This window comes from Streptomyces sp. NPDC059443 (assembly GCF_042750105.1).
Classification (GTDB): Bacteria; Actinomycetota; Actinomycetes; order Streptomycetales; family Streptomycetaceae; genus Streptomyces.
Window position 1 is genome coordinate 85408 of the sequence record NZ_JBHYVM010000020.1, and the last position, 54307, is coordinate 139714.

Sequence of the window (54307 nt, forward strand, 5' to 3'; positions counted from 1 at the left end):
GCCCCCCCGCGGCGTGCGGGCGCCCGCCCCCGCGCGCGCCGCCCCCCGCCCCCCCCCGCCCCCCCGCCCCCACTTCCATATCTCGACCTCGCGGGCGAAGCGGACGCCGTGATGCCGAGCTGCCCCTCGTCGGCGCCCGCACTCCCCGCGTCCTTCACACACGAGGAGTCCGAGCATGAACCAAACGGGCACGAACCAAACGGGCACGAACCGAACGGGCGTGCGCCAGTCGGCGCACGAGATCACCGTGGCGGTACCGGCCGGCACGGTCCACCGGCTGATCGCCGACGTGGACAACTGGCCCAGAACCTTCCCCTCCACCGTCCACGTCGCCCTCCAGGAGGCCCCGGAGGGCGAACAGCGCCTGCGGATCTGGGAAACCGACGGCCCGGACGGCGGCGGGACCCCCCGGACCCGGCTGCTGCGCCGGATCGTCCAGGACGCCGAACTGCGGGTCAATTTCGAGCTGTTGACCACCGAGCCGCCCCTGGCCTCGCTGGGTGGCGCGTGGCTGGTCGAACCGCTCGGGGAGGACTCCTCGCGGGTCCGGCTGTTCCAGGAGTTCCGGGTGGACGGCGACGACCCGGCCGAGCTGGACCGGATCGGCGAACGGGTCGCGCACGAAGCCGAGGCCGAGCTGGCGGCGTTGAAGGTGAACGTGGAGTTCGCCCACGGCGCCGAGGACGTCACCTTCTCCTTCGAGGACACCGTCGCCATCGCCGGATCAGCCAAGGACGCCTTCGACTTCATCAACGAAGCCGACCTCTGGGAAGAACGCCTCCCCCACGTGGCCACCGTACGACTGACCGAAGACACCCCCGGCCTCCAGACCCTGGAAATGGACACCCGCGCCAAAGACGGCTCCGTCCACACCACCAAGTCCCACCGGGTCACCTTCCCCCACCACAAGATCGCCTACAAACAGGTCACCCTCCCCGCCCTCATGACCCTGCACACCGGCTACTGGACCTTCCGCGACACCCTCGAAGGCGTCACCGCCAGCAGCCAGCACACCGTCACCCTCAACACCCACAACATCACCGCGATCCTCGGCCCCGACGCCACCATCGCCGACGCCCGCAGCTACGTACACACCGCCCTCTCCACCAACAGCCTCGCCACCCTCAACCACGCCAAGACCTACGCAGAGAACCACGCAGAGACCTACGCCGGGAACAACAACTGATGGCGGTGGCGAACGCGCTCTCCGTCGGCGAAGGAGACCTGGACGTATGGCTGCTGCCACCGCCCGACTCACCCCGTGACGTACCGATCGGGGAGCTGGACGAACGGGAGCTGCGGCGCGCCGAGGCGTACCGCAGACCCGAGGACCAGCGCATGTACGCGGCCGCCCACGTGGGGCTGCGCCGGGTGCTGGCCGTGTACACCGGCATCCCGCCGCGGCTGCTTTCCATAGCCGGCGAACGCTACGACGGGGCGGGCGGCCGCAACGGCCGGCCCCGGGTGCTCGGCGTGCCGGGTGCCCCCCAGTTCTCCCTTTCGCACAGCCACGGCCTGGCCCTGGTGGCGATAGCCGAGACCCGGGTCGGGGCCGATGTCCAGCGCATCCCCTCGGCGGGTACCGCCGCCGCTTGTCTGCCGGCCCTGCACCCCGCGGAACAGGAGGAGCTGAAGGAGCTGCGCGAGGAGGACCGGACGGTGGCCTTCGGGCGGCTGTGGACCCGTAAGGAGGCCTACCTCAAGGGGCTGGGCACCGGGCTGGCCCGGGGTACGTACCTCGACTACCTGGGCGAACACCGGGACGGGGACCGTCCCGGGGGCTGGGTGGTGGGCAATCTCCCGCTGTGCGAGGGCCATGTGGCCGCGGTGGCGGTCCTGGGCGACGGGGACCACCGCATCGTGATGCGGTCGGTACCGGACACCCTCCTGTACGCCCCGGAGGCCGCGGACCGGGTCGCCGGGGTGGAACCCGGGCTGTACACCGTGCTGCGCGACAAGCGGCGGGCGGCGCGGGAGGAACAGGCGGCGCGGGCGCGGGCGGTGCGCGCCGCCTGAGCAGCCCCACGCAGAAGGCCCGCGCCGTGACGGCGCGGGCCTTCTGCGTTCACCCCTCAGGCGGCGCGCGCCTCGGGTCTCGCCACCGGCGACCGCCACGTGCGCGGCCCGTCGAAGCCGACCACCCGGTCCGGGCGCCGCCACAGGGCGACCACTTGCTGACGGCGGGCCAGGTCGTCCGGCACGGCCCCCGACCCGGCGGCGCGGGCCAGCAGGATCGCGGTCAGGGCGGCGAGCTCCTCCGGGGACGGGTTGCCCCTGACGACGCGCAGCAGGTATTCGGGGTCGGGTGCGTTCACGGCGGCCTCTCCTTCGGTTCCTTCGGTCTGCGCGGTCGCGGTCACTGGGGCGGGTTTCCGTGCTTGCGACGCGGCAGGTCGGCGTGCTTGGCCACGAGCATCGACAGCGAGCGGGCCAGTACCGACCGGGTGTCACGCGGGTCGATGACGTCGTCGACCAGGCCGCGCTCGGCCGCGTAGTAGGGGTGGACCAGTTCCTCCTTGTACTGCGCGATCTTCTCCTGGCGCATCGCGTCCGGGTCGTCGGCCGCCGCGATCTCCCGCCGGAAGACCACGTTGGCGGCGCCCTCGGCACCCATCACGGCGATCTCGTTGGTGGGCCAGGCCAGCGCGATGTCCGCGCCGATGGAGCGGGAGTCCATGACGATGTACGCGCCTCCGTACGCCTTGCGCAGCACCACCGAGACGCGCGGCACGGTGGCGTTGCAGTACGCGTACAGCAACTTGGCGCCGCGCCGGATGATGCCCTCGTGCTCCTGGTCCACGCCGGGCAGGAAGCCGGGGACGTCGACGAGGGTGACCAGCGGGATGTTGAAGGCGTCGCAGAACTGCACGAACCGCGCGCCCTTCTCGCTCGCCTTGATGTCCAGGACGCCCGCCGTCGAGGCCGGCTGGTTGGCGACGATGCCGACGGCGTGCCCGTCGATCCGGGTCAGTCCGCAGACGATGTTCTGCGCCCAGCCCGCGTGGACCTCCATGAAGTCGCCGTCGTCGACGAGTTCCTCGATGACCGTGCGGATGTCGTACGAGCGGTTCCCGTCCGGCGGGACCAGCTCCAGCAGCCGGTCACCGAGGCGGTCGGCCGGATCCCCGGTGAGGGCCCGCGGCGGCAGCTCGCGGTTGTTGGCGGGGAGCAGCGAGAGCAGGTGGCGCACCTCCTCCAGGCAGCTCTCCTCGTCGTCGTGGACGAAGTGGGCCACGCCGGAGACCGCGGCGTGCACGTCGGCGCCGCCGAGGCCGTTCTGGGTGATCTCCTCGCCGGTCACCGCGCGGACCACGTCCGGGCCGGTGATGAACATCTGCGAGATGTCGCGGACCATGAAGACGAAATCGGTCAGCGCCGGGGAGTACGCCGCGCCACCCGCACACGGGCCGAGCATCACCGAGATCTGCGGGATGACGCCCGAGGCCTTGGTGTTGCGCTGGAAGATCCCGCCGTAGCCGGCCAGCGCGGAGACGCCCTCCTGGATACGGGCGCCCGCGCCATCGTTCAGCGAGACCAGCGGGGCACCGGCCGCGATGGCCATGTCCATGATCTTGTGGATCTTCTCGGCGTGGGCCTCGCCCAACGCGCCGCCGAAGACCCGGAAGTCGTGCGCGTAGACGAAGACCGTGCGGCCCTCGACCGTGCCCCAACCCGTGACCACACCGTCGCCGAAGGGCTTCTTCGCCTCCAGGCCGAAACCGGTGGCCCGGTGCCGGCGCAGGGCCTCCACCTCGGAGAAGCTGCCCTTGTCGAGCAGCAGGGCGATCCGCTCGTGGGCGGTCAGCTTGCCCTTGGCGTACTGGCGTTCGGTGGCCTTGGGATCCGGCCCGTTGCGGGCCTCGTCCTTGTGGGCCTCCAGTTCGGTGAGCCGTGCGGTGAGGGTCTCGGGTATCGCGGGCGGCATGTTCGGGTCTCCTGTCCTGTCCTGTCTGGGCGGTGGACTTCTCCACGGGTCATGCGGACTGCTCTACGGGTCATACGGAGGCGGGCGAAGCCAGCAGCCGGGCCAGCAGCTCCGCCAGTTCGGTGACGGTTCCGTCCATGAGGGTCTGCGCGTCCAGCTCGGCACCCAGGTCCCGGTGGATCCCCCGGGCCAGGTGCAGCGCGTTGAGCAGGTCCAGCCCCTGGGTCCGCAGGGGCTGGTGGGGGCCGGTCCGGTGGCCCGGCGGTACCTGGAGCAGCTGGTCCAGGTGCAGCCGCAGGCAGTGGGCGAGGGTGGCCGCGCGGACGTCCTCGCTCATGGCGCGCAGCTCGGGCAGTTCCGGGAGGTGCCCGAGCGTGCCGTACGGGGCGTCGGTCATGTCGGTGCCTTTCGTCGGTGCGGGCCGGCCCGCCGTGGATCAGGGGCGGCCGGCGGGCTGGGACGGGGGGACGGAATTCGGGTCGTGTCCTTGGGCCGCGGTGGCCGGAGCGGCGGGTCGGGAACCGCGTCGCCGCCGCTGGGCCAGCAGCACCACGAGGGCCGCCGTCAGCGAGGCCGCCCCGCCCGCCCACAGGCCGGAGCGGGCCCCGTAACGGGCGGTCAGCCAGCCGATGAGCAGGGCGCCGAGCGGTGTGAGGCCCTGGAGGATCAGCGTGTAGAGCGCCATCACCCGGCCCCGGAAGCGGGGGTCCGAGCCGAGCTGGATCCGGTGGTTGGCGGCTTGCGCGAAGTAGATGGTGGCGAAGCCGGTCAGGCAGAGCAGGGCGGCCGCCGAGAGGTAGCCGGGAGCCCACCCCGTGGCGGTCTCCAGCACCCCGAACGCCAGGGCCGAGCCGGTGACGGTCCGGGCGGCGGGCCGGCCGCGCCGGGCGGTGGTGGCGAACGCGGCGAGCAGCGAGCCGGCCGCGAAGGCGGTGGTGAGCAGGCCGAAGGCGGTCGCGTCCGCGTGGAAGACGGTCTTGGCGAGCAGCGGCAGCGTCAGCTGGAAGTTGAATCCGAACAGCCCGATCACCGCCAGCAGGGCCAGCAGGACCATCAGGTCGGGCCGGGTGCGTACGTACCGCAGTCCGTCCATGACCCCCGAGGCGCGCCCGGTGGGCTCGGCGCGGACCAGCTCCCCGGACCGCATCAGCCTCAGGCCCGCCACGGTGGCGAGGTAGCTCGCCGCGTTGAGGAGCATGACCGGTCCGGTGCCGGCGGCCGAGATGAGCAGGCCGGCCACGGCCGGGCCGACCACGCGCGCGGTGTTGAAGTAGGCCGCGCTCAGCGCCGAGGCGTTGGGCAGCAGGTCCGGTCCCACCAATTCGGCCACGAAGGACATCCGGGCGGGCACTTCGAAGGCGTTGACGGTGCCCAGGCCGAGTGCGAACAGGTACAGGTGCCACAGCCGCACCTCCCCCGCCAGGACCAGTACGGCCAGGACCAGGGCCAGGGCCCCGGAGGCCAGGTTGGCGAGGGTGAGCAGCAGCCTCTTCTCGTAGCGGTCCGCGAGCCGGCCGCCGTAGAGGGTGAGCAGCAGCACCGGCGTGAACTGCAGCGCGGTCAGCGTGCCCAGGGCGGTGGCGGAGTCCCCGGTCAGATCCAGGATCAGCCAGTCCTGCGACACGACCATCATCCAGGTCCCCGCCACGGACACCACCTGCCCGGCCGCGAACAGCCGGAAGTTGCGTACGGCGAGCGAGCGGAATGGTCTGGCCTGCGTCTTGTCCATGGGGGTGCGTACGCCTCGCCTCTCGTGGTCTGCCCGATCGGTGGTCTCCCCGATCGGTGGTCGTGTCGCCCGTCAGGCTCGGGCCAGGCACTCCTCCAGGAACGCCAGGGCGCGCAGGTGGTAGGAGCGGGCGACCCAGCCGAGGCTAAGGTTATGGCCCGCGTCGGACTGCCGGTCCACGGTGACGAACGGCGCGGTGGTGAACAGTTCGGCGATCTCGCCGAGGTCCTCCTCGTCGCTGCGCCACCACAGTTCGTGCTCGGCGAAGGTGAGGCGGACCGGGACCCGGACCCGGGCGGCGGCAGCGGTGAAGCTCTCGGGCCAGCGCGCCGCCTCCGCCCGCTCGCGCAGGGGCATGGGCGCGATGAGCGTGGCGGCATCGCGGAAGGTGTTCGGCGGATAGAAGCGTAGGGCGCCCCAGTTCCGCTTCCAGTGACCGTGCCGGTGCGGGTCGCGCAGGTCACCCGGGTCGACGGCGTAGTCCCGGCCGCAGCCGGAGATGTCCAGGCCGAGCAGGGGCGGGCCGGCCGTGTCGGGGCTGCTGTCGTCGGCCGCGTAGGTGAGGGCGAGCTTGCCGCCGAAGGAGTGGGCCACGAGGAACACCCCCGCGCCGGTCGGGGAGCGGTCCGCGAGGTGGGTGAGGGCGGCGCGCAGCGCGTCGGACTGTTCGGACAGGTCCTGGCCGCGCGGCAGGTCGGCGGCGGACAGGCCGTAGCCGGGCCGGTCGACGGCGACGACGGTGTAGCCGAGGCGGGCGCCGAGGGCGAGGAGGGAGACGTCGGGGTGGGCCTGGCCGTCGAAGTACCCCGCGCTCATGCCGCCGCCGTGCACCGCGACGATGGTCGCGCGCGGCTCGCCGTCGGGCTGGGCGATCAGCGCGGACAGGGTGAAGGCACCGGCCTTCAGGGTGATCGGCCTGACGCCGGGGGACATCGCGGCCGCGGGAGCGGGCGCGACCGCGGATTCCCCGGCGGACGCGAGGGTGGCGGCCTTCACGCCGAGCCCCGGTGGCGGACGGACGGACGGGATCGGCGGCTCATGGTCTCCTCCTGGGACGGATGGACGGACGGACAGACGGCTGGCGGGCTCGGGTGGGGTGGCGGGGTCAGGCGGGGATGCCGAACCAGCGGTCGAGGGCCTGGGTGAGACCGGCCGGGTCCGTGCCCGCCCAGGCGACGTAGCCGTCGGGGCGGACCAGGGCTGCGGTGGCTCCGGCGAAGACCTCGGGGTCCTGGGGGACGCCGGTGACCGTGGCCACCCGGTCCTTCCAGCCGGCCGCCGCCTCGCGCAGTTCCGGGGTGTCGGCCAGGTCGAGGAGGACGCCCCGGGCGGGGTGCAGCAGCGCGGCGGTGGCCACCGGGCCGTCCGCCGTGGCCAGCACGCGCGGCGGGAGGCGGCGGCCGAGGAGCGGGTGGGCGTGGCCCGCGGTGCCCGGGGCCGCGCCGGAACCCGGGCCCGTGGCGGAGCCCGTGGCCGCGCCCGTACCCGTATCCGGGGCCTCGTCCGGGCCCACGTCGTAGCGGACGTCCAGGTGGCTGACCATCCCGGCGAGGTGCCGCTTGACCGGGTCCAGTGCGATCAGCTCCGTGAACAGCGCCCGCAGCGGCTCCGATTCGGCTCCGCCGAGGAAGACGGTGCCCTGGGCGAGGGTGTTGTTCAGCAGGCGCGCCCCGATCGGGTGGCGTTCGCCGTGGTAGGTGTCGAGCAGGCCTTCGGGGGCCCAGCCCGCGACGGTCGCCGCCAGTTTCCAGCCGAGGTTGACGGAGTCCTGGACGCCGGTGCTCAGGCCCTGTCCGCCGGCGGGCAGGTGGATGTGGGCCGCGTCGCCGACCAGCAGGACGCGCCCGCGCCGGTACTCGTCCGCCTGCCGGGTGGCATCGGTGAAGGAGCTGACCCAGTCGGCCCCGCCGCCGGAGATGTCCTCGCCGGTCAGCCGCTGCCAGGCCGCCGCGACCTCCGCGAACTCGGGGGTCTGGCTGCGGTCCGCCGGCGGTGCGCCGTGCTCGCACACGATGATGCGGTCCACGCCCTCGGCGAGCGGCGCGGCCATCACCATGCCGGCCGGGACCCGCTCGCCCAGGAAACGGGGCGGGATCGAGCAGCCGACCACGTCGGCGAGGTACATGCCCCGGGTGGCGTCGGTACCGGGGAAGGCGAACCCGGCGGCCTTGCGGACCGGGCTGTTCCCGCCGTCGGCACCGACCAGGTACCGGGCGCGCAGCCGCTGTTCGCCGTCGGGCGTGGACACGGTGACGGTGACCCCGTCCGCGTCCTGGCCGAGGCCCAGGAACTCCCAGCCGCGCCGGATGTCGGCGCCCAGCTCGCGGGCCCAGTCCTCCAGGACCGCCTCGGTCCGTGACTGCGGGATGCCGCGGGCGCCGAAGTGCGCGTCCGGCAGCGCGGTGAAGTCGAACTGCACCCCGCCGAAGTGGCCCAGCGGGCTGGTCTCCAGGCCGCCGAAGCGCGGTACGAGGCCCCGCTGGTCGAAGGATTCCAGGGCGCGGGCGGTGAACCCCAGGCCGCGGGACTGCCCGGTGGGCCGCTCCAGCCGTTCGGTGACGATGACCTCCGCCCCGCCCAGCCGCAGTTCCCCGGCGAGCATCAGCCCGGCCGGTCCGGCGCCGACGATGATGACGTCCGCGTCGTTTCTGTCGACGTCGTCCTTGGCCCTGGCCATGGATGTGCCTTCCTGGTCTTCTGCCGCCGCCCGCCGCCTCAGCGGGCGGCGGCGGTCACGGCTTGTCGGTGGGGGTGGTGCGCGGCCGGTTCGCCGAACCAGCGGCGCAGCGCGGTGTGCGGGCCGGCGGTCGGGTCGGCGGCGGTGTCCGGGACGCCGGCCCAGACCACGTGTCCGTCGGGCCGTACGAGCAGGGCCTCGCCCGGGGTCAGCGGGGTCCCGGGGACCGCGCGGGCGGTGACGCGCACGACGCGGTCGGCCCAGGCTCCGGCGGCCGTTCCCGTACCGGCGCCGAGGTCGAGCAGCAGGCCGCGGCCGCTGCGCAGCAGCTCGGCCGTGGTGCGGCCGTGTGCGCAGTCGTGCAGCGGGGCCGGGGGCAGGCGGCGGCCGAGCAGCGGGTGGCCTTCGCCCGGGGCCGGTGCCTGCCCGGACTCCCCCGCGGACGTCGCGTAGCGGATGCCGAGGCCGCTGATCATTCCGGCCAGGTGGGTCCGTACGGAGTCGAGGGCGGTCAGCTCGGCGAGGAGGGTGCGCGCCGGCTCGACCTCCGCTCCGCCGAGCAGCATCAGGGTCTGGGCCCGGATGTTGGCCAGGACCGCCGCTCCGACGGCGTGGCGTTCGGTGTGGTAGCTGTCGAGGAGCCCCTCGGGGGCGTCGCCGCGTACCTCGGCGGCCAGCTTCCAGCCGAGGTTGAAGGAGTCCTGCACGCCCAGGTTGAGGGCCTGCCCGCCGCTGGGCATCTGCTGGTGGGCGGCGTCGCCCGCGAACAGGACGCGGCCGTGCCGGTACTGGGCGAGCTGGCGGTTGGCGTCGCCGAAGGCGTTGACCCACAGGGGGGTGCCGTGGCCGATGTCCTCGCCTGTCACCCGCTGCCAGGCGCCGGCGACCTCCGCGAACTCCGGGGCGCCGGAGCGCCGCCCGGCCCGTTCGCCGAACTCGTGCACCATCACGCGGGTGACGCCTTCGCGGGTGGCGGAGATGGCCAGGCCGTCCGTCAGCCGGACGAAGCGCCGGTCGGGGGTCTCGATGCCGGAGACGTCCGCGCGCAGCAGTTCGCGTTCGGCGTCGCGGCCGGGGAACTCGGCGCCGATGAGCCGCCGTACGGTGCTGTCCTCGCCGTCGCAGCCGACCAGGTAGCGGGCGGTGGTCCGGAGCGGTCCGGACGGGCCGAGGCTGTCGGCGGTCACCCCGTCCGGCCCGGTGGTGAGCGCGAGGAGCTGGTGGCGTCGGCGCAGGTCCGCGCCGAGCTCGGCGGCCCGGTCCTGGAGGAGTTCCTCCGTACGCCCTTGGGGCACCTTCCACTGACCGGGGTGGGATCCGGGCAGGGTGAGGTCCAGGGCGATGCCGCCGAAGTGGCCGCGCGGTTCGCGCGGAGGCGTCCCCAGAGCGGCCAGCAGTCCCCTGCTGTCGAGGATCTCCATGGTGCGCGCGTGCAGGGTCGACGCCCGCGATTCGGTCGTCGGTCCGGGGCGCTGGTCGAGGACGAGGACCTCGGCGCCGCCGAGCCTGAGCTCGCAGGCGAGCATCAGCCCGGCGGGGCCCGCTCCGACCACCAGGACATCGGTGTCCACGGTCTTCAGGGGTCCCCGTGTGGTGTCCGGGTGGTCCGATGCCATGTCAGTTCTTGTTCTCTGCGTAGGTCTTGGCGTGGTTGAGGGTGGCGAGGCTGTTGGTGGAGAGGGCGGTGTGTACGTAGCTGCGGGCGTCGGCGATGGTGGCGTCGGGGCCGAGGATCGCGGTGATGTTGTGGGTGTTGAGGGTGACGGTGTGCTGGCTGCTGGCGGTGACGCCTTCGAGGGTGTCGCGGAAGGTCCAGTAGCCGGTGTGCAGGGTCATGAGGGCGGGCAGGGTGACCTGTTTGTAGGCGATCTTGTGGTGGGGGAAGGTGACCCGGTGGGACTTGGTGGTGTGGACGGAGCCGTCCTTGGCGCGGGTGTCCATTTCCAGGGTCTGGAGGCCGGGGGTGTCTTCGGTCAGGCGTACGGTGGCCACGTGGGGGAGGCGTTCTTCCCAGAGGTCGGCTTCGTTGATGAAGTCGAAGGCGTCCTTGGCTGATCCGGCGATGGCGACGGTGTCCTCGAAGGAGAAGGTGACGTCCTCCGCGCCGTGGGCGAACTCCACGTTCACCTTCAACGCCGCCAGCTCCGAGCGGCTGTTCTTGTCCACGGCCTCGTCGATCCAGAGCAGGTCGTGCGCGTCGTCGTCGATCGCCCGGTAGTCGTGGAGCAGCCGGACCCGCGAGGAGTCCTCGCCGAGGGGCTCGATGATCCACTCCCCGCCCATGGAGGCGACCGGGTTGGTGGTGACCTCCTGGCGGAAGGTGATGCGCAGGCCCTCGGGGTCCAGGGTGCGGCGTGAGGTCCAGTTCTTCGGCTGCCCGTTGGCGGTGGCCCAGATCCGGATGCGTTCTTGCGTGCCGGTGAAGTCGACCCGGTCCACGTGGATCGTGGGCGGGAAGATCCGGGGCCAGTTGGTGACGTCGGCCAGCAGCCGGTACACGTCCGACGCCGGTGCGGCGATGGTGATCTCGTGCTCAACCTCGCGGGTTGTCATGACGGCTTCCTCTTCGGGAACTCGGGCGCGTCGGCACCCTGGTGGTGGGGGGTGCGGATCAGAAGTTGCCGAGTCCGCCGCAGACGTTGATCGCCTGTGAGGTGACGGAGGCGGCGGTGTCCGAGGCCAGGTAGGCGATCATTCCGGCGACCTCCTCGGGGGAGGAGTAGCGGCCGAGCGGGATCTTCGCCTGGAACTTGTCGAGGATGGCCTCCTCGGAGGTGTCGTAGGCGGCGGCGTACCCGGCGCGGACGCGCTGGGCCATCGGCGTCTCCACGTACCCCGGGCAGACGGCGTTGACCGTGATGCCGGTGGGGGCGAGCTCGTTGCCCAGGGCCTTGGTGAAGCCGACCACTCCGTGCTTGGAGGCGGAGTACGGGGCGCCGAGCACGACGCCCTGCTTGCCGGCGGTGGAGGCGACGTTGATGATGCGGCCGCGGTTCTTGTGGCGCATGCCGCCGGTGTTGAGGACTTCCTTGGTCAGCCGGAAGACGCTGTTGAGGTTGGTGTCGATGACATCGGCCCACAGCTCCTCGTCGATGTCGGCGGTGACGCCGCCGCCGGACCGGCCGGCGTTGTTGACCAGGACGTCGACCGTGCCGAACCGGTCCACCGCGGCCTGGACGAAGGCCGTGACCGACGTGCCGTCGCGGACGTCGAGGACGGCCCCGTCGGCTTCGAGGCCTTCGGCCCGCAGCTCCTTGACCGTGGCGGCGACGTTGTCGGCGTTGCGCGCGCCGATGAAGACCGCGTGTCCCTGGGCGCCCAGCGCGCGGGCGGCGGCGAGGCCGATGCCGCTGGTGGCGCCCGATATCAGAGCGGTCCGCTTCTCCTGCAACGACATGTTCTTCTGCTCCGTAAGTGTCCGAGGGTGGTCGGTCCGGGCCGGGCGGAAACGTTCCGCCCGGCCCGTGGGAAGTCGAGCGCCGGGCAGCGGACCGCTCAGGCGGCGTTCGGGACCGCGGCGAAGTGCCCGTTGACGACCTCGATCAGCGCGCGCGGGGTGTCGGCGTCGGTGAGGAGGTCCTCGTCGAGGACGATCCGGTACTCGCGCTCGATGCGGCTGCCGGTCTCCAGCAGGGCGAGGGACTCGTAGCCGAGCGCCTCGAACTGGACGTCGAGGATGTCGCCGTCGAGGTCGACGCCCTCGTCGGCGCCGGCGCCTTCGAGGAGGATCCGGCGCAGGTCGTCGAGGGTGAACTGCTGAGTGGACATCTGGGGCCCTTCGTGGATCGTGGATCGCTGGTGTGGGGGTGGGGGGATGGGGATGCGTGGGGGGATGCGGAGCGGTGAAAGTGCGACGACGCGGTGTGGGGGAGCCGCGCCGCCGGGTCCTGTTGCCGCCGGGTGCCCGTCCGGCCCGGTGCTGCTACGAGGTCGGGTCCTGGTCCACGGCGCGGACGACGACGGCGGAGTTGAATCCGCCGTAGCCCCGGGCCACCACCAGCGCGGTGCGCACCTGCGCGGTGCGCGACTGCCCGACGACCAGGTCGAGCGCGTACTCCTCGGCGGGGTGCACGTTGACCGTCGGGGGGATGAGCCCCTCCGCGATGGCCAGCAGGGCGGTGGCCACGTCCAGCGGCGCCGCGCCCGAGTACAGGCGGCCCGTCATCGTCTTGGGCGCGGTGACGGGGACGCCCCGCTCGCCGAAGACGGCCGTGAGGGCCTCGGCCTCGATGCGGTCCAGCTCCGGGACGCCGGCCGCGTCCGCGAAGACCACGTCCACGTCCTCGGGGTGGACGCCCGCGTCGTCGAGGGCGAACTCGATGGCCTTGCGGAGCGCGGGCTCCCGGTCGCTGCCGGGCGCCGCGTCGAAGGTGGCGCCGTAGCCGGCGATCTCGCCGTAGATCTTGGCTCCGCGCTCGCGGGCCGACTCGGCCGACTCCATGATCAGGATCGCGCCGCCCTCGCCGGGAACGTAGCCCGAGGCGTCGGCGTCGAACGGCAGGAACGCGCGGGTCGGCTCGTCGCTGGTGCTGAGCCGCTTGGCCGCGAGCTGCGCGACCCAGCCCCAGGGGCAGATCGAGGCGTCCACTCCGCCGGACACGATCATCCGGGTGCCCTTGCGGATCAGCCGACGGCCCTGCGCGAGCGCGTCGAGGCCGCCGGCCTCATCGCTGACGATCACTCCGCTGGGGCCCTTGAGCCCGCTGCGGATGGAGATCTGGCCGCTGTTGACGGCGTAGAACCAGGCGAAGGACTGGTACGCGGACACGTGCTGGCTGCCCTGGCCCCACAGCTTCTCCAGCTCGTTCTGGCCGAACTCGAAACCGCCCGAGGAGCTGGCCGTGACCACGCCCATGTCGTACTCGGACAGCTCCGCGGGATCCACCCCGGCATCGGCCAGCGCCCATTCGGCGGCGACCAGCGCGAGCCGGGTCATCCGGTCGGTCTGCGGCAGCAGCCGGCTCGGCAGCAGCTCTTCGGCGGCGAAGCCGGGAACCTCGCCCGCGAGGGTCGCCGGGTAGCTGGACGGGTCGAAGCGGGTGACCCGCCCGATGCCGTTCTTGCCAGTCCGCGTCGCGGCCCAGTAGTCCTGCGTACCGAGACCGGTGGGCGCCGTGATGCCCAGGCCGGTCACTACCACCGAGGTGGTCATGCCACGCTCCTCTCGGGACGCGCCAGCACCATGGCGCTCTGGAATCCGCCGAAGCCGCTGCCGACGGTCAGGACCGCGTCGGTCAACTGCTCCCGGGCGACCAGCGGGACGTAGTCCAGGTCGCACTCCGGGTCCGGGGTGTGCAGGTTCGCCGTGGGAGGCACGACGTTGTTCTCCATGGCCAGCGCGGACGCCGCGATCTCGATGGAGCCGATGGCGCCGAGCGAGTGCCCCACCATCGACTTGATGGAGCTGACCGGGGTGCGGTAGGCGTGGTCGCCCAGGCTCCGCTTGAACGCGGCCGTCTCGTGGCGGTCGTTCTGCTTGGTGCCCGACCCGTGCGCGTTGATGTAGTCGATCTCGGTCGGGTTCATCCGCGCCTCGTCCAGCGCGGACCGGATCGCCTCGGCCATTTCCTTGCCGTCCGGGCGCAGACCGGTCATGTGGTACGCGTTGGAGCGGGTGGCGTAGCCGGCGATCTCGGCGTAGATGTGCGCGCCGCGCTTGCGTGCGTGCTCCAGCTCCTCCAGGACGAACACGGCCGCGCCCTCGCCCAGTACGAAGCCGTTGCGGGTTCCGTCGAAGGGGCGGGAGGCGTGCGCGGGGTCGTCGTACCGGGGGGTGGTCGCCTTGATGGCGTCGAAGCAGGCCATGGTGATCGGCGAGATCGGCGCGTCCGAGGAACCGGTGATCATGACGTCCACGGAGCCCTCGCGGAGCAGGTCCACGGCGTGGCCGACCGAGTCGATGCCGGAGGTGCAGCCGGTGGAGACCAGCGTGCTGGGGCCCTGCGCGCCGACCGCCCAGGCGACTTCCGCGGTGAAGGAGCTCGGTACCAGGTAGTCGTACAGGTGCGGGACCGCGTACTCGTGGTCGACCAGGTGGAGCCGGCCGCCGTCGCTGACGACGTTGTACTCCTCGTCGAGGCCCATCGTGGCGCCGACTGCGCTGCCGATGGTGACGCCGATGCGGTACGGGTCGTACGCGGCCAGGTCGATGCCGCTGTCGGCGACCGCGCCCCGGGCCGCGACCACGGCGAACTGCGCGGCCCGGTCCATGCGCCGGATCTCCTGCGGGCTCAGGCCGTGTTCCCGCGGATCGAAGTCGATCTCGGCGGCGACCTTCGAGCGGAAGGGGCTCGGGTCGAAGAAGGTGATGCCGCGGGTGGCGGTACGGCCCTCGCTGAGCAGGTTCCAGAAGTTCTTCCTGCCGACACCGCCGGGTGCGAGCACCTCGATGCCGGTGATGACCACGCGTCGCCCGGTCACGCGGACGCCTCCCAGTTGTAGAAGCGCTTCGCCATCGCGTCGGCGGGAGAGCGCCAGGTCGCGGGGTCGTAGGCCTCGATGTACGGCTTCAGGTCCTCGCTGATCCGGACGAAGCGCTCGTCGTGCCGCGCCTCCTGGATCTGGCGGCCCTCGTTGTCCTCGTCGAAGTCCTGCAGATGGAAGTACAGACCTCGGTATTCGAAGAGCTGGCGACGGCGCGTGCCCATGCGATGGGGCATTTCGGAACCGTCGAATTCGCCGAATATCTTGGCGACGTCAATGCTGGAACCCGGATCCATCCGAGCCACGATCAGCGTACTGTGCATTCTTCATCTTCCCCTCGACCCGTGAATTGAATTCAGTATCTGAGACCTGGAAAATCATTTCAAGGCGCTTATGTCAGGTTATTGTCAAACCGTGCAAAGAATGCGACAGAGGCATTCAGCGGGACGTCTGGAATCAGTCCTTGATTTCGCAGATGGTGGCGCCGGAGGTGAGGGAGGCGCCGACTTCGGCGTTGAGGCCCACGATGGTGCCGGAGCGGTGGGCGTTGAGGGGTTGTTCCATCTTCATGGCTTCGAGGACGACGATCAGGTCGCCTTCGCCCACCTGCTGGCCTTCTTCGACGGCGACCTTGACGATGGTTCCCTGCATGGGGGAGGCCAGGGTGTCGCCGGAGGCGGCGGGGCCGGTCTTCTTGGCGGCGCGGCGCTTGGGCTTGGCTCCGCCGGCGGCGGCGGTGCGGGCCAGGGTCATGCCGAGGGAGGACGGCAGGGACACTTCGAGGCGCTTGCCGCCGACCTCGACGACCACGGTTTCGCGGCCGGGTTCGTCCTCGGTGTCCTCGGTGGCGGGGACGACGAAGGCGGGGATGGTGTTGACGAACTCGGTTTCGATCCAGCGGGTGTGGATCGTGAACGGGTCGGCGGTGAACGCGGGGTCTGTGACGACGGCGCGGTGGAAGGGGATGGCGGTGGCCATTCCCTCCACCTCGAACTCGGCCAGGGCGCGCGCCGCCCGCTGCAGGGCCTGCTCGCGGGTGGCTCCCGTAACGATCAGCTTGGCGAGGAGGGAGTCCCAGGCGGGGCCGATGACGGAGCCGCTTTCGACGCCGGCGTCGAGGCGGACGCCGGGGCCGGTGGGCGGGGCGAACTTGGTGACGGTGCCGGGGGCGGGCAGGAAGCCGCGGCCGGGGTCTTCGCCGTTGATGCGGAACTCGAAGGAGTGGCCGCGCAGGACCGGGTCCCCGTAGCCGAGCTCCTCGCCGTCGGCGATGCGGAACATCTCGCGCACGAGGTCGATGCCGGTGACCTCTTCGGTGACCGGGTGCTCGACCTGCAGGCGGGTGTTGACCTCCAGGAAGGAGATCAGGCCGTCGGCGGAGACGAGGAACTCGACCGTGCCGGCGCCGACGTAGCCGGCCTCCTTCAGGATCGCCTTCGACGCCGCGTACAGCTCCGCGTTCTGAGCCTCGGTGAGGAACGGCGCCGGGGCCTCCTCCACGAGCTTCTGGTGGCGGCGCTGGAGCGAGCAGTCACGGGTGGAGACGACGACCACGTTGCCGTGGCTGTCGGCCAGGCACTGGGTTTCGACGTGGCGGGGCTTGTCGAGGTACTGCTCGACGAAGCACTCGCCGCGACCGAAGGCGGCGACGGCCTCGCGGACGGCGGAGTCGTAGAGCTCGGGGATCTCTTCGAGGTTGCGGGCGACCTTCAGGCCGCGACCGCCGCCACCGAAGGCGGCCTTGATCGCGATCGGGAGCCCGTGCTCCTCGGCGAACGCGACGACCTCGTCCGAACCCGAGACCGGGTCGGGGGTGCCGGCCACGAGCGGTGCGCCGGCGCGCAGGGCGATGTGGCGGGCGGCGACCTTGTCGCCGAGGTCGCGGATGGCCTGCGGCGGCGGGCCGATCCAGGTCAGGCCCGCGTCGGTGACGGCCTGCGCGAAGTCGGCGTTCTCGGAGAGGAAGCCGTATCCGGGGTGGATGGCGTCCGCTCCGGAATCGGCTGCGGCCTGCAGGACCTTGGAGATGTCCAGGTAGCTGGCGGCCGGGGTGTCACCGCCCAACGCGAAAGCTTCGTCGGCCGCTCGGACGTGCAGAGCATCCCGGTCCGGATCGGCGTAGACGGCTACGCTCGCGATCCCGGCATCCCGGCAGGCCCGAGCAACGCGGACTGCGATTTCGCCACGGTTGGCGATGAGCACCTTGCGCACGATGAACGTCTCCTGACTCGCTCGGAGTCACCAGACTGTTCGGTGGCCGCCCACCCCTTCAATGAACCCGTCTACAGGACTCGGTCAGAATCGGCAGGGGGAATGCGATTGTGTCGGAGGAAGGGAAAGGAATGGTCAGGCCCCCGTCAAACCGGCCCGGCCTTCGGGGCGCGGACGCGCCCCGAAGTGCGGCACCATATCGGCTTCCGCGACGCTGATGTGAAAGCGATTTCAGGCCGCCGGGACCAGGTCCTCGTACCACTCCCGCATTCCCGGGAAACCCTCCTGGAACCCCGGACCGGGAACCCTGCGGAGGTCGGCCCACAACGGAGAGCCGTCGAACCAGTGGTCGGTGGCCAGCATGTCGATGGCGTGTGTCGCGTACGCGTCCCCCTCCAGGTGCGCCCGGGCCTGGGCCACCGTCAGCTCGCCGGGTACGCGGGGCAGTCCGGCGCAGCGGGCCGCCGCACCCAGCAGTTCGGCCGCGGTGACCGGACGCGGGTGGGCCGCATGGTAGACGGACGAGGTCAGGCTTCCGGCCGGAGCGGATCCCACCGCCACGAGCAGCGAGGCCAGTTCGGATGCCGAGATCACCGACATCCGCGCGCTCCAGCCCGTCACCCCGCCGGGCAGCGTCCGCAGGAGCCGGACCACGCCGGGCATCATGGTGGTGTCTCCCCTGCCGTACACCAGATGGGGTCTCAGGACGATCCCGCCGGCCGCGAGCACGGCGTCCTCGGCGGCGGCGCGGGTCCGGGAGGTGGGTGAGCCCGGGCTCCGGGTGAGCTGCTCGGGGAGTGCGCCGCGGAAGCTGCCCCGCCCGTACACGGAAGCGGTGCTGACGTAGACGATGCGGGACACGCCCGCTCTCTGGGCCTCGGCCACGAGGGCGGCGGTGCCCCGGGCGTTGACGGCCTCGTTGGCCTCCGGGGTCCCGCCGATCTGCGAGGCACAGTGCAGGAGTACGCCGACGCCTTCGCACACTCCGCGCAGCGTGCTCGGGTCGGCGAGATCGGCCCGGAAGACGCGGGCGGGAGGGGCGGATCGGAGGGGTGGTGCGGACCGGCCGGCAGGAGCGGACCGGATGAGAGGGGCGGACCGGGCGATGAGGCCGGGTTCCGCGAGCTGGCGGCGGTGGGACATGACCGTCAGGGCCGCGCCCTGACGACGGGCTTCGCGCATCACGTGGCTTCCGATGAAGCCGCCCCCGCCCGTGATCATGGTGGTGAGCACGCAGGGCTCTCCCGTCAAAGGGTCGGATCAGTTGGTGCGGGGCCGCAGGACGAGGTCGGCAGCGAAGACGGTCTGGTCGCGCTGTGTTCCGTGGACCTGTACGAGGATTTCGCCGAGGGCGTCGGGCAGGCCCGGGTTCGCCTCGATCCGGCAGGGCTCGTCGAGTTCGACGTAACGGGCGAAGTTGCTGTCGAGGCCGAGGACGAGGGCATCGGGCAGGCCGGTGGAAGCGTGCGCGGCCTGGCGGGCCGCCTCCAGGAGCACCATGCCGGGGACGTGGTCGACGGGGTGGTCGAAGAAGATCGGGTGCGTGCTGTCGACGCGCAGCTCCCACTGGTGGTCCCGTACGGCGGTCGGGTCCTCGGCGAGGACCACGTGCGCGGTGTCGGTACGGCCTATCAGGGCCGGGTCGATCGGAAGGCCGGGGACGCGGTCCGTTCCGGTGGGCCGGTCTCCGCGGAGCCGGCGGTGGACGGCCGGGCTGGTGCAGCTGAAGGCCGCTCCGGCGGTGGCCAGGGCCACTCCGTCGACCAGGGCGGTGACGTCGTAGCGCATTCCGGCGAGGGTCCTGCCCCGGCGGACCACGTCGCGGCACACGGTGCGCAGTTCGACTTCGGCAGGGGCGGGGCCGGCCATGAGGAGTTCCGGGGTGGTGGAGAAGGACATGTCCCACATCAGGAACTGGTGGCCGAAGGGCACTTCGAACTCGGCGTGCGAGAGCAGCGAGCCGATCTGGCGTACGGACTCGATCAGCAACATCGGGTCCTGGTAGCCGTCGGTCTGGGAGAAGAGCGAGTGCCCCCGGGGCCACTGTGACCGGACGACGAAGGAGTCGTGGTGGCCGGCGGGCCCGCCGGGAGGGCCGGCACTGGCGAGTCCGCCGTGATGGGCGGGATGGTCGGTGGGGTGCGGCGGCGGGGAATCCGCGGCCGGTTCCCAGCCTGTGAGCAGGACTTCGGAGACGGCTGCACGGTGGACGTACTCACGCGGGACGGTCGTGGTGAGACCCGAATACCCGGTGCCGTTCCCACCGTGCGGGGTTAAGACGCAGTTCCGGTGGTGCTCGCGGGTCGCGGAGGCAAGGGGCAGCATGCTTGGCGCACTCCTGATCTGAAGATGGGCAGGGGTGCGCAAACTCAAAGCAGCCCCCCCCGGTGGCCGACAATCTGTTGCGCCCTCAAGATACAGACAGGTCGGTTCGATAGGTCAAGTAAAGGGTTGGTCTGCAAGCAGCCCGGAACCGATGCGCCGTACACGCACCCACGGACGCCCTCATCCACATGCCGGACGGGAGATTTCGGAGGGAGGGTGGATACATCCTGACGTGCACGCTTCGGCCGGGACGAGATCCAGCCGAGTGGCCGGAGCCGCCCCTCAACCCCCCTCCACCAAACATACAAGTCTGGTCGGTTTCCTTGCCGGATGGGAGCCGCGCACCCCACCCTCACCTGCCCGTTCGAGAGCCCGAGAGACGGCACAATTCCGGGTAAAAATACGGTTGTTGCTGGTAGATGACGGACCATCAAGATGGGAGCGGGAAGTTAACGTCCGCGTCCACAATCAGACAAGTCTGTTTGGTATCTTCGGTAAGCACGAGCATTGAAAACGTCCGTGGTGCCACGCCGTGCCTCAGGAGGAACAGATGAACCGGCAGGCCTTAGAGGTACTCGAACCCCGTACGGAGCGCCACCGCCCGGTACTCACCCAGCCGCACCGCACCGCGCCGGCATCGCAGCCGGCCCCGCAGCCGGCCCCTGCCGGGGAGCGCCGGCCCCTGCGCCTCCTGGTCGTCGAGAACGAGCCGCGCGCCGCCGACGCCCTCGTCCAGGGACTGCTCCGGCAGGGATACCTGGCCGACAGCGTGGCCACCGGCGGAGAGGCCCTGCACTCCCACCCGCACGCCGACCTGATCCTGCTCGATCTGGACCTGCCGGACCTGGACGGACTGGAGGTCTGCCGGGGCATCCGGGCCGTCAGCGACACCCCGATCATCGCCGTCACCGCGCGCGGCAGCGAACTCGACCGGGTCCTGGGCCTCCAGGCCGGATCCGACGACTACATGGTCAAGCCGTACGGCTTCCGCGAACTCCTCGCCCGCATCGAAGCGGTGATGCGCCGGGCCCAGCCCCGCCAGGCGACCGCCCGCACCATCGACCACGGCACGCTGCACATCGACGTCTCCACCCGCGAGACCACCCTGGACGGGCAGCCCCTGGAGCTCACCCTCAAGGAGTTCGACCTGCTGCACGCGCTCGCCTCGCAGCCCGGCGCGGTCTTCTCCAGGCGCCAGCTGATGACCCAGGTCTGGGAAGACGCGTGGTCGCACCGGGGCCGCACCATCGACACCCACGTCAGCAGCCTTCGCGGCAAGCTCGGTTCGAGCAACTGGATCATCACGGTGCGCGGGGTCGGCTTCCGCCTCGGACACCCCTGAGCGGGCGAACAGCGGGCCGACGGCGGCCCGACAGCGGCCCGACAGCGGAACGGCCGGCTCGCCGGCGCGCCGGCGAGCGCATCCCTGAAGATCAAAGTTCCGGACTTCGTTGTTCCAGGGTGCCCAGATAGTGGGTGCCCGGCCATACAATGCAGACCAGTCGGTTCGATTTCCAGGCGAGTGCGAGGATCCAGGATGGGACAGCAGGAACGCGGTACCCGGTCACGGCACTCGATCCTTGAGGCCGCCGCGCGGGTGTTTGACGAGCGGGGTTTCGATGCCGCGAGCACCAACGAGATCCTGGCGAGCACCGGGCTGACCAGGGGCGCCCTCTACCACCACTTCCCCTCCAAAGAGGCCATCGCCGTCGCGCTGATGGCCGCGCACAGCGAGGCGCTGGTCGTCCCCGACCAGCCGGTGAAGCTCCAGGCCATCATCGACCTCACCCTGGAGTTCGCCGTCCAGTTGCAGTGCGACCCGGTGCTGCGTGCGAGCGTGCGGCTGGCGGTGGAGCAGACCTCCTTCCGCCGCCCCGCGATCACCCCGTACGAGCAGTCGAGCGCGGCGATCCTCAGCCTGCTGGAACAGGCGCGGGAACAGGGCGAGTTGCTGCCCGGCCTGGACCTGACGGAGGCCACGGCCATCATCGTCGGCACGTTCACCGGCATGCAGGTGATGTCGCAGGTGTACACCAACCGCCGGGACCTGCCCGAACGCATCAGCGCACTGTGGCGGTTCATCCTCCCCGGGCTGGCCTCCCCGGGCCTGATCGGCCGGCTGCGGGTCACCCAGCCGCCGGCACCGGCCGCCGAGCCCGAAAGCCCGCAGGTGCTGGAGCCTGTGTCGGTGCCGGTACCGGCACAGGGTTCCTAGGCTTCCGGGATTTCCCGGGTTTCCCGGGAACCGGATGCGTCCAGCTCCGCGAACAGGGGCCGCAGCATGGCCCAGATCCGTTCCGCCGTCGCCGGGTCCCACCACCGGCCGTCGGTGTACCCCAGCGACTCCAGTCCGGCGGTGACCACCACGGCCAGGTCAGCGAGCGCCTCCCGGTCCGCGCGGTCCTCGTCGCCCTCGCCGTCCGGAGCGCCCGCGAGGACCTGGGCCCGTACCCGGGCCAGCACCTCGTCCCGGAGCCAGGGCGGTTCTCCCGAGCCGTTGGCGGCCACCCGCATCCCCGCGCGTACGAGCTCTTCCTCGCCCATCGCCGCGCCGAGGGCGACGCTGAACCGTTCGGGGGCCCCGGCGGCCGTGCCCGCGGAGCTGTGTCCGGCCAGCACGGCCGTACGGGCCTTCGCCTGGGCGTGCACCTCGGCCACCAGCTCCGAGGTGGAGGAGAAATGGTGGTACAGCGCTCCCCGGCTCACTCCGGCCAGGCGGCAGATGTTCACCAGACCGGCGTCGGCGAACCGGCCGTTCGCGAGGAGCTCCACGGTGGCACGGACGAGAGCCTGACGGGTCCTCCCGGACTGCTTCTGCATCGGGCTGCGCCTGCCTCTTCTTCGATACGGCACCCAACGGGCAGGGAGGCCGGAGTGGCATCGCCACCTAAGGTGAACAATACAACCCTGCCTGTTTCTTCTGGAACCCCTCAATCCGAGAAGTCGTCATTCTCCCCGTACACACCCACTCTTGACGCGCATTCAGCACCGAGCGGAGGCAGGTCGAACCATTGACAAGCAGACAGGTCTGTTTGTTATGTTCGAGTGGCCATCGCGGCACAGAACGTTGAGGAGTTCCCGATGAACAGCTCGACCGCCACCATCGTGGGAAGGGGCTTCAGCGAAGCCCTGCACGAAGGACTGCTGCGCGCCGCCCCCCGGATGAACCGTCCGCGGACCAGCGCCACCAGCGCCTCCTCCTCCACCACCGCCACCGCCGTGGCCACGCCCGCGCACCGCGGACCGGCCGTGCCCGGCGGGCGGCGCCGGGCGGCGGCCTCCGGCAGCGTCCTGTGGGCCTGGGAGACCGAGGCGATCCTGGAGCGGTTCGCCGCGCACCTGCCCTCGGTGCTGCCGCCCGCCGAGGCGGATCTTCCCGAGCTGCACACCGCGCTGACCTCTTCGGCCCGTACGATCCTGCTCCGCGCCGCGGACCCGGCCCGCCCGCAGGACGCGGAGGCCGCACCGCTCGCGGCCTCCCCGCGCCAGCTGGTCACCGCCGCCTCGCTGCTCTTCGAATGCGCGATGCTGCACGTCCTGGAACACGGCACGGCCCGCGACGCCACCGTGCTCCTGCGCGCGGTGGCCGTCGTACAGTCCCTCACCGAGGCCATGCACGGCGCGGGCGATCACTTCTGGCAGGGCGACGGCGGCTGGAGCGACAACCGCCGGCTGGCCCGGCAGTTACACGACGAGCTGGGCGGCGCCCTCACGGCGGCCCGGCGCAGCATCACCCTCGCCGCACGCGACCCGAAGGCCGCCCCGGCCCATCTGAACGACGCGGGGCGGGCGCTGGACGAGGCCGGGCGGGAGAACCGGGCCCTGGTCGACGGTTTGCGCAGGCGCTCCCGGATGCCCTCGCTGCGCGAAGCCCTCGACGGGTTCGTCGCCGGAGCCCGCCCGGCGGCGCTGGTGACCGTACGGGTCACCGGGGACGAGACGGTGCTCCCCGAACGGTCCCGGCAGGAGTTGTTCCTGGTCCTGCGCGAGGCGCTGCGGAACTGCTTCGCCCACGCCGCCGCCGACAGCGTCGACGTCACCGTGCGCACCACGCGCCGCTGGCTCTACGCGAAGGTGGAGGACAACGGCACCGGCCCGGCCGCGCAGGCCGGTACCGGCACGGCCGGTCCGGGATACGGGCTCTGCTCCATGGCCGAGCGCGTGGAGGAGCTGGGCGGCCGGCTCCGGGTCTCCCCCGGCGAGGAGAACGGCACCCTCGTGGAGATCCACCTGCCGCTGACGGGGAACCGTGCAGCGTGAACGTTTGCAGCGGAGCTACCAAGCCTCCCCGGAGGATCTCCCGCACCACCGGACCCCTCGGGCACAGGGCGGGCACAGGGCTCCGACGTGCGAGGATTCGGGTGGGCTCGGCAGTGAGCCGGCCCGATGAAAGGTGCCGCGACATGGCAGCAGGATTTTCGGAATGGAAAGTCAACCGGGAGTACTCGGCGAACGACCGGGTCTCCTATCAGGGAAAGCAGTACCGCTGCCTGGTGGGGCACAAGTCGAATTCCGCGTCCAACCCGAAGACGACCGTGAAGGTCTGGCAGCGGTACTCCGTCTGACGCCGGCTGATTCAGCCGTCCGCGTTCCGCCCGCGACGCTCGGCGATCATGCGGGCCAGTTCCTCGTGCCACCGGGCGGCGTTGGAGCCGTCGAGCTGGCCGGCGAAGGAGCGGCGCGCGGCGTCGGCGAGGCCGGCCCTAGCGTCCGGGTCGGCGCGGGCGATCCGCCAGAGGGCCTCCTCGGTCGGGCTGTCGAGACCGGTGCAGCTGCGGACCCCGCGCCCGGTCATCACATCGGCCAGTACCGTCTCGAAGGTGCGGAGCAGCTGCTCCCTGCTCGGTCGGCGCACGGTCCTCAGCTTCCCGGGGCCAGGAGGTCGAACCCGATCTCCTCGGGCGAGCGGGCGCCCACGAGGGCCATGGCTTCGGCGAGCTCGGTCCGGTACGACTCGAACAGGGTCCGTACGCCCTCCCGGCCCCGGACGGCCAGCGCCCACAGCACCGGGCGCCCGATCAGGACCGCGTCGGCGCCGAGCGCCAGAGCCGTCAGTACGTCGGTACCGGTGCGGATCCCTCCGTCGACCAGGACCGGGATCTCTCCGGCCAGGGCCTCCACCACCGGGCGCAGGGCGTGGGCGGTGGGCACGGCCCGGTCGAGCTGGCGGCCGCCGTGGTTGGACACGATGATCCCGGCCGCACCCGCGTCCCGGCAGGCGAGGGCGTCGTCGGCCCGCAGCACGCCCTTGACCAGGACCGGGAGCCCCGACTCCGCCCTGAGCCAGGCGATGGTCTCCGGACCGATCGAGGGGTCCTGCTCCCAGTCCGGTGTCCGGGTGTCCAGTCCCACGTCGAGCGCGTGGGCGTCCCGGGGCAGGGGCAGCGGCCGGGTCACGCGCGGCTTCGTCGCCACGTAGGGGGCGTCGACCGTGAGCACCAGGGCCCGCGCGCCGGCCGCCACCGCGCGCCGTACCTGGCGTGCGGTGATCTCCCGGTCCCGCAGGACGTAGACCTGGAACCACCAGGGGCCCGCCGCTGCCGCGACCTCTTCCACGGGGCACGTGGCCCGGGAGGAGAGGACCATCAGCTGTCCTGCGTCCCTGATGCCTTCGGCTGTGGCGATCTCGCCCTCGGGGTCCGCCATCGCGTGGAAGGCGGTCGGTGCGGCGAGCACCGGCGAGTGCAGCCGGTCTCCCAGCAGCTCGATCCCGGTGCTGACGCGCGAGACGTCGCGCAGGACCCGCGGGAGGAAGCGGTACGAGCGCCACGCGTCGGCCGCCTCGCCGAGGCTGAGCTCTTCTCCGGAGCCGGCCGCGTAGAAGTCGTAGGCGCCCGGCGGCAGCACCGCGCGCGCGGACTCCTCCAGCCCCCATCCGGACGATGTCATTCTGCTCGCCATTTCTTCCTTGCCGCTTCCTTCGGCCGACTGCCGACGCGAAGCCGCCATGCTACCGAGGGGCAACCCGGCCCCGTCATCGCGGCCGGTCGCGGCCGCTCGGGCCGCCCTCGACGGGCTGGCGGCGTCACGCTCCGCCGAGCCCGGTGGTGGCCGTGGCCCCCGGGAAGCGGAACTCCCCGTACAGGGGTGTCTCCTTGAGCGCCGGGCCGCGCATGCGCAGCGCGTAGCCGATCAGGGCGTGGTCGAGCATGTACAGCCGGGGCTCCTCCCTGCCCCCCGCCGAGAGCTGGTCGATGACCCAGGCCATGGGCGAGGCGTCGCCGTAGGCCTCCCTGGGCTCGAAGAGGAGGTCCGCGCGGCCGATCTCCCCCAGCACGTTCAGCGTGTAGGCGAACGGATAGGGGCGGTTGACCCGGTCGTCGTCCGTGCGGTTCAGATCGGGGAAACCGTCGACCAGGCGGTCGAGGGTCTTGTCCGTGATCAGGTCCGTCCGGCCGGTGAGCACGGCGGTCTGGATGACGTAGGCGTAGGCGATCCCGTTCAGGAAGTAGTTCGCCCCGGGATCGATGTGCACCCACTGCCCCACGATCTCCTCGACGAGGGCGTCCAGATCGGGGACCTGCTCGTCGAGGCGGCCCAGGTTGTGCAGGGCCATGACGTGGTACAGCCCCATGTGGGTGCGCTCGACCGGGGTGATGCGCCCCATCAGCTCCTTCGCCTGCGCCAGCCGGTCCCGGCCGTGGGTGAGGTACTCCTCCGGGCGGCCGGTCATGGCGATGGCGTTCAGCATCGTCAGCAGCGGATAGACCTTGGGGAAGCCCTCCGACATGGGCTGCGGGAACACCGGCGGGTTGTTCAGCTCGTCCGCGCGGTCGAGGTGGTCCAGGACCTCCTTGATGTGGTCCCGGCCCTCGCCGGAGATGAAACGCCCGTACCCGAGCAGGGAGATCACCGACAGCAGCACCGCGCCGCCGCGTCCCCGGAAGAACGGCGCCGGGATCTCCTCCAGCAGGCCCAGCGCCTCCCGTACGTAGTTGCGCCGGCCGGCCACCAGCCGCTCGCCCAGCCCGAGCTGGCCGATGGCGAGGAAGACCGCGGAGTAGGCGGACAGCTTTTCGTACTGGCCGTGGCGCCCGGCGTTCTCGTCCTCGATCCGGTCCGGCTCGATCGAGTCGGCCACGGCCAGGATCTCCGCCGGGAAATCGGTGTCCGCGTTGACCAGCAGACCCGGGTCCAGACCCAGCTTGGCGAAGGAGTCCATCAGGATGCAGCCGGCCATCAGCCGGAAGTACGGGTTCTCCTCCGCCCGCACGGCCTCCAGGATCGGGCCGAGCTCCGCCTCCGGGCCGGAGCCGCGCAGCGGGCCGGCGGGATCCGCGACGCCCAGGACGAACTCGGCCATGAGCCGCGAGAACCGGTGGTAGCCGTTGCTCATGACCCCCTTCGCGTCGAGCAGCGCGAAGGTCCGGCGGATCCGCTCGGCGGCGGCGGGATCGTAGGCCACGGGGTACTGGCCGAGGCCGATCCCGCGCACCATGCGGCTCCACGGCGTGGCGATCATGCGGGTCTCGTTCGACAGGGAAGGGAGGGAAGAGAAGGACGAGAGGGAAGCGGAGTTCACGGGAAGGCCTTCCGTAGGGCGGGAGACGAAGGGGACGGCTAGTGGCCCGGACGGCGGCGCGGCGGTACTTCGAGGCCCAGGAACTCGGTCCGGGTGCCCTCCAGCATCTGCAGGGCCCAGTTCAGCCACTTGATGCCCTCGCAGTAGATCGCCACGGGCCTGCGCTGCGTCTGGAAGGTGTCCATGAGCGTCCCGTCCAGCTCCTTCTGGAAGTGGAACGGCGGCATCGCGGTGAAGTGCTGCCCCATCACGAACACGAACCGCACCAGCCAGTACGGGTCGTCCCTCAGGTAGGCCGAGGCCGGGTCGTCGAGGCCGAGCGCGGCCGTCATCACGGGAGCGAAGTAGTCCTCCATGCCCCGGGGCGCCCCGGGGTCGACCGTGCCCCCGCCCGGGACCACGTCCCGTACCCGGTACGCACGCTGGTACGGGTTGTCCTCCAGGAAGGCGATGTCGACGGCCGGGGTCTTCCCCCGGCCCACGTCGACGCTCATCGTGAACTGCTCGAAGTGGATCTCGTCGTAGTGGCCGATGGAGTTGTGCCAGGGCTTGTTGTCGTACATCGCGTCGTCGCGCGTGTCCTTGCCGTCGCTCTTGTAGCCGATCGCCCGCGGATCGAGGAACTTGATGCCCAGCGAGTCCGGGGTGATGGCCGCCAGCGCCGCGTCGATCTCCTCCCGCGCCGCTCCGTCCTCGATCAGCCGCTGGGCGCGCAGCAGCGGGCCGCTGTCGGTGATCTTGATGTTCTCGGTGTTCGTGTCGCCCATGACCAGCGAGTGGAAGGCCGGCTCCAGGACCTCCAGGAACTCGGGAGCCGCCCGGAACCGCTCCAGCAGCGCCCCGGAGTTGAGGTAGGACACCCCGTTGATCACGATGCGCTCGGAGTCGAGGAGGTCCGCGCCGAAGGTCTGCGGCGCGGTGCGGCGGCACAGGGCCAGCCGGTCCTCGATCTTCTTGAAGTACGAGGTGTCGAGCGTCTCGCCCGGCGCCAGGTGGCGGCCCACACTGTGCACGTTCTCGTTCAGCACCCGGATGATCTGCTCGTAGAGCCGGGCGACCACCGCGGGCGGCGGGGTGTGCTTCTCCACGAACCGGCTGACCTCGTCCCCCGCCACGTAGCTCATCTCGTAGATGACCTCCCGGTAGCCGGTGCGGCCGTCCTCGCCGCGCAGGTGGGAGGGGACGGGTATCTCCCGTTCCAGGGTGGCGAAGGCCTCGGGGAAGTGCTCGCGCACCGGCAGGGGCAGGGACTGGAGGAACTCGGCCTGCTTCGCGGCCTTCGCGAACGGCGGCAGCATCACGCCGTCCCCGTCGGGGTTCCACCGCGCGGTGGTCAGGGCCTCGCTCAGGATCTTGCGCACCGTGACCCGCTCCTCGCCCTCCTTCCTGATGAAGATCGTCATGGATTCGCTGCCGCCCTTGCCGAAACCGACGATCCTCTCGTCGGCGTCGACGTAGGAGCAGACCGTGCTGGGGAGGACCTTGCGGCTCTGGGCATTGTCCCGGACGCGTTCGTTCTCCCGGGTCATCGCGAGGACGCAGGCGTACTCGAACGCGTCCAGCTCCGGGCTCAGCCGCTTCTTCCACGCCTCGGCCGGGTCCGTGACCCGCAGGACGCTCCCGTGGTACGGGCCCACGTCCACGGAGACCGGGTCCAGCTCCGAACCCAGCGCGATGACCTGGCAGTTGCCGCTGAGGTGGATCCGGCGCACCTCGGTGTTCAGGGTGGCGCCCCGGAGCACCGCTCGGGTGGCGTCCTCCAGGTCCTTCTTGGACTGCACCGGCACGCCCTCGGGCGATACGACGGCGATCACGGCACTGGTGAGGCTGCTCAGCACCAGCTCCACGGCGTCGTCGCGCAGCCTCGCCGCGGACAGCGCGACGGCGTCGGCCAGGGAGATCGCGCCCGAGACCGCCAGGGCGACCAGCCAGCCCAGCGCGTCGCTGCCCTCCAGGTAGTAGTCGCTCTGCGTGAACAGCGCGGGCCGGTGCCGGACGAGGGTGTGGAAGAGCAGGTACTGGTAGACGATGCGGTGGTCCACCGGGGGGATCCGCTCGCCGCCGCCGCGCAGGCCCTTGAGCATCTGGTCGTACGCCTGGAGCGCCACCGGCTGGGCGGCGACGAGCAGTTCGGTGCGGCGCGCGAGCTCCGCGTCGTCGAGGTCGGCGAGCGCGTCGAAGTGGAAGACGACCACCTCCGGGCGGCTGGTCTCGACCGTCCTGGTCCGTGCGGCGCCCGAGCCGTCGACCACGCGCAGCTCCAGGCAGGCCTTGCCGAGGAGCCCGGCGGACGCGGTGTCCTCGCTGGTGACCCTCTTCTTCAGCCGGGCCCCGGTGACCAGTTCGCCGCGGCCCACGGAGATGTGCTCCCGGTGGTTGCGGGTGTGCTGGAAGACCTCCAGCAACTCGTAGAACGCGTCGGCCCCTTCCCGGTCCGGGCAGAGCATCTCGGCCGTGATGACGCGGCCGAGCGTGCGGGAGACGTACTCGTCCCAGGCCTCGCTGCCGTCTGTGAGGCGGAACAGCTCCCGGAGCGGGTCGTGGTGCCCGTGGCCCGGCTCGTCCCCGGCGGAGTACAGGCTTTCCAGGCCGGTCATCAGACGGTCGACCACGCCGAGGGCGTGCAGGAACCGGTCGGTGTCCCCGGGCGTTCCCGTGTAGGCCATGACGGGGGCGTCGGTGCCGTTGTCCTTCAGCAGCCGGGCCGACTTGTTGCCGAGGCCCAGCTCCAGCACCATGTCCGCGTCGAGGCCGTCGAGGACCTCGCAGGTGTCCCGGGAGGCCATCACCCGGTCGGTCATCGCCAGGATCCCCTGGCGGACGCCGGCCGCCGTGGTGAGCAGCGACCGGTCGTGGTTGGACACCACCGGGACGCGGGGCTCGGCGAAGCGGACCGACTGGACGTCGAGGAACTTCTCCAGGGCCTGGCGGGCGGGCCGCATCCGCGCGGAGTGGGCCAGGAAGAAGGTCGGGTCCTTCAGCTCCTCGGTGGCCACGCCCGGGAAGCCGCCGAGGAAGCGGTCGAAGTCCGCCTTGGCACCGGAGCGTACGTAGAGGTTCGCCTGCGTCGGCGAGTAGGCCTTGTGCAGTTCGACGTCCGCGAGCGGGTACGCGGCGTGCAGTGCGGCCAGGACCTCCGCGAGGGCGTCCGGGCCCGGCGCCTTCACCGCGACCACGTGGGAGGGCTCGGGCACCAGGGGCGCCTGACGGACGGAAGGCGGCAGGTAGCAGGCGATGTTCCGGGCGAAGGGCTCGTCGGTGCTCCGGCCGCCGCCGGCCGCGAGCAGCATCAGCGGGGTGAAGGCCGTGGCGATCTTCACGCCGTCGAAGACGGACAGGGAACCGCTCGCCACCGCGGCCGTCAGGATGCCGAAGCTCTCGCCCGTGTAGGCGATGAAGTTCAGCGGGGTCCCGTTCCTCTCGGCCCGGTCCCGCAGGTAGGCGTCCAGGGCCAGGCTGTGCACCAGCAGGGACGCTCCGATGAAGCCCTGGCGCTCCAGCTTGCCTTCGGGGAGGTTCTCGGAGGCGGTGAGCACCAGGTCGGGCCGGGCGGGGAAGCCGAGGGCGCGGGCGGCCTCCTGGTAGATGCCGGTGATCTCCGGGATGCCGGAGTCGAGGAGTGCGCGGCCGAGGTCCTGGTAGGACGCCCGGCTTCCCAGACCGGGGAAGAACCCGGCCACGCGTACGCGGTCCTTCGTGCTGAGGACGTCCTCGACGAGCGCGGGCCGGTAGGGGGTGGCCGGGAACGGCTGGACGGGCTGAACGGGCTGAACGGGAGCGCTGGAGCTGGACACGTACATCGCCTTCTCGCGTTGGGCCGCGCGGCGAGGAGTGGAATTCCCCGACGCTTTCCATCGGATGACGAGAGAAAGTCTTGACCAGCCACCAGGCCCGGTTCAATGCATTCCATTTCAGGCTTGTTCCGGTCTTTACAGGGCACGCGAGGGAGTTTGCGGGGAGCGTCAGAACATGTCAGAGGATTGACAACTACGCAGGTCAGTGGCGCACATGCGCCAAGCGCACGACCTCCCCGATTACTCTCCGGAACGACAAAAGAATCAGGACCGCTGGAGCCCGAAAGCCCAGCGGTCCTGATTTATCGAAATCTTTATGATGAGCGGCGAACCGCCCCGGCACATTCCTACTGGACGCCCGCCCCGACCTTTCCGGCCCGCGGCGCGGAGCCGGCCGCGACCACCCGGGCCGCCTTGGAGCGGACGGCCAGCGAGCCTCCGCCGAGCGCGACGACGAGGGCCGCGAGGGCGAGGCCGGCGCCGACCCACAGCGGGGAGACGAACCCGTACCCGGCGGCGATGGTCAGTCCGCCGATCCAGGCGCCGAGCGCGTTGCCGACGTTGAAGGCGGCCACGTTGGCACCGGAGGCCATGGTGGGCGCGTCCTCGGCGTACTTCATGATCCGGACCATCAGGCCGGGGGCCGCGGAGAGGCCGACGGTGCCCATCAGCAGCAGCGAGATGACGGTGGCGGTCTTGTTCTCCGCCGTGAGGGCGAAGACCACGAGCACGGCGATGAGGACCGCCATGATGCCGACCAGCGAGGCGTTCAGGGACTTGTCGGCGACCTTGCCGCCGACGAAGTTGCCGATGAACGTGCCCACGCCGAACACGACGAGCAGCCACGGCACGGTGCTGGTGGCGAAGCCGGTGACATCGGTGAGCGTGAAGGCGATGTAGGTGTAGGCACCGATCACGGCGCCGAAGGCGAGGACGCTGAGTGCGAGCGAGATCCAGACCTGGCCGCGCCGGAAGACGGCGAGCTCGCCGCGCAGGCTCTGCCCGGACGAGGGGGTCTTGGGCACCAGGAGCTGGATGCCGATCAGCGCGATGACGCCGATGACGGTGATGGCCCAGAAGGTGGAGCGCCAGCCGAACTGCTGGCCCACGAAGGTGCCGAGCGGCACGCCGAGCACGTTGGCGGCGGTCAGTCCGCCGAACATGAGCGCGATGGCGCTGGCCTTCTTGTTGTCGGCGACCATGTCGGAGGCGACGACGGCGCCGACACCGAAGAACGCGCCGTGGCACAGGGCCGCGACGATCCGGCCGGCCATGAGCAGCCCGTAGGTCGGGGCGACGGCGGACATCAGGTTGCCGACGATGAACAGCAGCATGAGGCCCGCGAGGACCTTCTTGCGGTCGAAGCGGGCGATGGCCGCGGTCAGCGCGATGGCGCCGATCGCGACGCTCAGCGCGTAGCCGGAGACCAGGTAGCCGGCGACCGCTTCGGAGACGCCGAAATCGTCCGCCACCTCGGGCAGCAGACCTACGATCCCGAACTCGGTGAGGCCGATACCGAAGCCTCCGAGCGCCAGGGCAATGAGCCCGATAGGCATGTGAAAACCCTTCGTTGTTGCAGTGGCATGCGGTGCGGGACCGTGCCGTGCCTGACCAGTGAATGGACGCATCGAAGTATCGCAGTATTTCGATGCGATGTGTCAAGTCCGCCGCTTCGCCACGGCCCCCGGCCGCCGGTGGCGTAACGTATCGCCTATCCTCGATGCGTAGGGAACCGTCCTGCGCCCACCCGAGAAGGTTCGATGACGACACAAGACACGGAAGACCTCACGGCGCTGATCGAGCCCCTGAAGGCGCTCGCCCACCCCGTACGGCTCCAGGTGCTCCAGTGGCTGCGCACCCCCGAGGAACACTTCCCCGTCCACGAGGTCGGCGTCTGCGTCAGCCACATCCAGGCCAAGACCGGGCTGGCGCAGTCCACCGTCTCCGCGTACATGGCCGTACTCGAACGCGCGGGGCTCGTACGCTCCGCACGCGTCGGGAAGTGGACCCACTACCGGCGCGACGAGGAGGGCATCGCCCGGCTCATCGGGGGGCTCGGGCGGGACATCGGGGCCCGGTCCTGACGGCGGGCTCATCCGTGGCCCATGCGGTAGCCGACGCCGCGGATGGTGATGACCCACGTACCCGCGCCGAGCTTCGCCCGCAGGCTGCTCACGTGGGTGTCTATGGTGCGGCTGGAGTCAGCCCAGCTGGTGTCCCACACCCGGTCCATCAGCTCCTTGCGGGAGATGACGTTCTCGGGGGCCGAGGCCAGGATGTGCAGCAGCTCGAACTCCTTGGCCGTCAGACTGACCGGCCCGCCGCGCAGGCGGACTTCACGGGTCTTGCCGTCGAGGTGGAGCGGCCCGATGGAGATGCTCCGGGTCGGCTCCGGCCGGGCGTGGGCCCGGCGCAGCACGGCTTCGATGCGCGCCGTCATCTCGTGCACGCCGCAGGAGGCGAGTACGCAGTCGTCGGCTCCGGCCTGGAGGGCGAGGACCCGGTCCAGCTCGGTGTCACGGGTGGTGACGGCGATGACGGGCCTGTCCCCCGCCTCCCGTATCGACCGGCAGACCTCCAGGCCGGAGATGTCGGGAAGGTCGAGGTCGAGCACGACCAAGTCCGAGTTCCGGTACGTGCGTAACGCCTCCTCCCCGGTGTCCACGCTGGTCGCGGAGTACCCCTGCCGGCGCAGGTAGCGGACCCGCGCCTCGGCCTTGGCCTCGTCGCCCTCGACGACCAGTACGCGGATCTTCAGTGCCTCGGTGACCTTGCTGGGATACGGGCCCGCGATGTCCGCCGCGTCCCGCCGGCCAAGCCACGCGAGATGTCCCCCCAGAGTCATGCCTCCCCCTCTGTCCGAGGAAAATAATAGTGTGGTTTATGTTTTTTGGCGATCCGACCCCGTCGACAACGGGTCCGGACCCGCTTAAATAATAGTGTGCACTTTTTTCTACGTAGCATCCAGCGTGGGATGAGCAATCTCACTCGACGACCGAAGGAGCGCAGGGATGCAAAAGAGGGCCGCCCGGACGCGACGGACCCTGGTCTCCGCCGCCGCCTGCGAGTTCGACCGCAGCGGCTACGCGGGGGCGTCCCTGGTGCGGATCGCACGGTCCGCCGGGATCTCCGTGGGGGCCCTGACCTTCCACTTCTCCAGCAAGGAGCAACTGGCGGAGGTGGTCCGGGCCAAGGGCCACGAAGCCACCGTGGCCCTCGTGGAGCGGGTGAGGGCCCGTCAGGAGGCCCCGCTGGAATCGGTCGTGACCCTGACCCTCGGCCTCGCGGGCCTGCTGGAGGCGGACCTCTGCGTACGCGCGGCGGCCCGGCTGACCAGGGACCTGCCCGGGTGCACCCCCGACTGGAAGTCGGCGTGGGTCCCGGCGATCAGCGAGTACCTGCGGCGACTGGAGGGGGGCTCCGCCACCGGTCCCGTAACCGATTCCCTCACTGGTTCCGCCACCGGTCCCCTCACCGATTCCGTGTCCGATCCGGCGGCGCTCACCGTGCTGGCCACCCATCTCGTCGCCGGTGTGGAAGCCGACCTGCGGCGGCGGGCCGGACAGGAGCAGGACCCCGACGGGCGGACCGCCGCGCAGCTCGCCCGGATCTGGGAGCTCGTCCTCGGCGGGCGCGCCGGCGGATCCGGCGGCTTCCGCTCCCGGGGCGCCGACTGACGACGGGTCCGGGGCCCGGGCCCGGGCCCGGGCTCCGTGAGGTCAGACCGCGCTGGTGCCGCCGTCCACCGGAACCGCTCCGCCGGTGATGAAGGAGGCCTGGTCGCTGAGGAGCCAGGCCGCCGCGCGGGCCACTTCCACGGGTTCGGCCAGGCGCTGCTGGACGGCCCTGGCCACCGCGACCTGTTCCAGTTGCGGGAAGGCGAGCATGGCGTCCTCCATCAGGTCGGTGCGGGTGGCTCCCACCATCAGGGCGTTGATCCTGATGCCGTGCTGCCCGTACTCGGCCGCCGCGGCCCTGGTCAGGCCCAGTACGGCGTGCTTGGCCGCCACGTACGGGGAGACCGCCCCGGTGGCGAACTGGCCCGCGGTGCTGGAGGTGTTCACGATCGCGCCGCCGGTCGCCTGCCGGATCAGCACCGGGAGCTGCTGCTTGAGGCAGTTCCAGACACCGCGGACGTTGACGTCCATGATCTGGTCGAAGACCGCGTCGTCCGTCTCGTGCAGGCGGGACCCGATCGAGCCCCAGCCGGCGTTGTTGAACGCCCCGTCCAGTCCTCCGAAGGCCTCGACCGCGCGGGTGACCGTGCGTTCGACGTCCGCCGGGACCGTCACGTCTCCGGCCACCGCCTCGGCGCGGCCGCCCCCGGCCCGGATCCCGGCGGCGAGTTCCTCCAGCCGGTCCGCGCGGCGGGCCATCAGCACCACCGCCGCCCCCTCGGCCGCGAACAGCCGCGCGGCCGCCGCGCCGATGCCGCTCGAAGCCCCCGTGACCATGACGCGCTTGCCCCGGAGCAATCCCTGGCCGTGTTCCATCCTGCTCTCTCCCTCACCCAACGCTCTTAGACCGCGCGTCCGCGGGCCTCGCCGTACTCGATCCTCTTGAGGGCGCTCGGCACGGCCGCGGCCAGGAGCAGGCACTGCCAGATCTCCCCGATCCGCTGCGGCAGGTCCGCGTGCGCGCTCTCGACGAAGGAATGCATCTGCGCGCCGGTACAGGCGTTGACCAGCACCCGGGCGAGCGCGGCCACGTCGGTGCCCGCCTTGAGCTCCCGCATGCCCTGCGCGACGAGCAGGTCTTCCAGGAGGATCTCGGTCCACTGCCGGTGGGAGTTGTCCGCCGCCGGCATGAACTGCTCCTGCTCCCACACCAGTCGCGCGCCCGCCCGTAGGACCGGGCTGGTGGGGAGCTGACACGCCCAGGTGAGCGTCACGTCCACGGCGTGCTGGAGCCCGCGCGAGGGGTGCGGCGGAACCACGAGCTCGGGCTGGCCGACCACGATGTGCCGGGCCAGCTCGCCCTTGTTCCTGAAGTGGAAGTAGACCGCGCCCAGCGTCACGCCCGCCCGGTCGGCGACCTTCATCACGCTGGTGCCGGCGAAGCCGTGCTCAGCGAACTCCTCGGCCGCGGCCTCGATCAGCGCCGCGCGCGTCCGCTCGGCCCGCTCCTGTTTCACTGCCCTCATGGTCACGTGCTTCACCCACTCTTCATCCAGCCGGCTTCACTAAAAGAAAAATATTTTCTATTTTATGCACGAGGGGTGGATGGTGGACCCACACACCGCACCGCCCGGTTTCCGCAAGCATTCCAGGGGGAACGTCGTCATGACATCAGCTACGACCAACAGCACCCACCGCGCCGCCGACAGCCTCCCCGCGCCGTTATCCGGCCCCGGGTTCGAGTCCCTGGTCGGCAAGTCCAAGCCGGAAGAAACCCTGGTCACCGACTGGAGCACGGTGTCCGACACCCTCCAGCGGGTCACCGTGCGGTGGCCGCGCGACCACTCCTTCTACACCGCGAACGGGCGCTACAGCCCGCTGCTCTTCACCGAGAGCCTCCGTCAGGCACTGGCCCTGCTCACCCACAGCGTGCACGGCATCCCCCTCACCCACCGGACCGGCTGGGAGTACTTCGCCTCCTGCGTCGACCCCGAGGCGCTCGCCATCACTCCGGACCCCGGGCTCGAAACCGTCACCCTGCTCATCAGCCACCTCTCGGTGAAGCGCCGCCGCCTCGGCTCGGTGCACCTCACCTCGGCCGTCGAAGCGCGGCGCGGCGAGCGGCCCATCGGCGCCGCCGAACTGCGCTACAGCGCCCATCCGCCCGCCTTCTACAACCGGCTGCGGGGCGGCTACGCGCAGGCCTCGCAGGCCTTCGGACGGGCCCTGCCGCTCACCCCGGCGGTGCCGGCCGCCCTGGTGGGCCGCCCGTACGCGCGGGACGTGGTCCTCTCCCCCACGGATGCGGAACGCACCTGGCTGCTGCGCGTCGACGTCGAGCACGGCGTCCTGTTCGACCACCCGCACGACCACGTACCGGGCATGGTGCTGCTGGAGGCCGCGGTCCAGGCGGCGCAGGCCTGCGCGGACCGGCCGGTGGTGGCCACGGCCTTCGAGACCGAGTTCCACCGCTACGTCGAGTTCGACCGGCGCTGCCTGGTGACGGCGCAGCCCGTGGCGCCCGACAGCGCCGGCCGCGACCGCGTACGGGTCACCGCGACCCAGGAGGGCCGCCCCGTCTTCTCCGCAACCGTGGCGACCGCCCCCGTACCGCCACGGCAGGACTGACGGCCCCGACCCCGGCCGTCGCCATCGCGCGGCCCGGCGGCGTCCCGCTCGCTTTCCGGAACCTCCATCGCCGATTGGGGGCGATTGAGGGAGCTTCTGCATCGAAGGCGAATCCGGTGGAACGATGGGCATCTCGTCGGGCGGCGCTCAGCCACCCCACAGATTCCCATGGGGGGAAGCATGCGGATAGGGACTCGGATGCGCGCGGCGTCTGCTGCGCTCGCCGTTCTCGCGGGCAGCCTCACGTTCGCCACCGTCGGCGCCGGAACGGCCAACGCCGCCACCACCGGCTGCGCCTCGGCGCTCGGCCCCATTCAGTACATCAAGGTCGGTTCGCAGACGATCGGCCAGTTCTACCTCGCGTGGAACTACTGCGACCCCAACAACAAGGTGGCGTACACCGAGGTCAACCTGTGGAACACCAACTACGTCAACGCCAACTGGAGCTCCGGGCAGATCGACGTGCACGCCAGCTCGGGCACCAAGGCGGCCGGTGGCTCGCCCCAGCCGAATGCCGGCACGTGGTGGTGGGACTCCCCCTTCCTCAAGGTGGCCCCGAACGTCAACAACACCCGCCTCTACTACGGCCGCTGGAACTTCACGGCCCACGGTCACACGTGCTCCGGGGAGACCCCGACGTGGAACTTCTCCAACGGCACCCCTGACAACAGCGGCATGTACTCGTCCTGCAACTGAAACAGGAGTCCGGCCCCGGAGTCGTTGCGAGCGGGCCCGTACGGACGAAGGACCCCGGTGGCCTGACGGCCGCCGGGGTCCTGTGAGAGCGGGTCAGAAGGTCTTGAGGAAGCCGGCGTCGATGGCGAAGTCGGCGCCCGTGGTGCTCGCCGAGCGCGGGGAGGCCAGCAGCAGGATCGCGTCCGCGACCTCCTGCGGGGCGACGAGGCGGCCGGTGACCTGGCCCATCATCTGCGGGGCGATGGTCTCCATGATGCTGTCGCGGTCGGAGCCGGCCATGCCGGCGATGATGTCGGCCGCGCCGCCCTCCTCGGTCCACCAGGCGGTGAGCACCGCGCCCGGGGAGACCGTGTTGACGCGGATGCCCTGGCCGCCGAACTCCTCGGACAGCGACTGGGTGAGGTTCGACAGACCGGCCTTGGCCGCGCTGTACTCGACGTTGACGGGGGCGGGCTGACGGGCCATGCCGGTGGAGACGTTGATGATGGAGCCGCCACCGCGCTCCAGCATCCTGGGGATGGCCGCGCGGATCGCGCGGACCGCCGAGAACAGGTTGAACTCGAAGATCGACTGCCACTGGTCGTCGCTGCTGTCGAAGAAGCCCGTACGGGGCATGGAGACGCCGGGCGGCGGGCCGCCCGCGTTGTTCACCAGGATGTCGAGGCCGCCGAAGTGCTCGACGGCCCGGTCGATGATGTCGGCGGGAGCCTGCGGGTCCATCAGGTCCGCCGGGAAGTGCAGCAGGTCCGGGCCCGCGAGCTGCTCCAGCTCGGGGGTGTTCTTGCGGGAAACCGCCACGACCTTCGCGCCCTCTTCGAGCAGCGAGCGGGTGACGGCCAGGCCGATGCCCTTCGAGGCACCGGTGACCACTGCGACGCGGCCGGAAAGCTGGAGATCCATGGTTTTCCTTCTCTGAGGGGGGAGCTCTGCCGTGCGCTCTCACCCTTTGAACACCGGTGGTTCCCATCGGGTTGCACGAGCTCCCCGGTGCCGGCCGATGCCCGAAGTCACGGCCGAACGTCAGGCGGTTCTTTCGAGGTCGAGGAGGTGCTGCTTGGCCTCGGTGCCGCCGGCGTAGCCGGCCAGGGCTCCGGTGGAGGCGACGATGCGGTGGCAGGGCAGGACCACGCACAGGGGGTTCGCGCCCAGTGCCGTGCCGACCGCGCGGGCCGCGCGGGGGCGGGAGAGCGCGCCGGCCAGCTCCGCGTAGGTCGCCGTACTGCCGTAGGGGACGAACGCGTCCAGTGCCAGGACGGTCTGCCGGCTGAACGGCGTCGCCAGGACCAGGTCGACCGGCAGCGTGAAGGAACGCCGCGTGCCGGCGAGGTACTCGTCGATCTGGACGCGGGCGTCCGCGAGCAGCTCGGTCTGGCGCGGTGTCCGCGTCCGCTCGGATTCCGGTGTCGGGGTCAGTCCGGCCCGCGCGATGCGCAGGTCCACGGTGTCGGGGTCCTGGAATCCGCAGTACACGAGCGCGTGGTCGGTGGCGGCGAGCCGCAGCGGGCCGATGGCCGTCACGTGGGTGGTCCGTGCGACGCCCGGGGAGGCGGCACCGGCAGGGGAGTTGCTGGGCATCACGGGCATCGTGGGGGTCACTGGCATCACGGACATCACAGGCATCACGGGACTCCTTGGGCGCGGTCGTGCTCAGGCCTGCAGCGGCCGGCAGCTCTTGCAGGCTCGGTATCCCGCCCGCCGGGCGTCCCTCGTGGTGGCGAACGGCACCCGGTGGGGCGGGGTGATGCGCCGGGCGTGGGCGCAGGTGGGGTGGCAGTAGATACGGGTGGTGTCGCTGCCGAGGAACACGGAGCCGCTGCGCGACCACCGGTCCACCTCGGCCCGGTCGATGCCCTCCGCGTCGCGCAGGGCGTCCCCGGTGGCCGGGAGGTATCCGGAGTCGCAGGGGGAGCCGTTCTCGTAGGTGACCCGGTGGCACGGGACGAGCACCGTGAACGGGTTACGGGCCAGGGCGCCCGGGATGCCTGCGAGGGCGTCCGGGGACGGCAGCCCGGCTTCCCGGCAGATCCAGGAGAGCGGTCGCAGCTGCCCGTACGGGATCGCCCGTACGGCTCGCAGCACGGCGGCGTCGGCCGGGTCCACGGCGTCCAGGTCCAGGGGCAGGCTCCGGGCCCGGCCGGTGCGCAGGGCGCCCACCAGGCCGGGGAAGGTCTTGCGGGCGGGGATCGCGGACCGGCCCGTCCGGGCCCGGTGCAGTTCCTCGAACCGTTCGGCCGTCAGCCCGGCGCCGCCGAGCGCGGATCCGCTGACGGTCTCCGGGGTGAACGCCACGAACAGCGCGCCCGCCGGGGTGTCCAGCCGGACGTAGGTGTCGTAGCGCTCGCGGGAAATGCCCACGCGCTGCAGGATGCGCAGCGCGAAGTCCACGGGAACCGGCGGGGTGCCCAGCTCGCCCGGCTCTTGTCCGGGGTCGCCGTCGCCCGCCACCGGTGGCACGGATGACCCCTCATGATCGTTTCTGCTCACGTAGCCACCTCCTTCAGCTCCTCCTTCAGTTCCTCCTCCGGCGCCAGCAGGCGGCGCAGGTCTCCCATTCCGCGCGAGACCTGTGCCTTGGCCGTGCCCACGGGGCATCCCTGCACCTGGGCCACCTCCGCGTAGCTCATCCCGACCACGTGCCGCAGTACCACCGGTATCCGGTAGTGCTCCGGCAGCTCCGACAGCGCCGCGACCAGGCGGCCGCGGTCGTCGGAGTTGACGGCGTGCTCGACCGGTCCCGGCCCGGTGTCGGCCCAGCTGTCCTGCGCATCGTCGATGCGCAGGGCCGACACCGGCCGCCGCGTGCTGCTGCGTACATGATTGCGCCATACGTTCGCCGCGATCGTCATCAGCCAGGCGCGCGGGCGCAGCTCCCGGCGTCGGGCCGGCGAGTACGTCTGCAACGCCGTGTAGGCGCGCAGGAACGTGTCCTGACCCAGATCGTCCGCCTCCGCGGCTGATCCGGACACGCGCGACAGGAACGCGTGCACACCCCTGGCGTGGATCCTGACCAGTTCCGTGAAACCGTCGTCCAGGTCCGTCGCCAGCAGGTCCGTTAACTGCTCGGCCACCTTGTCCATCACTAACGAAACACCGTCCCCGGGAAAAGGGTTGCCGGTCGCGGCGGAGTGCCGGGGTACGGCGGCTCCGCGCGCTGTCGGCTCATGTGGCGTGCGGTGCCCCCGCCGGTGCGCGGAGCACGGGATCATCGGCGTCGATCGCCTCGTACGAGCGCCTCAGCCGTGGCACCGGTTCGATGCCGAGGCCGCCGCTCGGAGGGCCGCCTTCGCTCCACTCTAGAACATAGAGAGCGTTCACTATGTTCCTTGCGCCGACTGAATCAGGGATGAGCAGCAGGGGGAGTCCGGGTCGTCAACTGCTAGGTGGGGATGGGCGTTGCGCCGATCCCGAGCCGCAGCCGGGCCCTGGCCTGCGGGGTGGCGATGCCGGGCAGCAGGTAGCGCCACATCACGAGGATCCGCTCCGGGAGGTCCGCCCTGCCGTTGACGAGCTCGGACAGCAGCTGCGTACCGCTGTACGCGCTCACCAGGAGCAGTGACAGGTCGGCCTCGTCCACCTCGGGCAGTACGTCGCCCGCGACGCGCGCCGCCACGAGCTGTTCGCGGAAGAGTCCGGCCCAGTTCATGTACGGGGTCTCGTCCCGCATCCCGAACGCCCGCTGCTCCACCGCGAGCCGCACTCCGGCGCGCAGCAGCTCGTTGACCCTCAGCTGGTCGGCCAGGTACATCGTGATGTCGATCAGCCGCTGCAACCCGTCCGGCCCGCCGGGGAGTTCGAGGTCGTCTCCCTGCTCGTTCATCACCGCGCGCGCCAGTTCCTCCTTCGAGGCGAAGTGGAAGTAGATCGCCCCCATGGTCAGACCGGACTGCTTGGTGATCGCCGTGAGGCGGGATCCGTGGAAGCCGTGCTCCTCGAACACCACCGCGGCGGCGTGGAGGATCGTCTTTCGCGTTCGCGCCGCGCGTTCCATCTTGGACATGATCAGCAACCTCTGGCCTCGGCGTTGATGGGCTTTTTCACGAGGTTCTGCCCGTCCAACTGAAGGAAACCTTCTGTCTGAAGGGTATCCGCTCCCTTCTCCAGGTTCATGGGTGCGGCGAAGGTTCGCGCTGCTCAGCGGCACTGTCCCGGCCTCTGTCGCACCGATCGCCCCTCGCAGCGCGCCGTCGTGGGCGGGCGAACGGGCCGGGGCGGCCGACTGGTCCGCCCTCTCCGCCGAGCTCGACGCCTACGGGTGCGCGCCGACTCCGCAGCTGCTCACCCCGGCCGAGTGCGAGGGCCTCATCGCCCTGTACGAGGATTCCGGACGGTTCCGTACCACCGTCGACATGGCCCGCCACCGCTTCGGGTCCGGCGAGTACCGCTACTTCACCCACGAACTCCCCGAGCCGGTGGCCGCGTTGCGGGCAGCGCTCTACCCGCACCTGGTGGGCATCGCCCGCGACTGGGCCGGACGGCTCGGCAGGCCCGCGCCGTGGCCCGACTCGCTCGGCGAGTGGCTGGAGATGTGCCACCGGGCCGGGCAGGACCGCTCGGCCCAGATCCTGCTGCGCTACGGGGCGGGCGACTGGAACGCCCTGCACCGGGACGTCTTCGGCGACATGCTCTTCCCGTTGCAGGTGGTCATCGGCCTCAACGCGTACGGCACCGACTACACGGGCGGGGAGTTCCTCCTCGTGGAACAGCGGCCGCGCGCGCAGTCGCGGGGCACCACGACCGCACTGGCCCAGGGCCACGGCCTGGTGTTCACCACCCGCGACCGTCCGGTGCGTTCGAAGCGGGGCTGGTCGGCGGGGGCCGCGCGGCACGGGGTGAGCACGGTCCGCAGCGGCCGGCGCCACGCGCTGGGGCTGGTGTTCCACGATGCGGCGTAGGCACGGCGGGCGGGGGCGCGAGGCGTCTCCGCTGCTCGGAGCGGGCGCGGCCGGGGGACCCGAAGGGTTCCCGGTGGCTCCTCCCCCGCACACGGCGGCTGAGCTCTCGGCACTGATCGGGCTCCTGACCGGGTTCCCGGCCATGCAACCGGCGGGGCTCCCGACGCGGCCGGGCGACGAGCTCGTGACGGTGGCCGTGGGGCACGGGCGCGACGACGCGTTGCGGGCCGCCGCGGCCGCCTTCGCCGAGGAGTGGCGGGCGCGGGGCGGTCGGGTCCTCGCGACGGTGGACTGGCCCGAGTCCGCCGCGTCCTGGCTCCGGCCGGCCCGCCGGCTGACCGCGCAGGGCCCGCGGGCCTGGGTGGTGACCGGGGCCGTGACGGGCTGGGCGCAGATGAGCCGGCGACTGCGGCACAGCACAGCCTGGGACCCGGCCCGTACCTTCGCGTTCGCCGCCCTGCACGACCCCCGCCTGCGGGAACTGGCGGGACCGGACGCCGTACGGGGGCTGCGCGGCGCCACCGCGGAGGGCGGGACCTGGGAGTTCGGCGAGGAGGCCGGCGAGCACGAGGGCGAGGGCGAGGGGTTCTTCCGGCCCTCGGTCAGTTCGTCGCGGGGCCGGCGTGGAGCCCCGTGACGACCATCCGGATCAGGAGGTCGAAGCTCTCGTCCAGGGCTTCGGGGAGGGCGAAGGCGCCGCCGGTTTCGAGGGAGACGAAACCGTGGGTCGTGGCGCGCAGGCAGCGGGCGGCGTGGATGGCCGCCGAGTCCTCCATCCCGTAGGCCCGCAGCGTGGCGAGCAGGATGGTGACGAGGCGTTCGCCGACCTCGGCCGTACGGGGTTCCGGGCTGTGGAGCAGCGCGGCGTAGCGGTGCGGGTGGCGTACGGCGTAGCCGCGCCAGGCGGTCATGAAGGCGCGGATCGCGTCGTCGGCGGAGCGGCCGAGGACGGCCTCGCCGACCTCGTCCGTGATCTCGTGGAGGATCCGGGCCGAGAGGAGGTCGCGGAGCTCCGCGAGGTTGCGCACGTGCTTGTAGAGCGAGGGGGTGGCCACGCCCGCGCGGCCGGCGACCGCCGACAGGGTCAGGGCCGCCGGGGTCTCTTCGTCGACGATGCGCAGCGCCAGGTCGACCACCGCGTCCGCGGAGAGCGCGGCCCTAGGCACGGTCGGCCTCGCCCTGGAGGGACAGGAAGGACAGGACGGCGGCTGCGGTCTCGGCGGGGAACTGCGTGTGGGCGTAGTGACCCGCGCCCTCGACCATTTCCACGCGGCCCAGCCCGGCCGGCAGCTCCGCCACGATGCCCTCGCCTTCGGCGCGGGGGTCGGCCCAGTCGCAGTCGAGGGTGCCCTCGATGACCAGGACGGGGCACTTGACGTCGCCGAGGCGGGTGCCCGCGTCGGTGGGGGCGGACATGCCCATCTTGGCGACGACGGCCATCCGGCCGGGGCGGCCCAGGTCGGTCGCGAGGGCTGCGAGGTGCTCCGCGTACCCGGCGGGGCGGGCGCCCGGGTGGGCGTGGTCGAGGTAGCGCATCCACAGTCCCACGCTGCGCAGGATGCCGGTGCCCATGAGGAGGAGCATGCCCTTGCGGTAGCGGGCGTTGGACCCGAGGGCGCCGAATTCGATCTTCTGCGCCCGGGTGAAGGGGCTGATCTCGACGATCGCGCCGACCAGCTCGGGTTCCTGGGCCGCCGCGATGGTGGCGGCGCCGCCCGCGAAGGAGTGCCCGACGATGACGGCGGGCCCGCCGAGGTGCCGGATCAGGGCGAGCAGATCGCCCGCCACGTCGGTACGGGTGTACGAGGCCCAGCCGGTGCTCGACTCGCCGTGCCCGCGCAGGTCGGTGGCGGCGACGCGGTACCCGGCGGCGACGAGCAGCGCGGCCGTCTCGCGGTAGGCCGCCCGGTTGTCGCCCATGCCGTGGGCGAGCACGATCAGCGGGCCTTCGCCCGTGACCTCGTACGCGATCCGTCCGTCTTCGATGCTCAGAAAGTCCGTCATGGCCCGTCCCCCGGAAGCGATTAACTGCTGCTGGCTAATCCCTGTTGCCTTAAAGCTAAGCCTATTAGCCAGCCGCGTCAACCCTCCCTCTCCGACCCGCTCAGCGCTTCGCTTCCCGGTTGAAGGAGGAGCGGGCCCACAGGTAGCCGAGGAGGCTGAGGCCGGTCACCCAGGCGAGGGCGATCGCACCGCTGTTGCCGATCTCCGTACCCAGCAGCAGTCCGCGCAGGGTGTCGATGATCGGGGTGAAGGGCTGGTACTCGGCGAACCAGCGCAGGCCGGTCGGCATCGACTCCGGCGGGACTATGGCGCTGCCGAGGAAGGGCAGCAGCGTCAGGGGCATCGGGGCGTTGCTCGCCGCCTCCACGCTGCCGGCGCCGAGGCCCATGGCGGCCGAGAGCCAGCTGAGGGCGAAGCCGAGGAAGGTCAGGATGCCGAGGGCCGCGAGCCATTCGACCGGGGTGGCGTTGGGGCGGAAGCCCACGACGAAGGCGACTCCGAGGACCAGGACGAGCCCGATCAGGGTCTGTACGACATTGCCGAAGACGTGCCCGGTGAGGACGGAGGACCGGGAGATCGACATGGTCCGGAACCGGTTGATGATGCCTTCGGTCATATCGCTGCACACCGAGATGGCGGTGGCGATCGCACTGGAGGTCACCGCCATCAGCAGGATGCCGGGGACGACGAAGTTGGTGTACGAGGCCCGGTCGCCGACTCCGCCGCCGGGGAGTTCGATGCCGGCGCCGAGCGCGCCGCCGAACACGTACACGAAGAGCAGGAGCATCACGATCGGCATGGCGACGAGCGTGATCGTCATGGACGGGTAGCGCCGGGCGCGCTTGAGGCTGCGGCGCAGCATCGTCATGGAGTCGCGCAGCGCGTACGTGGTCTTCGCGCCGGTCTGGGCGCTGGGGGTCGTGGTGGTCATCGCCGGGGCTCCTTCGGGGTGCCGGTGAGTGCGAGGAAGACGTCGTCCAGGTCGGGGGTGTGCACGGTCAGTTCCTCGGCCTCTATGCCGGCGCCTTCCAGCAGGTCGAGGACGGAGCGCAGGGCGGGGATGCCGCCGTCGCTGGGGATCTGGAGCGTGAGGTTCTCGTCGTCGCGGGTGAGCGCGGGAAGGTTCAGGTGGCGGACGGTCGCGTCCAGGCTCGCCTGGTCGCCGAAGCGCAGCCGGATGTGGCCGCCGGGGATCAGCCGCTTGAGCTCCTCCGCGGTGCCCTCGGCCACGATCTTGCCCTTGTCGAGGACGGCGATCCGGTCGGCGAGCTGGTCGGCCTCGTCCAGGTACTGCGTGGTGAGGAAGATGGTGACGCCCTGGGCGGTGAGCTCGCGGATGAGCTGCCACATCACGCGGCGGCTGCGCGGGTCGAGGCCGGTGGTCGGCTCGTCGAGGAAGATCAGGCTCGGGCTGCCGACGAGGGTCATCGCCAGGTCGAGCTTGCGGCGCATGCCGCCGGAGAAGGTGGAGGCGAGCTTCTTGGCTTCCGCGGTCAGCTCGAACTGGCTCAGCAGTTCGGCGGTGCGACGGCGGCCTTCGGCGCGGTCGAGGTGGTGCAGGTCCGCCATCAGGAACATGTTCTCCTCGGCGGTCAGCAGGCCGTCGACGGCGGCGAACTGGCCGGTGACCCCGATGCGGGCACGGACGGCGTCCGGGTCGCGGTCGAGGCTCTGGCCCGCCACGTAGGTCTCGCCGGAGCCGGAGTCTGCGCTGATGAGCGTGGAGAGGATCTCGACCGTGGTGGTCTTGCCGGCTCCGTTGGGGCCGAGGAGCGCGAAGATCGTGCCCGGCCGGACGGTGAGGTCGATCCCGGCGAGGACGGTCTTGTCCCCGTAGGACTTGCGCAGGCCGACGGCGGTGATCCCCTGGGGCGGGGCGTCCTGGACGCGGGTGGGTGTCGTGGTGGCGGCGCTCATCGGGCCTCTCCGTCCGTGTTGGTGTGCGGGATGGTCTGCGGGGCGCGCTGGATGCGGATGTCTCCGAAGCCGGTACGGGCGTGGACCCTGACGGTCTCGGCGCCCTCGGCGGGGGCCTCGGTGGCTCCGAGGTCACTGCTGACCCGGCCGGACTTGGAGTTGACGTCGAGCCAGGCGGCGGTGCCCCGGCGGATGCCGATCTCGACGTGTCCGGTCTTGGTCTCGAACTCGACCGCGCCGCGTGCCACTTCCTCCACGCGGATGTTGCCGTTGGCGGTCTTGGCCACGACGGAGGCCTGGGCCCGGCCGACGTTGATGTTGCCGTTGGCCGACTTCACCCGCAGCTCGCCGGCCACGTCGTCGATCCAGGTGGCGCCGTTGGAGTTCTTGAGCACGGCGTCGCCGCCGACCTCGCGGATCCGTACGTCGCCGGATGAGGTGCTGACGTCGGCGTCGCCGATGGCGCGGTCGAGGGTGACGTCTCCGTACGAGGTCTTGAGCCGGGCCGTAACGGCCTGCTCGACGCGCAGGCTGCCGGCGCTGGTGCGGACTTCGCACTCGTCGAGGGGGCCGGTGGCGTTGAGGTTGCCGACCTGGATGATGCCGGTCAGCCGGGATCCGCTCGGCACCGAAATCTCCAGGAAGACCGAGCCCTTGGGTCCGAAGAGGCCGCGCGCCTTGGGGGTACGGACGGTCAGGCGGCCGTCGGCGTACTCGACCTTCGTCTCCTTGGCGGCGCGGAGGTCGTCCTTGTTGTCCGGGGTGCTCGGGTGGACCTCCACCACCGTGTCGGCGCGGTCGGTCGCGGTGACCCTGGTGTCGCCGACCTCGACGTGGAGGGTGGCGGTGATGGGCTTGAGGGTCTCGAAAGCAGGCATGACGGTTCCGTCCTCTTGGCCCTGTGGGCCGGGTGATGGTGTTGGTTCGGCGGAGGCGGCGGTGTGGCGGAGGTCTGTGAGGTGGGGCGGTGCGGAGGGCGGGGGCGGGGTCCTAGCCGACCCAGCCCGTGATGCTCTTGCCGCCGAGGCGGGTGGACGGACCGTCGGCGCGGGCGGCTCCGCCGGGGGCGGCCGGGTCCAGGGCGCCGGAAACGGCTCTGACCAGCCAGGCGTTGAGCGACAGCCCCTCCCGGGCGGCGGCCTGTTCGGCGCGCGCCTTGACGTGGGTGGGGAGGCGGAGGTTGATGCGCGCCGGTCCGGTGTCCTCGCCGTCCGGGAGGGGGGCGGGGACCGGTGCTTCGGCCGGGGCCTCGGCGAGGGCGGTGCGCAGGTACGCCTCGGCCACCGTGTCCTGCGGCGGGGCGGTGACGACGAATTCCGGCTCTAGACCGCGGAGCCTCACGTCGACGGAACCGGGGGCGAGCTCGCGGGTGATCTCGCCCATGGCGTCCGAGAGGGCGTGCAGGAGCGTGAGCCGGACGGCGGATTCGAGGGGCGCGGTCATCCGGTCGGCGAGGGCTCGGGCATCTTCGCCGCCGGCTTCGGCGGCGACCGCGAGTTCGTGGCGGAGGTTCGTGACGTAGGGCGTGAGGTCCATGGCTGAAGCATGGCACAGGGATGGCGCCATGTCGAGCCAATGTGGCGCCACTTTTGGAGCAGCTGCGAGATCGAGCGAATAATTGCAGGTCAAAGGCAGTGTCAACTTGACGCCATACGGGTGCCACGGGGTGGCGTGAGTGGGTGTCTCGGCGCGTGGATGGCATCACTGGGTGCCATACGGCGCCACGAAGCGCCAGTCAGGCGCCATTCGGATGCCACCTTGACGTCGCCCCGGGCCGCCCTCGCCGTGCTGGTGCCCGGCGGCGGTTCGCTCCGGCTCGACGGCACGGGGCACTTCTTCCTCGCCGCCCGCGGCGGCCTCGCGACGGTCTTCCTCGGCGGCCTGACGGCCCCGGCCAGGAGTGCCGTCGGTCAGGCGGTCCGGGGAACGTCCAGCCCCGGGTAGGCCCGGGCCGCGCGCGGGGGTACCGCGAAGGTGGCCCGGCTGCGTACGTCCATGAACGCGTTGATCCCGTTGTTGCGCCGTATCCCGATCTCCCCGTGATGCGCGGGCGCGTCGGCGGCGTTCATCATCGCCCGCGTGGCCTGGAAGTCCTCCATCGTGCGTTGCAGCGACACGAAATGAGTCCCCGGCACCCCGTGGTCCAGCGTCGCGAAGTCCCGGCGGTTGATCCGCGGCCGCCCGCGAGCCGGGCCCGGCCGGTCGCCTGCGCGTGCCCGACCCGCCCGTGGCCGACCGCCACCGCGGGAAGCTCCGTACGGTCGCTCTCCGCGTCCTCGACCAGGGCGTGCGCCTCCTTCGCGGTCACCCGCGGCGAGTACATCAGCGCGGCCCGCTCGTCCTCGCCCCGCTCGTACCAGCTGTCGGTGTCCAGCACGATGTAGCTGACGTGCATGGTCGTACCGCCGGCGAAGGGCCCGTCGAGGACCGACACCTCCTCCTCCGTCGCCTGGTTGCGCCGGAGCCCCGAGTGGAAGCCCAGCAACAGGGGCGCGTCCCCGGGTACGGCCGCCTCCGGGCGCCGCTCGGCCGGCAGTCCCTCCCCGACGAAGCCGGTGCGCACCTCGGCCGGGCGCAGCCGCCCGCGCACCTCGTCGTACTGGGCCGGGTTCGCCGCCCGTTCGTGCAGGAGGAGGGGGAAGGCGGCGATGTCGGCGGGGGTGAGCTCGTAGCGCCCGGCAAGGGGATGGTCGCTGCTGAGCAGGTCCTGCCGGACTCCCCGTCACCCGTCGTCGCCCGTTTCACCGACACCGCGCTGGCCGCGGCACACGAGGCGGGCTGGCTGCCGGGCTGAGCCCGCCGCGCGGACTCGACACCGTTAACGGCGTTAACGCCGTTAACGGTCAGCTCCGTTGCCGGGGAACCGGAACCGGGGGGAAAGCGTCGTCGTAGCGTGCGGCATCGCGCGGGGACGGCAGAGACGAACGGGAACGAACGGGAACGAACGGGGACGGCCGCATGGTTCAGGCGGGCTCGGGTACGGGCCCCGGGGGCAGGACCGGATCCGGGCGGTGGGTCCGCCGTCTCCGGCTGCCGGGGCGGCCGGAGCACCGGATCGCCGTGTTCTCCCTGCTGGTCGCCGTCCTCCTCTGCTTTCCGTCCGCCGTGCCCAACACCCCCGGCCGCGTCGGCAGCCTGCTGGAGACCTTCCTGCCCTGGCTCGGCCTCGCCGTCCCGCTCCTCCTCGGCCTCGCGCTCCTGCGCCGCTCCACCGTCGCCGCGGTCGCGGTGCTGCTCCCCACCGCCGCCTGGATCGGGCAGTTCGGCGGCCTGTTCCTCCCCGCCGAAGGCCCCCCGGACGGGCCCGGCGAACGCCCCGGCCTCGTCGCCGTCCAGCACAACGTCAGCGACGAGAACCCCGACCCCGCCGGCACCGCCCGCGCCCTCGCCGCCGGGCACCCCGACCTCATCGCCCTGGAGGAGCTGACCCCCGCCGCCCTCCCGGCCTTCACCGGCGCGCTCGCCGCCGAGTACCCCCACCACGCCACCCACGGCACGGTCGGACTCTGGTCGAAGTACCCGCTGACCGAAGTCCGCCCGGTGGACATCCGACCGGCCGGCCTCGGCCCGGACTGGAACCGCGCCCTGCGCGCCACCGCCGCCACCCCGAACGGGCCCGTCGCCGTGTACGTCGCCCACCTGCCGTCGCTGCGCCTCGGCCCCGCCGGCCTGGGCTCCGCCCGCCGCGACGAGAGCGCGGCTCTGCTCGGCGCCGTGCTCACCGCGGAACCCGCCGGCCGCGTCATCCTCCTCGGAGACCTCAACAGCACCGTGGACGACCGGGGCCTGGCCCCGCTCCGCGCGGCCCGGCTGAACGCACCCGCCTCGGGCTTCGCCTTCAGCTGGCCCGCGTCCTTCCCCCTGGCCCGCATCGACCAGGTCCTGGCCCGCTCGGGGACCGTCACCCGCGTCCGTACGCTGCCCGCCACGGGCAGCGATCACCTGCCCGTCACCGGCGAAATCCGGTTCGATTAGCGTACGTTCATGACTGAACTGGCCCGCGCACTCCCCGCCGCCGCGTCCGGACTCCGTACGGAACGGGTCCGCGCCCCCGAAACCGACTCAGGCACGGATACCGGCTTCGAAGCGGCCCTGCGCGACTGGCAGTACGTACACAACCTGATCATCCCCACGGATGAGCTGTCGCTCGAAGCCGTACGGGAGCGCTCCGCGCGCAACGTCCTGGACGTGGCCCACCTCGGCGACACCCTCGTCGGATGCATGACGGTCCGCCCGCCGGCGGAGGGCTCCACGACCGCCACCGTGATCGCGCGGATCCTGCCCGCCTACCGGGGCCGGGGATTCGGGCGCGAGCTGTACGCGTACGGACTCGCGCAGGCCCGGAAGCTCGGAGCCGAGGTCATCGAGACCGTCGTCCTCACCTCCAACCCGGAGGGCCTGCGCTTCGCGCAGGCCGCGGGCTTCGTCGAGTTCGACCGCTACGTGCTGCCCGGCCACACCGTGCCGTTCGTCGACCTGCGCCTGGCCTGACCCGGCTGGACCGGGCCGGGCCGGGCCCGTCCGGTCAGGCGCCGTCGACCGCCCCGCCGAAGTCCGCGGCGCGGTCGGCGGCCCATTGTGCGAAGGTGCGCGCGGGCCGGCCGGTCAGCTTCTCGAAGGTCGGCTCCACCACGGCCGGCACACCGACCGACGCCGCCCAGCCCGCGAACAGCGTGTCGATGATGAACGGCGGGATGAAGCGGCTCATCTGCTCGCGCGCGACCTCCGGCGGCAACTCCTCGTACCGCAGCGGACGGCCGATCGCCGCACCGATCAGCGCCACCTGCTCGGCGGCCGTCACCGATTCGGGGCCGGTCAGCGCGTACGTCCGCCTCTCATGGCCCTCCCCGGTCAGTGCCAGCACCGCGACCTCCGCCAGGTCCGCCTCGTGCACCGGGGCGCTCGTCGCGCCCGCGTACGGGCCGCGCACCACGTCGCCGGCCTTCGTCTGACCGCCCCACGGCAGCGCGTTGGTCGCCATGTGGCCCGACCGCAGCAGCGTCCACGCGATGCCCGAACCGCGCACCTCGGCCTCGATGTCGGCGTGGTACTGCGCGATCGGGTTCGCCTGCACCGCGGCCCCGTCGTCCACCGCGTCGGACGACAGCATCACGATCCGCGCGACACCGGCCGCGCGCGCCGCCGCCACGAAGGCGGGGCCCGAACCCGGCACCGCGAACAGGAACACGGCCGTTATGCCGTCCAGCGCCGCCGGGAGCGACTCCGGCTCCCCCAGGTCTCCGCGCACCACCTGGGCGGCGCCCAGTGCGGCCGCCTTCCGCGGGTCGCGGGCCAGCACCCGGACCGACGCTCCCGCGTCGGCGAGCAGCCGGACCACGTGTCCGCCGACGTTTCCGGTGGCACCGGTGACCAGAATCATGAGCACTCCTCGATGTGTACGAAGCAGCCGTGCACGTGCGGTCGCGGGTCCGGACGATCACCCGTCCCCCGCTCATGAACACACCATCCCACCCATTGCGGCAAGCTCCTTGCCGCGATCCGGGGATGATGGACGCCATGTTGGAAACCTCCGCACGGCTGCTGCGCCTGCTCTCCCTCCTCCAGAGCCGAGCCGACTGGAGCGGGCCCGAACTCGCCGAGCGGCTGTCGGTCAGTGCGCGGACCATCAGGTACGACATCGGCAAACTGCGGGACCTGGGGTATCCGGTCCACGCGGTCCCCGGTGTAGCGGGCGGCTATCGGCTCGGCGCGGGCGCCGCGCTGCCGCCGCTGCTCCTCGACGAGGAGGAAGCCGTCGCCGTCGCGGTCAGCCTGCGCACCGCGGCCGGCGGCGGGGTCTCGGGCATCGAGGAGACCGCGGTGCGTGCGCTCGCCAAACTCGAACAGGTACTCCCGCACCACCTGCGCAGACGCGTGGCGGCGCTCCAGGAGCACACCGTCGCCCTGTTGCCGGGCGGCTCCGGCGGGCCCACCGTCCCGGCGGACACCCTCGCGGAGATCGCCACCGCCAGCCGCGACCTGCGCGTACTGCGCTTCGCCTACCGGGGCCACGACGGCACGGAGTCGACGCGCGAGGTCGAGCCGTACCGCCTCGTGCACACCGGCCGCCGCTGGTACTTGATGGCCTGGGACCTCGACCGCTCCGACTGGCGGACCTTCCGCGTCGACCGCCTCACCCCCAAGACCGGCCGCGGCGCCCGCTTCACCGCCCGGGAGGCACCCCCCGCCGACCTCGTGCCGCGCGGTGTCGACGTCGCGCTGTCCCGGCACCGCGCACGCGTGACCGTACACGCCCCTGCCGCGGTCATCCGGGCCCGCGTCCCGGACTCCGTACGCGTGGATCCCCTGGACGCCACCCGCTGCATCGTCCACGCGGGCGCGGACACCCCCGACCGCCTCGCCCTGCACCTCCTCATGCTCGACGCCGACTTCGAGGTCGACGGCCCGCCCGAACTCCTCGCCTCACTCCAGACCCTCGCCACCCGCACCGCCGCGACCCTGGCGCGCCACGCGGTGGCGGAGGTAGACGACTCCTGAGCCGAAGGTGCGGGTCTCCACGAGTTCGAGATCCACCCGGCGCTCGCTCCGGGGAAAGAACGGAATGCCACCGCCGACCAGCACCGGGTAGACCCTGGTCCGGTACTCGTCGATCAGCCCCAGCTCCGCCGCCTCGGCGGCGAGAGTCGCGCCGCCGATCGCGATGCGGCCCTCCCCCGGATCGGCCCGCAACCGCTCGATCTCCTCCGCCAGGCCGCCGGAGGCCAGGCGGGCATTGCCCTGCACCGCCGACAGCGTGGTGGAGAACACCACCTTGGGGAGCGGCTTCCAGATCGCTGCCCATTCGAGCATCGGGGCGTCGAGCGATGGATCCTGGTCGGCGGTCTCCCAGTACAGCATCGTCTCGTACAGCCGTCGCCCCAACAGGTGGACGCCGACCCCTCGGATCTCGTCGGTGACGAAGCGAAAAACCTCCTCGTCGGGCGCCGTCCAGCCGAAGACACCGTCCGGCCCGACGATGTAGCCGTCGAGTGAAACGCCCATCGAATAGCTCACGCTGCGCATCAGAAGACCTCCTCGGCGACAAGGCTGACACTCCGACCGCCAACCGCCCCAGCTGCCGCGCCCGGTCTCCCTCAGCGGGCCGTGAGCAAGGAACGCAGCTGCTGCGCATAGGCCCTGGGGTGAGTGGTGTTGCCGTTGTGGCCGCCCGGGAAGGTGCGTATCTCCGTGTCCAGGAGGGTCGCCAGTGCTGTCGCGCACTGGTGGTCGAAGACGGCCGTCGGGGTGGTTGCTCCCAGGGCCGGGATGATCCGGGTCCGGGTCCGGGTGAGGGCGGCCGGGTCGAGCGTGTCTCCGATGACCGCCGAGAAATCGTGCTCGATGAAGTAGTCGAAGTTGGCCCGCCGGCGCTCGTCCAGGGGCTGCGGTGTCAGACCGGGCTCCGCGTCGCGCCCGGCGAGGTCTATGCCGAGGACCCGGGCCATCTCCGGAAAGGCGGCTGCGAGTCCGCCCGCGCGGTACGTGTCCTGGAGCCCCGCGAGCTCCGCCTTGTGATGGGCCCGCTCCGCCTCGGGCAGCAGCCGCGGAGCGACCGGCTCGTGCGCGATCAGGGTGCTCAGCCGCTCTGGATACCGGGCCGCCACGTGCAGACCTATGACTGCGCCGAGGCTGCACCCGAGCATCAGCGCTGGCTCGTCCGTGACCTCCGCGAGCAGCCGGTGCACGTCCTGCGCGTGCTCGGCGATGGACGTGGTCCGGCCGGGCTCCGTCAGCCGGCTGCGCGAGAGGCCGCGCCGGTCATAGGTCAGCACGCTGAAGGCGTCGGTGAGGTGCGGGACCAGATCCACTGTGCGGTCGGCGTCCCCCTCCCCGCTCTGCGAGATGAGCAACAGGGGCCCTGAACCCTGGAGTTGGTAGTGCAGCACGGCTCCCGGTACCGGAAGCGCGCCGACGACCACGGACGCGGCGGTGGCGGTGGCGGTGGCG

The 54307-nt window shown here is 71.5% G+C and carries 57 protein-coding genes (1 of these 57 cut by a window edge); 16 read left to right on the plus strand and 41 right to left on the minus strand.

What is annotated here, in order from left to right; all coding sequences use genetic code 11:
* Nucleotides 1-175: 175 nt before the first annotated feature.
* Both ACFXDJ_RS20385 and ACFXDJ_RS20390 read left to right on the plus strand, forming a co-directional pair.
* Nucleotides 176-1186 (plus strand): aromatase/cyclase, encoded by a 1011-nt coding sequence (locus tag ACFXDJ_RS20385; protein WP_384662546.1) that lies wholly within the window; start codon nt 176-178, stop codon nt 1184-1186.
* Complete coding sequence (locus ACFXDJ_RS20390) at nt 1186-2016, plus strand: 4'-phosphopantetheinyl transferase family protein (RefSeq protein ID WP_384662549.1); 831 nt, start codon at nt 1186-1188, stop codon at nt 2014-2016. The genes ACFXDJ_RS20385 and ACFXDJ_RS20390 overlap by 1 nt, the downstream gene beginning before the upstream one ends.
* A gap of 56 nt (nt 2017-2072) precedes the next feature.
* Here ACFXDJ_RS20390 and ACFXDJ_RS20395 read toward each other — a convergent pair whose 3' ends face one another.
* From ACFXDJ_RS20395 to ACFXDJ_RS20470, 16 genes are all read right to left on the minus strand, one after another.
* A complete protein-coding gene (locus ACFXDJ_RS20395) occupies nt 2073-2315 on the minus strand; it encodes an acyl-CoA carboxylase epsilon subunit (protein ID WP_384649611.1) in 243 nt (80 codons plus the stop codon).
* A 41-nt stretch (nt 2316-2356) separates the two neighbouring features.
* Nucleotides 2357-3925 carry an acyl-CoA carboxylase subunit beta gene (locus tag ACFXDJ_RS20400; RefSeq protein WP_384649613.1) on the minus strand — a complete coding sequence of 523 codons (1569 nt, stop codon included), beginning with the start codon at nt 3923-3925 and terminating at the stop codon, nt 2357-2359.
* A gap of 70 nt (nt 3926-3995) precedes the next feature.
* Nucleotides 3996-4322: a phosphopantetheine-binding protein gene (locus ACFXDJ_RS20405; RefSeq protein ID WP_384649615.1), complete on the minus strand. Its 327-nt coding sequence runs from the start codon at nt 4320-4322 to the stop codon at nt 3996-3998.
* A 39-nt stretch (nt 4323-4361) separates the two neighbouring features.
* Nucleotides 4362-5654, minus strand: coding sequence for an MFS transporter (locus tag ACFXDJ_RS20410; protein ID WP_384649617.1), 1293 nt, complete (start codon nt 5652-5654; stop codon nt 4362-4364).
* 72 nt (nt 5655-5726) lie between these two features.
* A complete protein-coding gene (locus ACFXDJ_RS20415) occupies nt 5727-6587 on the minus strand; it encodes an alpha/beta hydrolase (RefSeq protein WP_384649732.1) in 861 nt (286 codons plus the stop codon).
* Between the two features lie 172 nt (nt 6588-6759).
* On the minus strand, nt 6760-8331 hold the full coding sequence (locus ACFXDJ_RS20420; RefSeq protein ID WP_384649619.1) for an FAD-dependent monooxygenase: 1572 nt from the start codon (nt 8329-8331) through the stop codon (nt 6760-6762).
* A gap of 38 nt (nt 8332-8369) precedes the next feature.
* Entirely contained in the window at nt 8370-9947 is a 1578-nt protein-coding gene (locus ACFXDJ_RS20425) for an FAD-dependent monooxygenase (RefSeq protein ID WP_384849844.1), read from the minus strand.
* Between the two features lies 1 nt (nt 9948).
* Complete coding sequence (locus ACFXDJ_RS20430) at nt 9949-10884, minus strand: aromatase/cyclase (protein ID WP_384649623.1); 936 nt, start codon at nt 10882-10884, stop codon at nt 9949-9951.
* A 58-nt stretch (nt 10885-10942) separates the two neighbouring features.
* Nucleotides 10943-11728 (minus strand): 3-oxoacyl-ACP reductase FabG, encoded by a 786-nt coding sequence (gene fabG / locus ACFXDJ_RS20435; RefSeq protein WP_384649625.1) that lies wholly within the window; start codon nt 11726-11728, stop codon nt 10943-10945.
* Between the two features lie 98 nt (nt 11729-11826).
* Nucleotides 11827-12099: a phosphopantetheine-binding protein gene (locus tag ACFXDJ_RS20440; RefSeq protein WP_384649627.1), complete on the minus strand. Its 273-nt coding sequence runs from the start codon at nt 12097-12099 to the stop codon at nt 11827-11829.
* Nucleotides 12100-12253: 154 nt separating this feature from the next.
* Nucleotides 12254-13483, minus strand: a complete 1230-nt coding sequence (locus tag ACFXDJ_RS20445) for a ketosynthase chain-length factor (protein WP_384649629.1) — start codon at nt 13481-13483, stop codon at nt 12254-12256.
* The gene (locus tag ACFXDJ_RS20450; protein ID WP_384649631.1) at nt 13480-14751 is read right to left on the minus strand and encodes a beta-ketoacyl-[acyl-carrier-protein] synthase family protein; all 1272 of its coding nucleotides are present in this window, start codon (nt 14749-14751) and stop codon (nt 13480-13482) included. The genes ACFXDJ_RS20445 and ACFXDJ_RS20450 overlap by 4 nt, the downstream gene beginning before the upstream one ends.
* Nucleotides 14748-15077 (minus strand): TcmI family type II polyketide cyclase, encoded by a 330-nt coding sequence (locus ACFXDJ_RS20455; protein WP_384649633.1) that lies wholly within the window; start codon nt 15075-15077, stop codon nt 14748-14750. Before ACFXDJ_RS20455 ends, ACFXDJ_RS20450 begins: the two co-directional genes overlap by 4 nt.
* A gap of 133 nt (nt 15078-15210) precedes the next feature.
* Complete coding sequence (locus tag ACFXDJ_RS20460; RefSeq protein ID WP_384649635.1) at nt 15211-16965, minus strand: biotin carboxylase N-terminal domain-containing protein; 1755 nt, start codon at nt 16963-16965, stop codon at nt 15211-15213.
* Between the two features lie 231 nt (nt 16966-17196).
* A complete protein-coding gene (locus ACFXDJ_RS20465) occupies nt 17197-18198 on the minus strand; it encodes an NAD-dependent epimerase/dehydratase family protein (protein WP_384649637.1) in 1002 nt (333 codons plus the stop codon).
* A gap of 27 nt (nt 18199-18225) precedes the next feature.
* Nucleotides 18226-19290, minus strand: coding sequence for a ScbA/BarX family gamma-butyrolactone biosynthesis protein (locus tag ACFXDJ_RS20470; protein WP_384649639.1), 1065 nt, complete (start codon nt 19288-19290; stop codon nt 18226-18228).
* Nucleotides 19291-19840: 550 nt separating this feature from the next.
* On the opposite strand from ACFXDJ_RS20470, the gene ACFXDJ_RS20475 reads away from it, so the two are divergent.
* Nucleotides 19841-20632: a response regulator transcription factor gene (locus ACFXDJ_RS20475; RefSeq protein WP_384649641.1), complete on the plus strand. Its 792-nt coding sequence runs from the start codon at nt 19841-19843 to the stop codon at nt 20630-20632.
* A gap of 195 nt (nt 20633-20827) precedes the next feature.
* On the plus strand, nt 20828-21505 hold the full coding sequence (locus ACFXDJ_RS20480) for a ScbR family autoregulator-binding transcription factor (protein ID WP_384649643.1): 678 nt from the start codon (nt 20828-20830) through the stop codon (nt 21503-21505).
* Here the strand turns inward: ACFXDJ_RS20480 and ACFXDJ_RS20485 are convergent.
* The gene (locus tag ACFXDJ_RS20485) at nt 21502-22110 is read right to left on the minus strand and encodes a TetR family transcriptional regulator (protein WP_384649645.1); all 609 of its coding nucleotides are present in this window, start codon (nt 22108-22110) and stop codon (nt 21502-21504) included. The two genes, ACFXDJ_RS20480 and ACFXDJ_RS20485, sit on opposite strands and share 4 nt — an antisense overlap.
* Nucleotides 22111-22371: 261 nt before the next feature.
* Between ACFXDJ_RS20485 and ACFXDJ_RS20490 the strand changes: the two genes are divergently transcribed.
* On the plus strand, nt 22372-23550 hold the full coding sequence (locus tag ACFXDJ_RS20490; RefSeq protein WP_384649647.1) for a sensor histidine kinase: 1179 nt from the start codon (nt 22372-22374) through the stop codon (nt 23548-23550).
* A 143-nt stretch (nt 23551-23693) separates the two neighbouring features.
* Nucleotides 23694-23855, plus strand: coding sequence for a carbohydrate-binding protein (locus tag ACFXDJ_RS20495; protein WP_384649649.1), 162 nt, complete (start codon nt 23694-23696; stop codon nt 23853-23855).
* Between the two features lie 11 nt (nt 23856-23866).
* Here ACFXDJ_RS20495 and ACFXDJ_RS20500 read toward each other — a convergent pair whose 3' ends face one another.
* From ACFXDJ_RS20500 to ACFXDJ_RS20520, 5 genes are all read right to left on the minus strand, one after another.
* A complete protein-coding gene (locus tag ACFXDJ_RS20500) occupies nt 23867-24145 on the minus strand; it encodes a hypothetical protein (RefSeq protein ID WP_384649651.1) in 279 nt (92 codons plus the stop codon).
* A 5-nt stretch (nt 24146-24150) separates the two neighbouring features.
* Nucleotides 24151-25179: an alpha-hydroxy acid oxidase gene (locus ACFXDJ_RS20505; protein ID WP_384649652.1), complete on the minus strand. Its 1029-nt coding sequence runs from the start codon at nt 25177-25179 to the stop codon at nt 24151-24153.
* 136 nt (nt 25180-25315) lie between these two features.
* Nucleotides 25316-26752 carry a hypothetical protein gene (locus tag ACFXDJ_RS20510; protein ID WP_384849848.1) on the minus strand — a complete coding sequence of 479 codons (1437 nt, stop codon included), beginning with the start codon at nt 26750-26752 and terminating at the stop codon, nt 25316-25318.
* Nucleotides 26753-26850: 98 nt separating this feature from the next.
* Nucleotides 26851-30606 (minus strand): ACP S-malonyltransferase, encoded by a 3756-nt coding sequence (locus ACFXDJ_RS20515; protein WP_384649656.1) that lies wholly within the window; start codon nt 30604-30606, stop codon nt 26851-26853.
* A 347-nt stretch (nt 30607-30953) separates the two neighbouring features.
* Nucleotides 30954-32162: an MFS transporter gene (locus ACFXDJ_RS20520; RefSeq protein WP_384649658.1), complete on the minus strand. Its 1209-nt coding sequence runs from the start codon at nt 32160-32162 to the stop codon at nt 30954-30956.
* Nucleotides 32163-32366: 204 nt separating this feature from the next.
* On the opposite strand from ACFXDJ_RS20520, the gene ACFXDJ_RS20525 reads away from it, so the two are divergent.
* The gene (locus tag ACFXDJ_RS20525) at nt 32367-32690 is read left to right on the plus strand and encodes an ArsR/SmtB family transcription factor (RefSeq protein WP_384649660.1); all 324 of its coding nucleotides are present in this window, start codon (nt 32367-32369) and stop codon (nt 32688-32690) included.
* 8 nt (nt 32691-32698) lie between these two features.
* On the opposite strand, the gene ACFXDJ_RS20530 is transcribed toward ACFXDJ_RS20525, so the two are convergent.
* Nucleotides 32699-33451 (minus strand): response regulator transcription factor, encoded by a 753-nt coding sequence (locus tag ACFXDJ_RS20530; protein WP_384649662.1) that lies wholly within the window; start codon nt 33449-33451, stop codon nt 32699-32701.
* Between the two features lie 166 nt (nt 33452-33617).
* On the opposite strand from ACFXDJ_RS20530, the gene ACFXDJ_RS20535 reads away from it, so the two are divergent.
* Nucleotides 33618-34283 (plus strand): TetR family transcriptional regulator, encoded by a 666-nt coding sequence (locus ACFXDJ_RS20535; protein WP_384649664.1) that lies wholly within the window; start codon nt 33618-33620, stop codon nt 34281-34283.
* Nucleotides 34284-34325: 42 nt separating this feature from the next.
* On the opposite strand, the gene ACFXDJ_RS20540 is transcribed toward ACFXDJ_RS20535, so the two are convergent.
* Together ACFXDJ_RS20540 and ACFXDJ_RS20545 are read right to left on the minus strand one after the other, a co-directional pair.
* Complete coding sequence (locus tag ACFXDJ_RS20540) at nt 34326-35060, minus strand: SDR family oxidoreductase (protein ID WP_384649734.1); 735 nt, start codon at nt 35058-35060, stop codon at nt 34326-34328.
* Nucleotides 35061-35125: 65 nt separating this feature from the next.
* The gene (locus ACFXDJ_RS20545; protein ID WP_384649666.1) at nt 35126-35749 is read right to left on the minus strand and encodes a ScbR family autoregulator-binding transcription factor; all 624 of its coding nucleotides are present in this window, start codon (nt 35747-35749) and stop codon (nt 35126-35128) included.
* A gap of 139 nt (nt 35750-35888) precedes the next feature.
* Between ACFXDJ_RS20545 and ACFXDJ_RS20550 the strand changes: the two genes are divergently transcribed.
* Both ACFXDJ_RS20550 and ACFXDJ_RS20555 read left to right on the plus strand, forming a co-directional pair.
* On the plus strand, nt 35889-36851 hold the full coding sequence (locus ACFXDJ_RS20550; RefSeq protein WP_384649668.1) for a ScbA/BarX family gamma-butyrolactone biosynthesis protein: 963 nt from the start codon (nt 35889-35891) through the stop codon (nt 36849-36851).
* Between the two features lie 180 nt (nt 36852-37031).
* Nucleotides 37032-37547: a hypothetical protein gene (locus ACFXDJ_RS20555; protein ID WP_384649670.1), complete on the plus strand. Its 516-nt coding sequence runs from the start codon at nt 37032-37034 to the stop codon at nt 37545-37547.
* Nucleotides 37548-37640: 93 nt separating this feature from the next.
* Here the strand turns inward: ACFXDJ_RS20555 and ACFXDJ_RS20560 are convergent, their stop codons facing one another.
* The 5 genes from ACFXDJ_RS20560 to ACFXDJ_RS20580 all read right to left on the minus strand — a co-directional run bounded on the left by ACFXDJ_RS20560 (nt 37641) and on the right by ACFXDJ_RS20580 (nt 41544).
* Complete coding sequence (locus ACFXDJ_RS20560; RefSeq protein WP_384649672.1) at nt 37641-38447, minus strand: SDR family NAD(P)-dependent oxidoreductase; 807 nt, start codon at nt 38445-38447, stop codon at nt 37641-37643.
* A 120-nt stretch (nt 38448-38567) separates the two neighbouring features.
* A complete protein-coding gene (locus ACFXDJ_RS20565) occupies nt 38568-39122 on the minus strand; it encodes a methylated-DNA--[protein]-cysteine S-methyltransferase (protein WP_384849851.1) in 555 nt (184 codons plus the stop codon).
* A gap of 72 nt (nt 39123-39194) precedes the next feature.
* Nucleotides 39195-40001, minus strand: a complete 807-nt coding sequence (locus ACFXDJ_RS20570) for an MGMT family protein (protein WP_384849854.1) — start codon at nt 39999-40001, stop codon at nt 39195-39197.
* 26 nt (nt 40002-40027) lie between these two features.
* A complete protein-coding gene (locus tag ACFXDJ_RS20575; protein ID WP_384649678.1) occupies nt 40028-40624 on the minus strand; it encodes an RNA polymerase sigma factor in 597 nt (198 codons plus the stop codon).
* A 299-nt stretch (nt 40625-40923) separates the two neighbouring features.
* Nucleotides 40924-41544 (minus strand): ScbR family autoregulator-binding transcription factor, encoded by a 621-nt coding sequence (locus tag ACFXDJ_RS20580; protein ID WP_384649680.1) that lies wholly within the window; start codon nt 41542-41544, stop codon nt 40924-40926.
* Between the two features lie 166 nt (nt 41545-41710).
* On the opposite strand from ACFXDJ_RS20580, the gene ACFXDJ_RS20585 reads away from it, so the two are divergent.
* Nucleotides 41711-42439 carry a 2OG-Fe(II) oxygenase gene (locus tag ACFXDJ_RS20585; protein WP_384649736.1) on the plus strand — a complete coding sequence of 243 codons (729 nt, stop codon included), beginning with the start codon at nt 41711-41713 and terminating at the stop codon, nt 42437-42439.
* Nucleotides 42429-43076 (plus strand): hypothetical protein, encoded by a 648-nt coding sequence (locus tag ACFXDJ_RS20590; protein WP_384849857.1) that lies wholly within the window; start codon nt 42429-42431, stop codon nt 43074-43076. The genes ACFXDJ_RS20585 and ACFXDJ_RS20590 overlap by 11 nt, the downstream gene beginning before the upstream one ends.
* Here the strand turns inward: ACFXDJ_RS20590 and ACFXDJ_RS20595 are convergent.
* From ACFXDJ_RS20595 to ACFXDJ_RS20620, 6 genes are all read right to left on the minus strand, one after another.
* The gene (locus ACFXDJ_RS20595; protein WP_384649684.1) at nt 43042-43605 is read right to left on the minus strand and encodes a TetR/AcrR family transcriptional regulator; all 564 of its coding nucleotides are present in this window, start codon (nt 43603-43605) and stop codon (nt 43042-43044) included. The genes ACFXDJ_RS20590 and ACFXDJ_RS20595 overlap by 35 nt on opposite strands.
* Nucleotides 43598-44443 carry an alpha/beta fold hydrolase gene (locus ACFXDJ_RS20600; protein ID WP_384649686.1) on the minus strand — a complete coding sequence of 282 codons (846 nt, stop codon included), beginning with the start codon at nt 44441-44443 and terminating at the stop codon, nt 43598-43600. Before ACFXDJ_RS20600 ends, ACFXDJ_RS20595 begins: the two co-directional genes overlap by 8 nt.
* A 100-nt stretch (nt 44444-44543) precedes the next feature.
* Nucleotides 44544-45374 carry an ABC transporter permease gene (locus ACFXDJ_RS20605; RefSeq protein ID WP_384649688.1) on the minus strand — a complete coding sequence of 277 codons (831 nt, stop codon included), beginning with the start codon at nt 45372-45374 and terminating at the stop codon, nt 44544-44546.
* Nucleotides 45371-46360 carry an ATP-binding cassette domain-containing protein gene (locus tag ACFXDJ_RS20610; protein WP_384649690.1) on the minus strand — a complete coding sequence of 330 codons (990 nt, stop codon included), beginning with the start codon at nt 46358-46360 and terminating at the stop codon, nt 45371-45373. Before ACFXDJ_RS20610 ends, ACFXDJ_RS20605 begins: the two co-directional genes overlap by 4 nt.
* The gene (locus ACFXDJ_RS20615) at nt 46357-47238 is read right to left on the minus strand and encodes a DUF4097 domain-containing protein (RefSeq protein ID WP_384649692.1); all 882 of its coding nucleotides are present in this window, start codon (nt 47236-47238) and stop codon (nt 46357-46359) included. The genes ACFXDJ_RS20610 and ACFXDJ_RS20615 overlap by 4 nt, the downstream gene beginning before the upstream one ends.
* A 112-nt stretch (nt 47239-47350) precedes the next feature.
* Complete coding sequence (locus ACFXDJ_RS20620; protein WP_384649694.1) at nt 47351-47896, minus strand: toxin-antitoxin system HicB family antitoxin; 546 nt, start codon at nt 47894-47896, stop codon at nt 47351-47353.
* A 222-nt stretch (nt 47897-48118) separates the two neighbouring features.
* Between ACFXDJ_RS20620 and ACFXDJ_RS20625 the strand changes: the two genes are divergently transcribed.
* Nucleotides 48119-48304, plus strand: coding sequence for a hypothetical protein (locus tag ACFXDJ_RS20625; protein WP_384649696.1), 186 nt, complete (start codon nt 48119-48121; stop codon nt 48302-48304).
* Here the strand turns inward: ACFXDJ_RS20625 and ACFXDJ_RS20630 are convergent.
* Nucleotides 48271-48477 (minus strand): hypothetical protein, encoded by a 207-nt coding sequence (locus tag ACFXDJ_RS20630; protein WP_384649698.1) that lies wholly within the window; start codon nt 48475-48477, stop codon nt 48271-48273. The genes ACFXDJ_RS20625 and ACFXDJ_RS20630 overlap by 34 nt on opposite strands.
* Nucleotides 48429-48950 (minus strand): hypothetical protein, encoded by a 522-nt coding sequence (locus ACFXDJ_RS20635; protein WP_384649700.1) that lies wholly within the window; start codon nt 48948-48950, stop codon nt 48429-48431. Before ACFXDJ_RS20635 ends, ACFXDJ_RS20630 begins: the two co-directional genes overlap by 49 nt.
* Nucleotides 48951-49318: 368 nt before the next feature.
* Here ACFXDJ_RS20635 and ACFXDJ_RS20640 point away from each other — a divergent pair, with 368 nt between their 5' ends.
* Nucleotides 49319-50335, plus strand: a complete 1017-nt coding sequence (locus ACFXDJ_RS20640; protein ID WP_384649702.1) for an endonuclease/exonuclease/phosphatase family protein — start codon at nt 49319-49321, stop codon at nt 50333-50335.
* Between the two features lie 9 nt (nt 50336-50344).
* Nucleotides 50345-50851 carry a GNAT family N-acetyltransferase gene (locus ACFXDJ_RS20645; protein ID WP_384649704.1) on the plus strand — a complete coding sequence of 169 codons (507 nt, stop codon included), beginning with the start codon at nt 50345-50347 and terminating at the stop codon, nt 50849-50851.
* A 34-nt stretch (nt 50852-50885) separates the two neighbouring features.
* On the opposite strand, the gene ACFXDJ_RS20650 is transcribed toward ACFXDJ_RS20645, so the two are convergent.
* Nucleotides 50886-51740 carry an NAD(P)H-binding protein gene (locus ACFXDJ_RS20650; protein ID WP_384649706.1) on the minus strand — a complete coding sequence of 285 codons (855 nt, stop codon included), beginning with the start codon at nt 51738-51740 and terminating at the stop codon, nt 50886-50888.
* Between the two features lie 137 nt (nt 51741-51877).
* On the opposite strand from ACFXDJ_RS20650, the gene ACFXDJ_RS20655 reads away from it, so the two are divergent.
* A complete protein-coding gene (locus ACFXDJ_RS20655) occupies nt 51878-52858 on the plus strand; it encodes a helix-turn-helix transcriptional regulator (RefSeq protein WP_384649708.1) in 981 nt (326 codons plus the stop codon).
* Here the strand turns inward: ACFXDJ_RS20655 and ACFXDJ_RS20660 are convergent.
* Both ACFXDJ_RS20660 and ACFXDJ_RS20665 read right to left on the minus strand, forming a co-directional pair.
* Nucleotides 52784-53383, minus strand: coding sequence for a dihydrofolate reductase family protein (locus ACFXDJ_RS20660; protein WP_384649710.1), 600 nt, complete (start codon nt 53381-53383; stop codon nt 52784-52786). The genes ACFXDJ_RS20655 and ACFXDJ_RS20660 overlap by 75 nt on opposite strands.
* Nucleotides 53384-53454: 71 nt before the next feature.
* A protein-coding gene (locus ACFXDJ_RS20665; RefSeq protein WP_384849860.1) for an alpha/beta fold hydrolase crosses the window boundary here: on the minus strand, nt 53455-54307 show its 3' portion. 29 nt of this gene lie beyond the right edge of the window; only the last 853 of its 882 coding nucleotides appear in the window; its start codon lies off the right edge, out of view; it ends in the stop codon at nt 53455-53457.

Coding starts and splice junctions, on each gene's coding strand:
- ACFXDJ_RS20390 (WP_384662549.1), top strand. CDS start 1,186: ATGGCGGTGGCGAACGCGCTCTCCGTCGGCGAAGGAGACCTGGACGTA.
- ACFXDJ_RS20485 (WP_384649645.1), bottom strand. CDS start 22,110: ATGCAGAAGCAGTCCGGGAGGACCCGTCAGGCTCTCGTCCGTGCCACC.
- ACFXDJ_RS20610 (WP_384649690.1), bottom strand. CDS start 46,360: ATGAGCGCCGCCACCACGACACCCACCCGCGTCCAGGACGCCCCGCCC.
- ACFXDJ_RS20535 (WP_384649664.1), top strand. CDS start 33,618: ATGCAAAAGAGGGCCGCCCGGACGCGACGGACCCTGGTCTCCGCCGCC.
- ACFXDJ_RS20655 (WP_384649708.1), top strand. CDS start 51,878: ATGTTGGAAACCTCCGCACGGCTGCTGCGCCTGCTCTCCCTCCTCCAG.
- ACFXDJ_RS20620 (WP_384649694.1), bottom strand. CDS start 47,896: ATGGACCTCACGCCCTACGTCACGAACCTCCGCCACGAACTCGCGGTC.
- ACFXDJ_RS20510 (WP_384849848.1), bottom strand. CDS start 26,752: ATGATCGCCACGCCGTGGAGCCGCATGGTGCGCGGGATCGGCCTCGGC.
- ACFXDJ_RS20525 (WP_384649660.1), top strand. CDS start 32,367: ATGACGACACAAGACACGGAAGACCTCACGGCGCTGATCGAGCCCCTG.
- ACFXDJ_RS20505 (WP_384649652.1), bottom strand. CDS start 25,179: ATGACATCGTCCGGATGGGGGCTGGAGGAGTCCGCGCGCGCGGTGCTG.
- ACFXDJ_RS20445 (WP_384649629.1), bottom strand. CDS start 13,483: ATGACCACCTCGGTGGTAGTGACCGGCCTGGGCATCACGGCGCCCACC.
- ACFXDJ_RS20615 (WP_384649692.1), bottom strand. CDS start 47,238: ATGCCTGCTTTCGAGACCCTCAAGCCCATCACCGCCACCCTCCACGTC.
- ACFXDJ_RS20440 (WP_384649627.1), bottom strand. CDS start 12,099: ATGTCCACTCAGCAGTTCACCCTCGACGACCTGCGCCGGATCCTCCTC.
- ACFXDJ_RS20480 (WP_384649643.1), top strand. CDS start 20,828: ATGGGACAGCAGGAACGCGGTACCCGGTCACGGCACTCGATCCTTGAG.
- ACFXDJ_RS20540 (WP_384649734.1), bottom strand. CDS start 35,060: ATGGTCACGGGGGCTTCGAGCGGCATCGGCGCGGCGGCCGCGCGGCTG.
- ACFXDJ_RS20475 (WP_384649641.1), top strand. CDS start 19,841: ATGAACCGGCAGGCCTTAGAGGTACTCGAACCCCGTACGGAGCGCCAC.
- ACFXDJ_RS20410 (WP_384649617.1), bottom strand. CDS start 5,654: ATGGACAAGACGCAGGCCAGACCATTCCGCTCGCTCGCCGTACGCAAC.
- ACFXDJ_RS20425 (WP_384849844.1), bottom strand. CDS start 9,947: ATGGCATCGGACCACCCGGACACCACACGGGGACCCCTGAAGACCGTG.
- ACFXDJ_RS20575 (WP_384649678.1), bottom strand. CDS start 40,624: ATGGACAAGGTGGCCGAGCAGTTAACGGACCTGCTGGCGACGGACCTG.
- ACFXDJ_RS20520 (WP_384649658.1), bottom strand. CDS start 32,162: ATGCCTATCGGGCTCATTGCCCTGGCGCTCGGAGGCTTCGGTATCGGC.
- ACFXDJ_RS20555 (WP_384649670.1), top strand. CDS start 37,032: ATGCGGATAGGGACTCGGATGCGCGCGGCGTCTGCTGCGCTCGCCGTT.
- ACFXDJ_RS20600 (WP_384649686.1), bottom strand. CDS start 44,443: ATGACGGACTTTCTGAGCATCGAAGACGGACGGATCGCGTACGAGGTC.
- ACFXDJ_RS20470 (WP_384649639.1), bottom strand. CDS start 19,290: ATGCTGCCCCTTGCCTCCGCGACCCGCGAGCACCACCGGAACTGCGTC.
- ACFXDJ_RS20565 (WP_384849851.1), bottom strand. CDS start 39,122: ATGCCCAGCAACTCCCCTGCCGGTGCCGCCTCCCCGGGCGTCGCACGG.
- ACFXDJ_RS20385 (WP_384662546.1), top strand. CDS start 176: ATGAACCAAACGGGCACGAACCAAACGGGCACGAACCGAACGGGCGTG.
- ACFXDJ_RS20430 (WP_384649623.1), bottom strand. CDS start 10,884: ATGACAACCCGCGAGGTTGAGCACGAGATCACCATCGCCGCACCGGCG.
- ACFXDJ_RS20645 (WP_384649704.1), top strand. CDS start 50,345: ATGACTGAACTGGCCCGCGCACTCCCCGCCGCCGCGTCCGGACTCCGT.
- ACFXDJ_RS20550 (WP_384649668.1), top strand. CDS start 35,889: ATGACATCAGCTACGACCAACAGCACCCACCGCGCCGCCGACAGCCTC.
- fabG (WP_384649625.1), bottom strand. CDS start 11,728: ATGTCGTTGCAGGAGAAGCGGACCGCTCTGATATCGGGCGCCACCAGC.
- ACFXDJ_RS20650 (WP_384649706.1), bottom strand. CDS start 51,740: ATGATTCTGGTCACCGGTGCCACCGGAAACGTCGGCGGACACGTGGTC.
- ACFXDJ_RS20415 (WP_384649732.1), bottom strand. CDS start 6,587: ATGTCCCCCGGCGTCAGGCCGATCACCCTGAAGGCCGGTGCCTTCACC.
- ACFXDJ_RS20455 (WP_384649633.1), bottom strand. CDS start 15,077: ATGCACAGTACGCTGATCGTGGCTCGGATGGATCCGGGTTCCAGCATT.
- ACFXDJ_RS20605 (WP_384649688.1), bottom strand. CDS start 45,374: ATGACCACCACGACCCCCAGCGCCCAGACCGGCGCGAAGACCACGTAC.
- ACFXDJ_RS20405 (WP_384649615.1), bottom strand. CDS start 4,322: ATGACCGACGCCCCGTACGGCACGCTCGGGCACCTCCCGGAACTGCCC.
- ACFXDJ_RS20420 (WP_384649619.1), bottom strand. CDS start 8,331: ATGGCCAGGGCCAAGGACGACGTCGACAGAAACGACGCGGACGTCATC.
- ACFXDJ_RS20660 (WP_384649710.1), bottom strand. CDS start 53,383: ATGCGCAGCGTGAGCTATTCGATGGGCGTTTCACTCGACGGCTACATC.
- ACFXDJ_RS20640 (WP_384649702.1), top strand. CDS start 49,319: ATGGTTCAGGCGGGCTCGGGTACGGGCCCCGGGGGCAGGACCGGATCC.
- ACFXDJ_RS20530 (WP_384649662.1), bottom strand. CDS start 33,451: ATGACTCTGGGGGGACATCTCGCGTGGCTTGGCCGGCGGGACGCGGCG.
- ACFXDJ_RS20560 (WP_384649672.1), bottom strand. CDS start 38,447: ATGGATCTCCAGCTTTCCGGCCGCGTCGCAGTGGTCACCGGTGCCTCG.
- ACFXDJ_RS20400 (WP_384649613.1), bottom strand. CDS start 3,925: ATGCCGCCCGCGATACCCGAGACCCTCACCGCACGGCTCACCGAACTG.
- ACFXDJ_RS20545 (WP_384649666.1), bottom strand. CDS start 35,749: ATGAGGGCAGTGAAACAGGAGCGGGCCGAGCGGACGCGCGCGGCGCTG.
- ACFXDJ_RS20580 (WP_384649680.1), bottom strand. CDS start 41,544: ATGTCCAAGATGGAACGCGCGGCGCGAACGCGAAAGACGATCCTCCAC.
- ACFXDJ_RS20590 (WP_384849857.1), top strand. CDS start 42,429: ATGCGGCGTAGGCACGGCGGGCGGGGGCGCGAGGCGTCTCCGCTGCTC.
- ACFXDJ_RS20490 (WP_384649647.1), top strand. CDS start 22,372: ATGAACAGCTCGACCGCCACCATCGTGGGAAGGGGCTTCAGCGAAGCC.
- ACFXDJ_RS20495 (WP_384649649.1), top strand. CDS start 23,694: ATGGCAGCAGGATTTTCGGAATGGAAAGTCAACCGGGAGTACTCGGCG.